At 64.2% G+C, this 57,671-nt stretch carries 44 protein-coding genes and 1 riboswitch (1 of these 45 cut by a window edge); of the genes, 10 read left to right on the top strand and 34 right to left on the bottom strand.

Features of this window, described 5'->3' with window-relative positions; genetic code table 11:
• The 3 genes from melA to H582_RS28350 form a co-directional block, all read right to left on the bottom strand.
• Positions 1-903, bottom strand: the 5' portion of a protein-coding gene (gene melA, locus H582_RS0118010) for an alpha-glucosidase/alpha-galactosidase (protein ID WP_028599629.1). The gene continues 600 nt to the left of window position 1, outside the view; only the first 903 of its 1,503 coding nucleotides appear in the window; the start codon lies at positions 901-903; its stop codon lies off the left edge, out of view.
• Positions 904-993: 90 nt separating this feature from the next.
• Complete coding sequence (locus H582_RS28355; protein ID WP_052333404.1) at positions 994-1,932, bottom strand: AraC family transcriptional regulator; 939 nt, start codon at positions 1,930-1,932, stop codon at positions 994-996.
• Positions 1,907-2,488 carry a GNAT family N-acetyltransferase gene (locus tag H582_RS28350; RefSeq protein WP_164820098.1) on the bottom strand — a complete coding sequence of 194 codons (582 nt, stop codon included), beginning with the start codon at positions 2,486-2,488 and terminating at the stop codon, positions 1,907-1,909. The genes H582_RS28355 and H582_RS28350 overlap by 26 nt, the downstream gene beginning before the upstream one ends.
• 123 nt (positions 2,489-2,611) lie before the next feature.
• On the opposite strand from H582_RS28350, the gene H582_RS0117995 reads away from it, so the two are divergent.
• Complete coding sequence (locus tag H582_RS0117995; protein ID WP_028599628.1) at positions 2,612-3,844, top strand: aminopeptidase; 1,233 nt, start codon at positions 2,612-2,614, stop codon at positions 3,842-3,844.
• A 128-nt stretch (positions 3,845-3,972) separates the two neighbouring features.
• Here H582_RS0117995 and H582_RS0117990 read toward each other — a convergent pair whose 3' ends face one another.
• From H582_RS0117990 to H582_RS0117910, 16 genes are all read right to left on the bottom strand, one after another.
• Complete coding sequence (locus tag H582_RS0117990; protein WP_052333402.1) at positions 3,973-5,937, bottom strand: PAS domain-containing hybrid sensor histidine kinase/response regulator; 1,965 nt, start codon at positions 5,935-5,937, stop codon at positions 3,973-3,975.
• Positions 5,938-6,039: 102 nt separating this feature from the next.
• Positions 6,040-6,900: a C39 family peptidase gene (locus H582_RS30315; protein WP_052333401.1), complete on the bottom strand. Its 861-nt coding sequence runs from the start codon at positions 6,898-6,900 to the stop codon at positions 6,040-6,042.
• On the bottom strand, positions 6,897-7,397 hold the full coding sequence (locus H582_RS32470; RefSeq protein WP_028599626.1) for a hypothetical protein: 501 nt from the start codon (positions 7,395-7,397) through the stop codon (positions 6,897-6,899). Before H582_RS32470 ends, H582_RS30315 begins: the two co-directional genes overlap by 4 nt.
• The gene (locus tag H582_RS0117975) at positions 7,387-7,833 is read right to left on the bottom strand and encodes a hypothetical protein (RefSeq protein ID WP_028599625.1); all 447 of its coding nucleotides are present in this window, start codon (positions 7,831-7,833) and stop codon (positions 7,387-7,389) included. The genes H582_RS32470 and H582_RS0117975 overlap by 11 nt, the downstream gene beginning before the upstream one ends.
• The gene (locus H582_RS0117970) at positions 7,826-9,160 is read right to left on the bottom strand and encodes a discoidin domain-containing protein (RefSeq protein WP_028599624.1); all 1,335 of its coding nucleotides are present in this window, start codon (positions 9,158-9,160) and stop codon (positions 7,826-7,828) included. The genes H582_RS0117975 and H582_RS0117970 overlap by 8 nt, the downstream gene beginning before the upstream one ends.
• 6 nt (positions 9,161-9,166) lie before the next feature.
• Positions 9,167-9,742, bottom strand: coding sequence for a putative phage tail protein (locus H582_RS0117965; RefSeq protein WP_043111538.1), 576 nt, complete (start codon positions 9,740-9,742; stop codon positions 9,167-9,169).
• The gene (locus H582_RS28340) at positions 9,732-10,796 is read right to left on the bottom strand and encodes a baseplate J/gp47 family protein (RefSeq protein ID WP_043111537.1); all 1,065 of its coding nucleotides are present in this window, start codon (positions 10,794-10,796) and stop codon (positions 9,732-9,734) included. Before H582_RS28340 ends, H582_RS0117965 begins: the two co-directional genes overlap by 11 nt.
• Positions 10,789-11,208, bottom strand: coding sequence for a DUF2634 domain-containing protein (locus H582_RS0117955; RefSeq protein ID WP_028599622.1), 420 nt, complete (start codon positions 11,206-11,208; stop codon positions 10,789-10,791). The genes H582_RS28340 and H582_RS0117955 overlap by 8 nt, the downstream gene beginning before the upstream one ends.
• A complete protein-coding gene (locus H582_RS0117950; protein ID WP_028599621.1) occupies positions 11,208-11,657 on the bottom strand; it encodes a DUF2577 domain-containing protein in 450 nt (149 codons plus the stop codon). The genes H582_RS0117955 and H582_RS0117950 overlap by 1 nt, the downstream gene beginning before the upstream one ends.
• Positions 11,658-11,697: 40 nt before the next feature.
• Positions 11,698-12,681 carry an XkdQ/YqbQ family protein gene (locus tag H582_RS0117945; RefSeq protein ID WP_043111536.1) on the bottom strand — a complete coding sequence of 328 codons (984 nt, stop codon included), beginning with the start codon at positions 12,679-12,681 and terminating at the stop codon, positions 11,698-11,700.
• Positions 12,678-13,310, bottom strand: coding sequence for a LysM peptidoglycan-binding domain-containing protein (locus H582_RS0117940; protein ID WP_028599619.1), 633 nt, complete (start codon positions 13,308-13,310; stop codon positions 12,678-12,680). Before H582_RS0117940 ends, H582_RS0117945 begins: the two co-directional genes overlap by 4 nt.
• Positions 13,307-15,502 carry a phage tail tape measure protein gene (locus tag H582_RS0117935; RefSeq protein ID WP_028599618.1) on the bottom strand — a complete coding sequence of 732 codons (2,196 nt, stop codon included), beginning with the start codon at positions 15,500-15,502 and terminating at the stop codon, positions 13,307-13,309. The genes H582_RS0117940 and H582_RS0117935 overlap by 4 nt, the downstream gene beginning before the upstream one ends.
• A gap of 215 nt (positions 15,503-15,717) precedes the next feature.
• On the bottom strand, positions 15,718-16,134 hold the full coding sequence (locus tag H582_RS0117925; RefSeq protein WP_052333400.1) for a phage tail assembly chaperone: 417 nt from the start codon (positions 16,132-16,134) through the stop codon (positions 15,718-15,720).
• On the bottom strand, positions 16,135-16,575 hold the full coding sequence (locus tag H582_RS0117920) for a phage tail tube protein (RefSeq protein WP_028599616.1): 441 nt from the start codon (positions 16,573-16,575) through the stop codon (positions 16,135-16,137). It abuts the gene before it with no gap.
• Between the two features lie 33 nt (positions 16,576-16,608).
• Complete coding sequence (locus tag H582_RS0117915) at positions 16,609-17,676, bottom strand: phage tail sheath subtilisin-like domain-containing protein (protein ID WP_043111535.1); 1,068 nt, start codon at positions 17,674-17,676, stop codon at positions 16,609-16,611.
• A gap of 43 nt (positions 17,677-17,719) precedes the next feature.
• The gene (locus H582_RS0117910) at positions 17,720-18,046 is read right to left on the bottom strand and encodes a hypothetical protein (protein ID WP_028599614.1); all 327 of its coding nucleotides are present in this window, start codon (positions 18,044-18,046) and stop codon (positions 17,720-17,722) included.
• A gap of 300 nt (positions 18,047-18,346) precedes the next feature.
• Here H582_RS0117910 and H582_RS0117905 point away from each other — a divergent pair, with 300 nt between their 5' ends.
• Positions 18,347-18,970 (top strand): response regulator transcription factor, encoded by a 624-nt coding sequence (locus H582_RS0117905; RefSeq protein ID WP_028599613.1) that lies wholly within the window; start codon positions 18,347-18,349, stop codon positions 18,968-18,970.
• Positions 18,971-19,004: 34 nt separating this feature from the next.
• On the opposite strand, the gene H582_RS0117900 is transcribed toward H582_RS0117905, so the two are convergent.
• A complete protein-coding gene (locus H582_RS0117900; protein ID WP_164820099.1) occupies positions 19,005-20,477 on the bottom strand; it encodes a sensor histidine kinase in 1,473 nt (490 codons plus the stop codon).
• A 278-nt stretch (positions 20,478-20,755) separates the two neighbouring features.
• Between H582_RS0117900 and H582_RS0117895 the strand changes: the two genes are divergently transcribed.
• Both H582_RS0117895 and comJ read left to right on the top strand, forming a co-directional pair.
• Positions 20,756-21,151, top strand: coding sequence for a NucA/NucB deoxyribonuclease domain-containing protein (locus tag H582_RS0117895; RefSeq protein ID WP_028599611.1), 396 nt, complete (start codon positions 20,756-20,758; stop codon positions 21,149-21,151).
• Between the two features lie 87 nt (positions 21,152-21,238).
• A complete protein-coding gene (gene comJ / locus H582_RS0117890) occupies positions 21,239-21,724 on the top strand; it encodes a competence protein ComJ (protein ID WP_028599610.1) in 486 nt (161 codons plus the stop codon).
• Between the two features lie 145 nt (positions 21,725-21,869).
• Here comJ and H582_RS0117885 read toward each other — a convergent pair whose 3' ends face one another.
• Positions 21,870-28,358, bottom strand: coding sequence for a CARDB domain-containing protein (locus tag H582_RS0117885; RefSeq protein WP_084137409.1), 6,489 nt, complete (start codon positions 28,356-28,358; stop codon positions 21,870-21,872).
• Positions 28,355-29,554 carry an S-layer homology domain-containing protein gene (locus tag H582_RS0117870; protein WP_028599606.1) on the bottom strand — a complete coding sequence of 400 codons (1,200 nt, stop codon included), beginning with the start codon at positions 29,552-29,554 and terminating at the stop codon, positions 28,355-28,357. Before H582_RS0117870 ends, H582_RS0117885 begins: the two co-directional genes overlap by 4 nt.
• 879 nt (positions 29,555-30,433) lie before the next feature.
• Here H582_RS0117870 and H582_RS32085 point away from each other — a divergent pair.
• On the top strand, positions 30,434-30,625 hold the full coding sequence (locus H582_RS32085; protein WP_127464330.1) for a hypothetical protein: 192 nt from the start codon (positions 30,434-30,436) through the stop codon (positions 30,623-30,625).
• 271 nt (positions 30,626-30,896) lie between these two features.
• On the opposite strand, the gene H582_RS0117865 is transcribed toward H582_RS32085, so the two are convergent.
• On the bottom strand, positions 30,897-31,610 hold the full coding sequence (locus H582_RS0117865; protein WP_028599605.1) for a response regulator: 714 nt from the start codon (positions 31,608-31,610) through the stop codon (positions 30,897-30,899).
• Complete coding sequence (locus tag H582_RS28335) at positions 31,600-33,138, bottom strand: ATP-binding protein (RefSeq protein ID WP_052333398.1); 1,539 nt, start codon at positions 33,136-33,138, stop codon at positions 31,600-31,602. Before H582_RS28335 ends, H582_RS0117865 begins: the two co-directional genes overlap by 11 nt.
• Positions 33,139-33,351: 213 nt before the next feature.
• On the opposite strand from H582_RS28335, the gene H582_RS0117855 reads away from it, so the two are divergent.
• The 3 genes from H582_RS0117855 (at position 33,352) to H582_RS0117845 (ending at position 34,591) form a co-directional block, all read left to right on the top strand.
• A complete protein-coding gene (locus H582_RS0117855; RefSeq protein WP_028599604.1) occupies positions 33,352-33,792 on the top strand; it encodes a ribonuclease domain-containing protein in 441 nt (146 codons plus the stop codon).
• Positions 33,793-33,872: 80 nt separating this feature from the next.
• The gene (locus tag H582_RS0117850; RefSeq protein ID WP_028599603.1) at positions 33,873-34,148 is read left to right on the top strand and encodes a barstar family protein; all 276 of its coding nucleotides are present in this window, start codon (positions 33,873-33,875) and stop codon (positions 34,146-34,148) included.
• Complete coding sequence (locus tag H582_RS0117845; protein WP_028599602.1) at positions 34,145-34,591, top strand: ribonuclease domain-containing protein; 447 nt, start codon at positions 34,145-34,147, stop codon at positions 34,589-34,591. The genes H582_RS0117850 and H582_RS0117845 overlap by 4 nt, the downstream gene beginning before the upstream one ends.
• 86 nt (positions 34,592-34,677) lie before the next feature.
• Here H582_RS0117845 and H582_RS30310 read toward each other — a convergent pair whose 3' ends face one another.
• On the bottom strand, positions 34,678-35,421 hold the full coding sequence (locus H582_RS30310) for a C40 family peptidase (protein WP_052333397.1): 744 nt from the start codon (positions 35,419-35,421) through the stop codon (positions 34,678-34,680).
• A gap of 137 nt (positions 35,422-35,558) precedes the next feature.
• Entirely contained in the window at positions 35,559-36,674 is a 1,116-nt protein-coding gene (locus H582_RS0117835; protein WP_028599601.1) for a glycosyltransferase family 2 protein, read from the bottom strand.
• 1,679 nt (positions 36,675-38,353) lie between these two features.
• On the opposite strand from H582_RS0117835, the gene H582_RS32080 reads away from it, so the two are divergent.
• Positions 38,354-43,525 carry a beta strand repeat-containing protein gene (locus H582_RS32080; protein ID WP_476739319.1) on the top strand — a complete coding sequence of 1,724 codons (5,172 nt, stop codon included), beginning with the start codon at positions 38,354-38,356 and terminating at the stop codon, positions 43,523-43,525.
• Between the two features lie 98 nt (positions 43,526-43,623).
• Here the strand turns inward: H582_RS32080 and H582_RS0117815 are convergent, their stop codons facing one another.
• The 7 genes from H582_RS0117815 to H582_RS0117780 form a co-directional block, all read right to left on the bottom strand.
• Positions 43,624-46,923, bottom strand: coding sequence for a DEAD/DEAH box helicase (locus tag H582_RS0117815; protein WP_028599600.1), 3,300 nt, complete (start codon positions 46,921-46,923; stop codon positions 43,624-43,626).
• 80 nt (positions 46,924-47,003) lie between these two features.
• On the bottom strand, positions 47,004-49,358 hold the full coding sequence (locus tag H582_RS0117810; RefSeq protein WP_028599599.1) for a histidine kinase: 2,355 nt from the start codon (positions 49,356-49,358) through the stop codon (positions 47,004-47,006).
• Between the two features lie 65 nt (positions 49,359-49,423).
• Complete coding sequence (gene kdpC, locus H582_RS0117805) at positions 49,424-49,993, bottom strand: potassium-transporting ATPase subunit KdpC (protein WP_028599598.1); 570 nt, start codon at positions 49,991-49,993, stop codon at positions 49,424-49,426.
• Between the two features lie 52 nt (positions 49,994-50,045).
• Positions 50,046-52,076, bottom strand: a complete 2,031-nt coding sequence (gene kdpB, locus H582_RS0117800; protein ID WP_028599597.1) for a potassium-transporting ATPase subunit KdpB — start codon at positions 52,074-52,076, stop codon at positions 50,046-50,048.
• A gap of 30 nt (positions 52,077-52,106) precedes the next feature.
• A complete protein-coding gene (gene kdpA, locus H582_RS0117795) occupies positions 52,107-53,774 on the bottom strand; it encodes a potassium-transporting ATPase subunit KdpA (protein ID WP_028599596.1) in 1,668 nt (555 codons plus the stop codon).
• A gap of 24 nt (positions 53,775-53,798) precedes the next feature.
• Positions 53,799-53,879, bottom strand: coding sequence for a potassium-transporting ATPase subunit F (locus H582_RS33375; protein ID WP_373864106.1), 81 nt, complete (start codon positions 53,877-53,879; stop codon positions 53,799-53,801).
• 100 nt (positions 53,880-53,979) lie between these two features.
• Positions 53,980-54,411: a hypothetical protein gene (locus H582_RS0117780; protein ID WP_028599595.1), complete on the bottom strand. Its 432-nt coding sequence runs from the start codon at positions 54,409-54,411 to the stop codon at positions 53,980-53,982.
• 162 nt (positions 54,412-54,573) lie between these two features.
• A riboswitch (cyclic di-AMP (ydaO/yuaA leader) is annotated at positions 54,574-54,772 on the bottom strand.
• Positions 54,773-55,100: 328 nt separating this feature from the next.
• On the opposite strand from H582_RS0117780, the gene H582_RS28315 reads away from it, so the two are divergent.
• Complete coding sequence (locus H582_RS28315) at positions 55,101-55,757, top strand: universal stress protein (RefSeq protein WP_043111533.1); 657 nt, start codon at positions 55,101-55,103, stop codon at positions 55,755-55,757.
• A gap of 97 nt (positions 55,758-55,854) precedes the next feature.
• Here H582_RS28315 and H582_RS0117770 read toward each other — a convergent pair whose 3' ends face one another.
• Complete coding sequence (locus H582_RS0117770; RefSeq protein ID WP_028599594.1) at positions 55,855-57,273, bottom strand: FAD/NAD(P)-binding protein; 1,419 nt, start codon at positions 57,271-57,273, stop codon at positions 55,855-55,857.
• Positions 57,274-57,671: the final 398 nt, after the last annotated feature.

The following is a 57,671-nucleotide window of genomic DNA, read 5'->3' as shown; positions in this document are numbered from 1 at the left end:
CGCCGGGAACTCCGTCTCGAACCAGAGCCGGCCCTCGGTGCAGACGCGCAGGTAGCCTCCGGTCTCCCCGTTGATCCAGCTGTTCAGGTCGATCCAGTCCGGGATCTCCTGCGGACGCTTGCGGTACCAGGGCACGTATTCGCTCAGATGGCCGTTCGACTCCGTGCTGTAATAGCCGAAGCGCCGCAGCATGTCGATCCGCACCTTTTCCGTCCGGGCGAAGTCGGGATGGCGCTCGAACGCCTCCAGCAGGTCGCCGGTGCGGTCGACGCCGCCGGTCTTGACGCTGACGTACCAGGTCTGGTGGTTGATGCCCGCGCAGACGATGTCCACCTCGTCCATCTCCAGCCCGAGCGCCTGCGCGATCTGATGGTGGCCGCCCTGCACGCCGTGGCACAGCCCGATCGTCCGCACGCCTCCGTACGCGTTGCACGCCCAGGTGAGCATCGCCATCGGATTGGCGTAGTTGAGCAGCAGCGCATCCTCGCGGGCGAACTCGCGGATGTCCTTGCAGATGGCGAGCATCTCGGCGATGCCGCGCTGCCCGTACATGATGCCGCCGGCGCAGAGCGTGTCGCCGACGCACTGGTCGATGCCGTAGCGGAGCGGAATCTCCACGTCGGTGCGGAACGCCTCGAGCCCCCCGATCCGGATCGTGTTGAGGATGTATTTCGCGCCCTTCAGCGCCTCGCGCCGGTCCGTCGTCGCCTGGATCCGGATCGCGAGGCCGTTCTCGTCGATGTCGCGCTGGCAGAGGCTGCGCACCCGCTCCAGATTGTCCGGATCGATGTCGGCGAACGCCACCTCGATTCCCGCGAACTCCGGCACCGACAGCAGATCCCGCAGCAGCCCCCTCGTGAAGCCGATGCTGCCCGCGCCGATAAAAGCAACCTTGAATGACATGTCGCTCTCTCCTCCCTCAATCTCTTGATGGCTCTATGCTAGCCGATATCGGGAAGAAAGCGTTATCGCGGAACGAACCGATTGCTGCGGCTATTGTTCGAAATCCGAACCTTGCCCCGGCGAATAAGCGGAGTCCGGACGGCTGTCCGCCGTCACGGAGCGCCGGAACTCGGACGGCGTCATGCCCGTCTGGCGGCGGAACCACGCATGGAAGTAGGCGCGGCTGCCGAGGCCGACGTAATCCCACAGGTCGGACACGGGGATCGAGGAATGCCGGAGCAGCTGCCGCGCCTTTTCCAGCCGGATCGCCGACAGGTAGCCGCCGAGCGTGACGCCCTCCGCCTGCCGGAAAATCCGCTGCAAATAGCCCGGATGCAGGCGGACCGCCGCCGCCACCTGCTCCGCCTGCAGCGGCTGGTCGAGCCGCTCGGCCATATAGCGCTTGGCCTGCTCCACGTAGCCGTCCTGCGGACGCTCGGCCGCATGGGCCGTCTCCAGCCGCGACAGCCGCAGCAGCAGCTGGGCGTGCAGCAGCCTCGACATGGCGCTGCCGCCGATTCCGGATTCGTCGAGCTCCAGCACGAGCTGGCGCAGCGTCTGCAGCGCCCGCTCCCGGCTGTCCCGCAGCACGAGGCTGGGCGCCTTCCTCGACAGCCACTCCGCCAGCGGCGCGTCCGCCTCGGCAAGAGCGGCCGCCTCCGCGAGCGGCGCTGCCGCCGCCACGAAGCGGAACTCCACGTTGAGCATCCGGCATTCCTCGCGGACGAGCAGGCGATGCGGCACGTTCGCGTCGAGCAGCACGAGGTCTCCGCGCTTCAGGCGGCTGGCGGCGCTGCCCGGCTCCATCGGCGTCCCCAGCTCGGTCTCGACGAGGCAGCCTCCCTCCATGACGTACATGATCTCGGTCGCGTCGTGGCGGTGGTAGTCCATCGCGTAGCCTTGCCATTTTTTGAAATAATACGCCGTCACCTCCGGCTCGCAGCCGCCTCGGCGCACGGCCGGATCAAACAGGCTGCCTGTCCGGAACATCGGTGCTCGCCCTCCCTCTCGCCCAGTCTCGCGCCAGCAGGCCGTAGACGGCATGGTCGAGGAACATGCCGTCCGCATGCTCCTCCTCCCGCAGCACGCCCTCGAGCGAGAAGCCGAGGCGCAGCGCGACCGCCCGGCTGCGGCGGTTGTCCGTGCGCGCGCGGATCTCGACGCGGTTCAGGTCCAGCGTCCCGTAGGCGAACGAGAGCATCTCGGCGGCCGCCTGCGCCATCAGTCCCCGTCCCTGCCAGGCGCTGCCGAGCCAGTAGCCGAGCGACGCCTTGCGGTGGCGGAAGTCCAGCTCCTGGAAGCTGATCATGCCCGCCGCGGACGCCCCGTCCAGCAGCACGGCTGACATCGCCTTGCCCTCCTTGTAGCGCTTGCACTCGAAGCGCACATAATCCTTCATGTCCGCCGCGGAGCGGATCTGTCCGACCCAGGGCAGCCATGCCTCCAGCTCGCGCCGATCCTTTTCCAGCGTCCGGTACAGCGCCTTCGCGTCGGCAGGAGCGAGCACCCGCAGCTCGCAGCCGCCTTCCAGCCGGCGATGGAACATCGCCTTCGCCTCCCTGCCCGAAAGCGGGCTCGTTTTTTCCATCATAGCACGCGATTGTCTTTTTTCGAACGGGATCGTGTACAATAGGACTGCATGACGATACGCGAATGGAGGCTGAACCACTTGAGCAAATTGCAGCAGCAAATCGAACGCTACGCCGATCTCATCATCCGGGTCGGAGTCCGCATCCAGCCCGGACAGAAGCTCGCCATCAACGCGACGCTCGACTCGGCCGACCTGGTGCGCGGACTCGTCCGCAAGGCATACGAGGCAGGAGCCTACTCCGTCAAAGTAAACTGGTCCGACGATACGATCGCCCGCACCCGCTATGAGCTCGCTCCAGACGAGGCTTTCCTCGAGGAGCCCAAATGGTACGCCGGCGAAATGACCGAGCTCGGCGAGCAGGGCGGAGCCGCCATCAGCGTCGTCTCCTCCGACCCCGACCTGCTGAAGGGCATCGACAAGCAGCGGATCGTCAACCACCAGAAGACGTACGGCAAAGCGATGGCGGCCTACCGCCAGATGACGCAGTCCGACAAGTTCAGCTGGTGCGTCGTCGCCGCTCCGTCCAAGGCATGGGCGGCCAAGGTATTCCCCGGCTCCACCGAGGAAGAGCAGTACATAAGCCTCTGGAACTCGATCCTCAAAGCCGTCCGCTGCGATCTCGACGATCCGGTGGCGGCGTGGGAGGAGCATATCGCGAGCCTGAACTCCCGCTCCGAGCATCTGAACGCGCGCAAGTACAAAAAGCTCCATTACACCGCGCCGGGAACCGATCTGACGATCGAGCTGCCGGAGGGCCATCTGTGGGTGGCGGCGGACAGCGTCAACGAGGCCGGCATCCCGTTCGTCGCCAACCTGCCGACCGAGGAAGTGTTCACCGCCGCCAAGGCGGACGGCGTGAACGGCTACGTCTCGAGCACCAAGCCGCTCAGCTACGGCGGCACCATCATCGACAACTTCAAGCTGACGTTCGAGAACGGCAGCGTCGTCAAGGCCGAGGCCGAGCGCGGCCTGGAGACGCTCGAAGGGCTGCTCGAGATGGATGCCGGCGCCCGCCGCATCGGCGAAGTGGCGCTCGTGCCGTTCGACTCCCCGATCTCCCGCTCGAACATCCTGTACTACAATACGCTGTTCGACGAGAACGCCTCGAACCATCTGGCGCTCGGCAGCGCATACGCCTTCAACATCGAGGGCGGCAAAGGGCTTTCCCAGGAAGAGCTCGCCGCCCGCGGCCTGAACACGAGCATCACGCATGTCGACTTCATGATCGGCTCCGCCGACATGAACATCGACGGCATCGCCGAGGACGGCAGCGTAGAGCCGATCTTCCGCGCCGGCAACTGGGCGTTCTAAGCCAGGCATCTGCGAGCGCGCCAGCGGATCTGAACAGGCGTCGCCGCATGCAAAAACCCGGGAACAAACGGACCTCGCTCCGTTCGTTCCCGGGTTTTTTATGATTGCGGACGCTTGCGCCTCGCGGCTCAGCCTCGCTGCCGCGCCTTGGCCGAGCTGCGATAGGCGTCGATGGCCTCCTCCAGCTTGTCGCGCCGGATCGGCTTGCTGAGATAGTCGTCCATGCCCGCCGCGAGGCAGGCTTCCCGGTCGCCGCGCAGCGCGTTCGCCGTCACGGCGACGACATACGGCGGGCGCGCGAGCCCCATCGCCCGGATCTCGTCCATCGTCTCGAAGCCGCCGAGCACCGGCATCAGAATATCGAGCAGCAGCAGATCGTACGGCTCCGGCTCTTGCAGCGCCTCCAGCACCTCGGCACCGTTCGCGACGACGCGGACGGAATGGCCCGACTTTTCGAGCATCTTGCGGATGACGAGCTGATTGATCTCGTTGTCCTCCGCGACCAGCACGCGCAGCGGACCGTCCGGCTCGGGCGCGGCCATCGCCGCATCCGGCAGGGCGTGCGGCGGCTGATCCCGGGCGGCCTTCGCGGCGAAGCGGAAGCGGAAGCGAGAGCCCTGGCCCGGCTCCGACTCGACCTCGATCGTGCCGCCCATCAGCTCCACCAGCCGGCGGGAGATGGCAAGGCCGAGACCGCTTCCCTCCTCCGTACGAGTCATATAGGTGCCGATGCGGCGGAACGGATGGAACAGCTGCTGCTGCTCCGTCTCCGTAATGCCGATGCCGGTATCGGATACCTCGCATTCGATGAGCCTGGAGCCGCGATCCTCGCCGCCCGCCGAAAAGACCGCCCGAATCTGCCCGCGCTCGGTGAACTTGACGGCATTGCCGATCAGGTTGAGCAGCACCTTGCCGAGCTTTTCGCGATCCCCGAGCAGCTCCGCCGGCACGTCCGCGGAGATCGCCGTTTCAAGCTTGAGCCCCTTTTGGACGACGATCGGCATCTGGATCGCGACGATCTCGTCGAGCAGCTCGGCAAGCCGGAACGGACGCTCCTCCGCGGCCTCGGCGCCGGCCGACTCCAGCCGCGTGTAGTCGAGCGTGTCGTTGACGATATGAAGCAGCGCATGGCTGCTCTTGCGGATCAGCTCGATATAGCGCCGGGCCTCTTCCTCGAGCGGCGTGTCGAGCACCATGCGCGTCAGCCCGAGGATGCCGTTCATCGGATTGCGGATCTCGTGGCTCATCATCGTCAGGAATTCGTTTTTGGCCCGGTTCGTCGCTTCGGCGGCTTCCTTTTCGATGAGCAGCTTCTTCTGCTCGCTCATGTCCTTGGCGATCAGGTAATAGCCCTTGATCGTCCCGTTGATGATGATCGGAGCGATCGAGGCGAGGATCTCCGTCACGCGTCCGCTGCGATGCCGCATGCCGCTGAGCTGCCGCTCGGCTTCCGTGTCCTGGCTCGCCTGGCGAAGGATCGGCCCGATCTCCTCGACGAGCAGGTACGGCGAGAAGTCCTTGCCCGCGAGCTCCTCCACCGGCATGCCGAGCATCCGGCCGGCCTCCTGGTTGTAGTTGATCACTCGCCCCTGCAGATCGAGGGAAATGACCGCGTCGTGATTGTATTTCTTGAGCGAGGTATACCGCTCGACCGATTCCTGCAGCTGAAGCTCGAACCGCTTGCGCTCGGAAACGTCCTCGAGGCTGAGCAGATACCCTCCGCCCGCGCCTTCCTCTCCATCGAGCGCGTAGCCGATGATGCGGAACATGCGGCGTTCGCCGCTCTGGAGCGTCATCTCCTCCTCGCAATCGATCGGCTCCAGCTGACGAATGCGGGCCAGCTCCGCCCTGCAGAGGCTGTCCGCCGGAAAGCAGAGCCTCGCGAGCGCGTCGGCTCCGAGGCCCGTCAGCTCCTGCTCCGTGCAGGCGAAGGTGCGGAGAAAGGCCGGATTGACCGTCATGATGCTCAAGCCGGAATCGAAAAGAAGGAGGGGAACGGGGCTGAGGCTGATGACCGAGGCCAGCATGGCCCGGCTGGGCTGGGCTGGCGTCCGCTCCCCCGCTCCGCTCCGCTGCGCTGCGTTTTTTTCCATGATTTGATGTCCACTCCCGGTCCGTCGGTTTGATCTCCCCCTATATTAACCGTATCGGCCGGCTCTCGCACCTCATCTGAAAAAAAAGGCAGGCAAGCCCCCTCAGCCGGCCGGAACGGCCGCCAAGAGCCAGAACTGCTTGGCCTCCTGCCGCAGCAGCGCTTCCGGCGCCGTCACCCGGCCGTCGTCGGGCACGCCCTCGTCGACCGCGCCGCGATACAGCCGGTTGTCCGGATTGGGATCGAAGACGAGGAAGCCCGGCTCCCCTGCCGCCGTCCGCGCCGGCTCGGCCAGCAGAATGAAATGCCCCGCCGACGTGAATCGGCCCGGCTTCATCGAGGCGATGGCCACATCGCCGCGCTGCAGCGCCGCGCGCGCCTCGTCGATGGAGCCCGTCGCCTTGCAGGCGAGGCCGTACTCGCGGCTTGCCGCCGGAAAGAAGCTCCAGGACGTGCCGGAAGCGCGCGTCCGGTGCCCGCCCTTGACGGAAAAGGCCGCCAGCTCCGTCGGCAGCGGCCTGGCGCGCGTCAGGCTCGCGACGGCCATCGCCATGCAGGTCGGACCGCAGCCGGAGCTGCCGATCGTTTCCTTCCCCCCGATCGTGTACGGCACATTTCGCCAGCGCGGGTCCTCCTGGCTGTAATAGATCCGTTCGCGCGAGACGCGCTCCTCGCGGACGGCCGTGGAAGCGAACAGCGCCTCCCAGGTCTGGCGTCCGACGACGCCGGCCGCGCTGCCCGCATTGCCGAGCCGGCTCCGCGTCTTGAAGCGGTTCACCGCATGCAGCGTATTCCGGCCGAAGCAGCCGTCCGCCTTCAGCGGCGCCCCGTCCGCGCCCGAGTAGCCGAGCGCGGAAAGCCGCTCTTGGACGAGCCGCACCGCCGCGCTCGGCGCGGCAGCGCTCGCCGCCGACAGCGGTCCCCCGAATTCAGGCGTCGAGCCCGACGCCGTCGCTCCGCTCATGACGACGCTCTCCCGCCGCCTGCAGGGGGATCGCCGCCCGTGGCCGGCAGACGAATCGAGCTGGAATCGAAATACGGGCTGGACATCCATCCCGCAGCCTCGGCGGCCAAGGCGGTGCCCGCCCCCGCCGCAAGCTCCAACCGCTCCAGCAGCAGCTGCTGGCCGAGCAGCACGTCCTGCAGCATTTCGCAGACGAGCTGAAGCGTCGGCTCGAACGGCGTCTTCCCGGTTCGCGCGAGCGTCCTCTCGGCCAGCTCCTCGCTCATCAGCCGCTCCGCGCGAGCCGACACCTCGAAGCTCGCCGCGACCGGCAGCGAGTCCGCTGCCGGCAGGCGCATCAAGTCCCATGCCTCCGCGCCGGAGCTGCGGATTTCCAGCAGCCCGCCGCCCAGCTCGCCCGCTGCCGCGCCTCCTGCCTGGCGGCCGTTGATGCCCGGCGTCTCGCCCGCTGCCGCCGCGCCCTCTTTGCGGAGCTTGCGCTTCGTGTCATCGCTCACCGGGCTTCACCGCCTTTACGAATAGTTCCGCGTTGCGATCGAGCCCCTGCGTCGCGATCCGCAGCACGCCGGGCTCGCGGCTCGTCACCATGAACGTCGCGGTGCCGCCGCTGACCTGCACCGGCTGCGTCTGGCCCTGCACCGACACCGGCACGACGCCGCTGAAGCTCTCGTCCAGCCGCGACATCCAATCTCCGACAAGCAGCATGACCCGGATCGCATCCGCGCCGTCCGCGGCCAGCTCTCCCTTGTCGGCCGTCAACAGCGCCGCAGTGCCCGCCAGGACGCCGTCCGCATAGCGGGCGAACAGCAGGCCCGGCTGTCCGTACTGCTCCTCCGTCAACGGCACGAGCGAGCTGTGCTCGAACGGCTCCGGAAAATCGCAGCGCCCGACGACCCGTCCGTCCGCCGCGATTTGCGCGTAATAGCTAGGCATATTCAATCACCTCCCAGGAAATGAAAACCGTCCGGCCCGCAGGCAGTCCTCCGGCGAACAGATAGATCCGCTCGCTGAACAGCACGGCGTAGACGCCTGACGAGGTGCCGGCATCGCTTTTGACCTGATATAAAGTGGATGTCACTTGGAGAAAGCTTTTCGAGCGGTCGATCCACGGAATCGGCACGTTGACGGAGTCGCTCGGATTCGCGATCGACGTCTCGCCTCTCAGCACCTGCTTGATTCCCACGCCTTTCCACCCCGTTCCGTCGTTGTACTGCAGCTTGCCGCCCGCGGCGGAAAAATGGATGCCGTCCACCTTGTCGGCGTTGGCTGCGCTCGTGGCATTGCCCGCCCCCGCCGCGTAATCGGCCGTCAGCGCGCGCTGGGCGAGCGTGTTGCTGCCCGCCAGCCGCGAGGTGATCGCGAAGTTGAAATGGACCAGGCCGACTCCGTTGCGCTGCGCGAGCACGAGCCGGTTCCGATGGTCGTAAGGACGTCCGTTTTCCAAATAGACGCCCTTCTGAGCCGCGATCTCGCCTGCCGTCCCAAACGGCAGATCGATATAGAGATAATCCCACGCGCCGAGCGTGAACGTGCCCCGCGACACCCGGATGTAGCTGCCCGAGGCCGGATTCATGACGATGAGCGTGCCGTCGAGCGTCACCTTGCCCGCCCCGTCGTCGACGATGCCGCCCTCGCTCATGACGACGAGTCCTTGCAGCCGCGCATTGAGCCCCCAGCCGCGCTCGTCGTCGAGCGGGTCGAGATCCCGGTTGCCGTGGCTCGAGCTGAACACGCTCAGGCAGGAGACGGAAGCGGAGCCGTCGGCGGCAGCGGCCGCCTTGACCGTCAGCCGGACATAGCGGCAATCGGCGTTCGCCGAGAACGGCAGGTACGACAGCGGCGAATAGGCCGGCTTGCCGGCATGATCGTAGGTCTTGATCCAGTCGGTCCCGTTCGGACTCGCCTCGACGATGAAGTCCTTCGGCAGCGAGGCGGCGCTCTGGACCGGCCATCCGCCGAAGCTGATTCCTTCCAGCTTGGCGCAAGGCAGGCCGAGATCGACCGTCAGCGACAGCGGATAAACGGAGCCGGCAGGCAGCGCCCGGCGGCCTCCCTCTCCGGCCGCCGCGGAAGACCACGGAGCGGTCGGCAGGCCGATCAGCACGCCGCCTGTCGCGGCGGCGCGTTTGTTTTTGGCGACGTTGGCCGAGCTCGTCTTGACGACGAACCGGTCCAGCGCTTCGATATTTTCATTTTGAGCCGCTCTGCGGACGATGTCCGATGGCTCGAATGTCTTGAGTCCGCTAGGCAGCTGCGCCACGACGGATCACTTCCCTTCCACAGGATTCCACACCTCAAGCGCGTCCCAGCTGAAGCCGAGCCGCTCCAGCGCGTTCCAGTCCAGTCCGGCCGCGTCCAGCTCTTCCCATCGCAGATAGGTGAACTGGAACTCCAGCAGCAGATGGGCCGGCAAAATCTCGCGCACCGCCGACTTCACGTCCGCCAGGTTCGGCGGCACGCCGCGCTTGCCGATGAACGTGACGACGACCTTCCAGTCGCCGAACTTCTCCTCGACCGAGATCTCGCCGTTCTCGAACGAATCGACGACGCTGCGAATGACGGCTAGCGTCACCGTGCCGGCTCCGCGCAGCCGCGACTTGATCAGCGAGCGCCGCTGGTCGAGCGGCTTGCTGCCGCTCGCGGGGATGCCGCAGGCCTCTTCCCAGCGGGACAAACCCCATGTCGCCGTCTCGAGGAAAATCTGGCGGAACGCCTCGTCCAGCTGGCCGGAGGCGAATGCCAGCTCCGCCGCCTCGCGCTCGATGATCGCGATCGCGGCGAGCGCATCCTCGTAATACTTGGGCAGCATGCCCATCATCTGCTCCGCCAGGCTATACGTCATACTCGATCTCGACCTTTCCCGCGACCGGCACCATGTCCGCCTCGAGCGCGATGTCGGCGCTGCCGCCGTTCATCGCCAGGCTGACGTAATCGTCGACCTCGTCGATGCCGATCAGGATGCCGGCGATGCGGTTGAACGGCACGCGGTCCTTCTTGAAGGCGAGGCCGGCCAGATAGGCGGCCAGCCGCCGCCGGAACTCGACGACGATCGGCTCAAGCTCCACGCCCGGCACGAAGCGCAGCTGCGCCGCGACGTCGATCTCGATTCCTTTCGCCGGAGCGACCGTCACCTTGGCCCCGATCGGCCTCCGCGCCTCGATCGCTGCCCGCGCCAGATCGACCTTGTCCGGCTTGGCCGGCGTTCCGTCCGGGCCGAGCAGCGACAGCTTGACCGTGCCTCCCCCTTGCCACACCTCGAACACCTTGACGTCGCCGATGCCTTCCGACTCCAGCGCCCACTGGCGGTAATGGCCGGCGTTGCCGCTCGTGGCGGGCGTGCGGACGCGGTCATAGTACCGCTGCAGCAGCGACGCGTCGCTCTCTTCATCCGCCCCGCCGGCGAACGCCTTCGGATTGCTGACGGCGACGATGCCGGCCAGATCGCCCAGCACGCGGCTGATCGAGCCCGGCTGCACGTTGCCGGCCGCGCCCGGCTCCGAGGAGACCGCGCGGACGAGGACCTGCTTGCCTTCCCCGATAGTCGCCGCCTCGCGGGTGGCGAACGAGACCGTCCCGTCCGGCAGCGAGGCGATCGTTCCCTCGCGGATGCGGGTGCCCGCGGCTCCGGCGAACAGCAGCTCGCCGGAGCTTTTCGTGCCGGGCTTGCGCGCCAGTCCCATCTCGGCGGCGCGCAGATCGAGATACGGACCCGGCTGCTGCGGTCCGGCGAACCCCCAGTCCAGCGTCTGGCCGAGCCGAATGTAGAGCTGGGCCAGCTCGATCGCCGCCGGCGACAGCATGTCGTGGACGACCGACCCCGGCCGGCGGTCGAGCTCCGGCGGCACGGCCGCCAGCATCCGCTCCAGAATCGCTTGCTTCGTATGCTGCTCAAACAAGCAGCGTCACCTCCTGCTGCAATAATCCGTCCTTGTGGACGACCGCGAAGCGGGCGCTCAGCCGGTCTCCCTGGCTGTCCAGGGCAAAATCCACCACGTCCAGCACCCGGTCGTCCGCGAGCAGCGCTTCCCGGATGACGCGCGGAACCTCGCTGCGCATCAGCTCCGGCGTCAAGTCCTCGCCGATCAGGCGCTCGAGCTCGGAGCCGTAGCTCCAGTCGCAGGCGAGATAGCGGAAGCGCGCCGTGCGCAGCGCCTTCTCGACCGCCTGGCGCAGCGCCTCTTCCCCGTCGATCAGCCAGTTCTCAAGCTGTCCGCCAGCGAAGTCGAGCGCGTACGTCCGGGACGGACGCGGCGCCGGCGGCGCGGCGGATGCGGCCGAGCTTCGCGGCTTCAGCGGCGACAGCGCCATCAGTACGTCACCGCCCGATCGAGGACGAGGTACAGCTGGCCCTGCTGCACGCCGGCGACGATGACGCGCTCGCCCGGCTTGAGCTCGTCGATGTAGGTAAGCTCGGCGTCCGAAAGCGCGAAGTCGCCCGCTTGCATCTCCAAATTCTGCGTCGTAATCGTAAGCGTCCCTCCCGATGTCACCAGCGTTGCCGAGGAGGGCGACAAGCCCGCGCTTGCGCTCATGACTTTCTCCGCGTCCACCTTTACCTTGCGCATGTGGCTCGTCAGCCTCTCGGCGACGACGAGATCGTCCTTCTCCAGCACCAGCTCCGTATGGTCGAGCCGGATCTTCAGCTCGGGAGGCTCCGCGACGACGGTGCCGAGCTCGATCGTCGTATCCGCGTTCCAGCCGATGCTCCGCATGAGCTGCACGAGCTGGCTCGCGCCCGAACCTTCTGCTCTGTCCATGCTGCTTCCCTCCTGTCCGTTGTACGGCGCGTCTTCATCCTCAGTCCGCTTCCTCCATCGCTGTCAGCGTCAGCGCCATGCGATGCGCGCCGCCCTCGTACGAATGCTCGTCGGCGGTGATCGCATACCGGCCGACGATGCCGCTCAGCCGCTCCTCGACCTTGACGACCGCGCCCGAGACCGCTTCCTCGATGCCGAGCGCCTCGATTCTGGCCTCGTCGGCAAACGTCGCCAGCTGCCGCAGCAGCTCGTCGGCCTGCTGCTGCATCATCGAGCGGCTCATCGCCGCGCTCGGCTTGACGAAATGCTGCATGACGCCGAACCGCTCCGCGAGCTCGGCGCTGCGGACGACGACGGCCTGCTCCGTGCGCTGCGGGTCGAGGCCCATCACCTTCACCTGCGTCTTCATCTCCTCCATCGACTGCGAGCAGGACGCCGACAGCAAATTCCGCCCCGCCTCGATGCGCCACGGCACGAGCTGCGCGCTGCGCTCCCGCAGCTCGACCCGGCCTTCCCGCGAGCCAAGCTCGAACCGGCGTCCGTTCTGCTCTTCCGTCATCTCGAGCGCCTTCGTCATCATCTCGTACAGCGTCTTGTCGCGCTGGATCAGCTTCGGAATGACGAAGCCGGTCGAGGCGAGCTCGCCGACAGGCACGCCGAACTCGCCGCACAGCTGGCGGATGATGCCGTCCGCGGTCATGCGGCGGAACAGACGCGAGTCCTTCGTTTTGGTCAGGTAGATGTTCTCGTCGTACGCCGTCGCCGACATGCGGCCGCCGGAGTCGATCGAGTCCGCGAACACGACGCCGCGAAAAAGCTCCGCGCCCGACTCGCCCGCGAGCCGCAGCTCGCCGCCCTTGTCGATCTCAGCCAGCCGGCTGCGGCCGTCGGCCGTGTTGACCAGCTCGACGACGAGCTTGCGCGCCGCCTGCTTGACATCGCCCGACCAGCGGATCGACATGCACATCGCGCTCAGATCCAGCTCCTCGCCGCCGCGCCGCACATGCGTCAGCGTCCAGCTCATGCCGGCACCGCCAGCTTGAGCCCGACCTTCAGCCGGTTCGGATCCTTGCCGATGGCGGCCTGGTTGGCCGCATGCAGCTCCCGCCAGCGGTCGCCGTCGCCCCAGATCCGCTGGGCGATCTTCCACAGGCTGTCGCCGGCGACGACGACATAGAACGCCGGCGGCGTGGGCGAGCCGTCCTTGCGCTCCTGCTCTGCGGCCGGCTCCGCCTGCACCGGGCGGTACTGCTTGAGCGCGAGCTCATAATAGAGGTCGCCGGGGCTGCCGGCCCGCTCCTCGTAGGAGAACGAGCGGATCGTCGTCGGCACGCCCTCGACCGTCGTGCCCGTGATGTCGAACGTCACCGGCTTGCGGGCCCGCATCCAGCCCTCCACGAGCTGGACGCAGCTCCAGGGCGGCTCGAACTCCATATGCTCGCAGTAGCCAGGATGATAGTCGCGGGGGAAAAAGGAGGAGATCGCAAACTCGCTGAGGCCCGCTTCGCCGAATACGGTACGCTCGCCGAGCGCCACGACCGAGAGGTCCTGGTAGCCCTGCGACAGCTTCACCGACAGGACGGCCGGATTGACCGGCAGCCGCAGCCGCTTGCCTCCGCCGTCCGGCGTCAGCCAAAATTGCATGCCGCTCATCCCATCAGCCCTCCCGCGGCGCGGATTTCACGCGCGAGCGCGCGGGCGATGCCGTCGATGTCGCTTTCCTGGCGGACGTGGAACGTATTGCCCGTCACCGTCACCGCCAGCCCGGCGGCTCCTCCTCCGGACAGCTCGCGGTTCTCCTGCGCGCTCAGCACGCGCTCGCCCTTGTGCAGGCGCGCGACCATGCCGTCGTACGGCACGTAGCCGAGGCCATGGTAATGGCCGGGCAGGGCGGCCGCGCCGGCAGGTCCGGCGGCCGCCACCGTGACGGTCGCGTCCTCCCCGAGGCCGAGGAAGCCTTTGACCTTGTTCCACTTTTCCAGAATGCCGCCGACAAAGTCGTTGAAATACTTCTTGATGTCATCGAAATGATACTTGAACAGATAGGCCAGTCCTGCGACCGCCGCTCCGACGAGCAGCACGGGAGCGAGGATCGCCAGGATCGGCGCCGCCACCGCCCAGGCGGCCGCGGCCGAAGCGAGCAGCGACGGCGCGAAGACGCCGATGAGAATCCCGGCCATGACAGCCGCCGAGATGCCGAGAATATCCGCGTTGCGCGCGAACACCTCCATGACGGTGACGATGCCTTCGCCAAGCGGCAGCAGCGCCTCGCCGAGCGGCGCCAGCGCGATCGTGACCCGGTTCTGCAGCGCGCCCCAGCCGTCGCCGAAGCTTTGCAGCTGCTGCGACTGCGCCGAGATGCTGCCGCTCGCCTCGCTCATCGAGCCGAGCATGCCTTTGAAGCCGTCGGTGCTGCCGCGCAGCGCCAGCGCCAGGTCGATGCCGGCCTCTTGGCCGAATACGCCGATCGCCAGTTTGGCCGCTTCGGCGATCGACTCCGCTTGCCGGATCTGCGAGGCGATGATTTCGAAGCCTCCCTCCGGCAGCTGCATCGTTCCGCCTTCCACTTTTTTCAGCACATCCTGGATCGGATTGATGCCTGCCTTTTGCCACTTGGCCATCAGCGCCGTCGAGGCATCGAGTCCGAGCTCCATCTCCTGGAACGAGCCGGCCGAATCGCTCACGCCCTTCATCAGGGCGGCCATATCGGTCTTTCCGGCCCGGCTCGCGGCGAAAAACCTGTCGAGCGTCCCTGAGCTGTCGCCAAGCTTGACGTCCCAACTGTTCATGATGCCGGCCAGCGACTCCGCCATGGCGGCGCTGTCCCCTCCTGTCAGCCGAGACGCGTCCAGCAGCGTCTTGGACGTCTTCTCCAGTCCGGCGCCCGTGAGCGGCAAGCTGCCGCGCAGCGTGCCCATCGCCTTGGCGACTTCGTCCAGGTTTTGCGGCACTTGCGATCCGACCTTGCGGAAAGACTCCAGCAGCTCCCCCATCTGCTCGCCAGGCACTCCGGCGGACGCCCGCAGGATCGAAGAAGCCTTGCCGAATGTTTCGGCCGCCTCCAGCGATTTCGTTCCGACCGCGACAATCGCGCCTCCGGCCATCGCTGCCGCCGCCGCTCCATGCTCCTTGACCAAACCCTTGTGCTGCTCGTACACGCCCCTCCCCTTCTCGCGAAGCCCTTGAGCATACGACTTGACCGCCGTCACGCCGCGATTTTTGTAGCCCGCCCAGCGCTCGCGCATCGGCCGGCTATGCTCGGCCAAATACGCTCTTGCCGGAGCCGCCGCCTGCGAGACAGCGTCCTTCGCCTTGCCCCATCCTTCCCGGACCGGCTTCGTCGAGTCCATCCATTTCTGGCCTGCCCAGCTCCTGGCTCTGCCTCCCAGCGCCTTCGCGCCTCCCCACCCCGACTTCATCATGCCGGTCAGCGGAGCGATCGACCTTTCCTTGAACGCGAAGCGGATGCCTCCCTTGACGATGCTTTTCGACGCCCTCGCCGAGGCATTGCCGACCGCCTTCGCGGCATTGCCGACCGCCTTCGCCGATGCGCTTCCCGCGGCTCTCACGACATTGCCGGCGGCATTTGCGGCTTTGGCCGTGCCTGCCGCGGCTTCCCTTCCGAGCGCCTTGATCTGATCGCCCGCATCCTTCCGGACTTTTCTCATCTGTTCGAGGAAATCCTTGGCCTGCTTCTGCTTCTCTGCTATGCTCCGCCCGGCCGCTCCCAACGGGTCCAACTTGGACAGCTGCTCCATCTGACGGCGAATCTTATCCATCAGCCGCGAGAACTGCTCCAGCGCGGCGTTCTGGGACGGTCCGGGCGCAGCGCCTCCTGTGCTCATATCCGCCCGCGCCTCCTTTCGATCGACCGAATCCTACCTGCGGGCGGCCGCCCGCTCGCTCGCCTTCCGCGCCTTCTCCTCTTCCTCCAGCTGCAGCATCATCGAGGCGTACATGAAGCGCTTGAAGCGCTCCTCCTTGTTGTACACCTCGTCCGGCGCGATGCCGTGGCGCTGGAAGATCAGATGGAGCAGGAAGGGCTCGCCGCCCGCCCGGATCAGTTTTTTACTTCTTCCTCGTCGCTGTCGAAGCCGCTGATCTCCAATATCTCGGAGGAAAGCCTCGCGATCTCGCCCGCCAGCAGCAGCCCCATGATCGCGTCGGCCGGAGTGCCGTATTTTTCCGTCAGCTCGCGCGCGGTCCAGTCCGGCACGACGCATGACTTTTGGATGACGAGGGCGCCGAACTGCTCCTCGTCGAGGATTTTCTCCCGCTTGCTGCCTTTGCCCGCGAAGTGCGTGCACTGCTCCTGGATGCGGCTGATCGTCTTGCCGTCGAGCGCCTGGATCGTGAAGTCCACGCCCAACCTCTTCATCGGGATGTCCTTCTGCGGCCTCGTGTCGGCGCTCAGCAGCGCGTGCAGGACGGCCGTCTGGCGGTTGTCGCTCATGAACGTCTCACCTCCGTTATTCATCTAGGCTTCTTCCGCGGCGAGCTTGTCGAGCAGCTCGTAGCCGGTGAAGCTGAACGGCAGCTCCTCCTCGACGAGCGACCCGACCTCGTAGTGCAGCAGCGGGATCTTGTCGAACGTCACGCCCTTCAAGCGGACGCGGTAAGCGCCGTACGACTCGGGATCCTCCAGCTTGAGGATCAGCTCCGTGATGAAGCTGCCCTTCTTGTCGTCGGCGATCGAGCCGATCAGCTCCACGAACTCGGACGTCACCTTGTAGCCGCTGATCGTGCCGGTGCCGCTCAGTCCGGTCACCTTGTGGGCGGTCCAGCGCGTTCCGGCGCGCTTCACTTCTTCCTTGGAGATCTCCACGTTCGCTTCCGCGGACTTGATGTTCGTCAGCCACTTGCTGTCATGGTACACGTAGCCGTAAGCGCCGTTGATGACGCGTGTCGGATCCAGCATTCGATCTCATGCCTCCTCTTGGGTTCGGTTGCCTCAGACCTCGATGGTCAGGAAAATGCGTTCCATGCTGTCGATCTCCGTGTAGGCGATGCGCAGGTAGACGTTGTCGCCCTCGGACTTGCGCTCCGGATCGAGTCCGGCCTCGATGTCCGTCAGCACGCTGGCCAGCTCCAGCCGCTCAAGGTACGCCTTCACGGCGGAGATGAGCGCCGCCTGGCCGTCGGCGTTGTTGTCGAGCTTGCCGATGTAGCTGTCCGCCGCCGTTTTTGGAATGTCCGTCGCGACCGCCTGCCGCGCCCGGATCGTGCGGATCTTGGCTCCGCTCGTCACGAGCCCCTGCTCGACCTTGACCTTCTCTCCGTCATGGACGAGCGCGAGCGAGCCTTTTTCGAGCGCGGCCGCGATCTCGCTGTTCTTGAGCCGCCGCAGCGCGTCGGTCGCGGACACCTGGGCGTACGTGATCGACTTGTTGATGCCGGTGCCGGCGATCAGACCGGCGACATACGGCGCGTATTCGCCCGAGGAGTAGGACTTGCCGCCCGCCTCCGCGCCGGTGATCAGATTGACCGCGTAGTCGTCCTTCAGCTTGACGCTGCGGGCATTGCCGAGCGCCGGGTCCTTGTCCTCGTCCCTCGTGCCGCCGAATACGGCGAGGAAGTGCTTGCCGTCCTTGCGGCTGCTTTTGATCCACGCCAGCGTCAGATCGACCTCCGACGCCTCCACCTCGGCCGGATAGACAAAGACGTTGAACGGCCTCGCCTCCAGCTGGTCGCGCATCGAGAGGAAGCTTTTCGCCCGGGACGCCTTGAGCGCGTCGCCCTCGCCCGTCGGCGGCGTCATCGTGTACACGAGAACCTCGCGCGCCCCTCCTTGCAGGACGAGCAGCACCGGAGCCGCATCCGCCTCGCCGAACAGCTCGACCGCCTCGGCCGGCTTTTCGATCGTGTAGAACTTCTCCTTTGCCGCCGTGCCGTATTTCAGCAGCGGCAGCGCCACCGTGCCGCGCGCTCCTCCCTTGATTACAGCTGCCGCCGCGTTCACGAAATTGATGTACAGTCCCGGACGCGCCGGCAGGCTCGTCGTATCCCATGTACCGCCCATGTTCGTCGCCACCTTTTCCTTCGATTTGCTTGTTCGGTGCTGCTCAGCCTTCCCGGCTGTCGTTCAGATGAAGCTTCTTCATTTTCGGAGCTGCCGGCAGCTCCAGCCGCTCGCGCACGGTGCCCTGCAGCTGGCAGCTGCAGCGATGCAGGCCGCCTTCGAGCCGCTCCGACTGTCCGAGCCTCGCCAAGGCCAGCCCGCGCACGACGGTCGCTTCCTCACCGGACGCCGGCCTCGGCGAGGCGATCAGCGCCTCGAGCGCCAGCACCGCCTCCCCGGCGCTCGAGCGGTAGCAGGCGACGGCATAGCTGCGCTCCGCCGCGACGGCATGCGCCATGTCGAGCCGCCGCTCTTCCGCCAGCAGCGCCACCGTCCAGTCTCCGTGAGCCGGCTCGGCCGGAGGCTCGTGCCGGCTGATCGCCGCATTCGGCTCAAGCCCCTTGATCCAGGCGCAGATGGCCTCGATGTCCGCCGTGATCGTGATCGCTCTCTCCTCCTTTCGGGCACAACCTGGATTATAGGAGCGCCGAGGGGGGACGGGGGAGGATGAACTTTTATCACCCGGCCTCGGAACGGATGTTCAGCGGGGGGATGATGGAAGTTCGCCCTGTTCAGCTGAGGCGGGACTTGATATACTCCATGAAAAACAGGCTCGGAGGAGGCGGTCCGCATGCGCCGCATACGCGTCATGCTGGTGGAGGACGATCCGTTCTGGCAGGAAAACATCAGCTCCGATCTGGCCGCCGAAGCGGATATCGAGGTCGCCGCCGTCTGCGGAAGCAAAGAAGAAGCCCTGCAAGCGGCAGCGCTTGACAGGGCTCTGGACGTGGTGCTGATGGACATCAATCTGTCGGGCAACAAGCTCGACGGACTGGAGGCGGTGCAGGAGCTGTGGCCGATCGTCGGCGAGCGCGACGTCAAGGTCATCATGCTGACGTCGCTCAAGGAAAGCTCGATCATCCTGAAATCGCTGCAGCTCGGAGCGGTGAACTATATGACCAAGCAGAGCTGCAAGGATATCGTCCGCGCGATCCGGGAAGCCGCCGCGGGCGCCGCGCAGATCCACGCGGACGCAGCCGGCGCGATGCGGGCCGAGCTGCAGCTGATGGAGCTGACGCCGACCGAGCGCGAGGTGTACGAGCTGCGTCGGGCGGGGCTGAGCCGGCAGCAGATTTCCGACCGGCTGTACAAGTCCGCCCATACGATCAAGTCCCAGATCAAAAGCATCCGCAGCAAGCTGCTGCCGTTCCGGCTCCATCAGCCCTCGCGCGCGGCGGACGACGAGCATGATTGAGCCCGCGCATGCCGGCTGGCGCAGGCTTGCGGCGTCAGCCCTCGCTTGCGGCGGACGGCGAGGAGGCATGCCGCGCCTGCTCCGCGGCGGCGAGCGGCGGCCTCGCGCGGAATCGGGATGCCGGCAGCTGCAGCTGCACGATCGTCCCGCTGCCCGGCTCGACAGGCGGAAAGACGATCGCTCCGCCGTGCTTCTGGGCGACCTGCGCGCAATAGGACAGGCCCAGCCCGTGGTTGGACGCGTTTCTTTTGGTCGTGTAGAACGGCTCCATGATGCGCGGCGCATGCTCGGGATCGATGCCCGCGCCGTCGTCGCGCACCTCGACGATGAACCGCTTGCGCGTCGAAAAGGCGCGCACCGAGATGGTCCCTTCCTTGCCCTTCGCCGCATCGGCGGCATTTTGCAGCAGGTTCGACACCGTCTCCAGCAGATGCATCCGATCGCCTCTCAGCTCCCCGTCCTCCACGCTCGACTCGAGCCTCGTCCCGCGACCTGCCAGCTGAGGCCGCATCGGCCCGAGCGCGCCCTCCAGCATTTCCCGCACATCGACGGCGGCTTCGCGCAGGACGATCTCGTCCGACTTTTCACGGATGCTCTCCACCATGGAGAGCAGATGCGAGGTGACGCCGCCGATCTGCCGCAGCGATTCCTTCGACCGCTCCGCCTCCCCGTTTTCCAGCTGTCCGGCCGCCTTTTCCGTCAAGTAGTCGATTTTTTGAATCTCGTTCTTGATCGAGTGGTTCAGGATCGACACGCCCATCGTGATCGCGCGCAGCGAGTAGCTGCGGCGCTCGCGCTCGATGCGCAGCTTGATGCCGAGGAAGCCGTTGCGGATGAGCTGGTACAGGATGGCCCCGACGAGGCTGAAAATCATGATGACGTTCAGCTGCCACAGGTTGTTGCTTTCCAGGCGGAAATCCCACATGCGGAGCTCCAGCCGCTTCATGCCGAGGAAGTCGGTCACGTACGCCCAGACGACCGCCGCGGAGAACAGCCAGGCGACGCGTTTCTTGTTGCTCAGGCTGTACATGCTGCCGTCCCGCCAGTAGGCGAGGAAGAAGAAAAACACGGCCGCAGCGAGATAGAAGCCGACAAGCAGGCGCTGCTCCTCGAAGGCGAAGACGTTCCACGGCTCCCGCTCGAGATGGCGCAGCAGGTTCAGGACGGCGGGCAGCAGCAGCGCGGACGCAAGCAGGTGACGCGCGCGGCGGGACTCGATGCCGCCCATCCAGAGCGCGCCGAGCGAGGTGATCGCGGGAAAAAGGTACAGATAGACGGTCATCATGAAGACGCTCGCCTGATAGAGGATCGTCTCGACGTCCGGCGTCAGCCAGCCGAGCGGCTGGAGGCGCGGAAGGATCGTCAGATGGATGGAGAAGGCGCAGCTGGACATGCCGCCGCTCAGCATCGTCAGCGCGATCCAGAAATTGCGGCGGAAGTTGAAGGCAAGGAACGTCAGTCCCAGCGTCCATAGCGACAGGAACATGAACAGATACAGGATCGTCAAGCTAGCGTCCTCCATTGCTGGCCAAAAAGCCCGATTCCTTTCGCTCCGATTATACGGCAGCGCGCCGCCAGCAGGGATGGGCCTAAAGTCATAGGCACGGACAGCGGCGGTTTTTACACAATGTTAAATGTACAATCCGGCCTTTGCCCTCTATACTCTTGAGCGAACGTTCAGGCGCGGTTAAACCGATGTTCAGTCCTCAGCCGCCGCGGATGATTCCAATTCGACTGGGAGGGATTTTTATGTGGAAACGCAAGCTTGGCTGGGGACTTGTCGCGATGCTCGCCTTTATGGCGGCGCTGTTTCCGGGCGCTTCCGTCCGGACCGAGGCGGCAGCCGGCTATGACGCCGTCATTTATTTTCCGTTCGACCGCTACCCGCTGACCGGCGATCATATCCGCGACGCGATCGCGGACGGGCATTCGGCGATCTGCACGATCGATCGGGCCGGCGCGGACGCGAACCGCAAGGAGTCGCTCAAGGGCATCCCGACCAAAAGCGGCTACGACCGCGACGAATGGCCGATGGCGATGTGCGACGAAGGCGGTGCAGGCGCGGACGTGCGCTACGTGCCGTCCTCCGACAACCGCGGCGCAGGGGCATGGGTCGGCAACCAGCTTTCCTCGTACGCGAACGGCAAGCGGATCAAGTTTGTCATGTCCTACGGCAGCTGACGAGCCTTCTCCGCGTCCGGCGGATCGGCTATACTGAAGCTACCCGATTCCGGCGCATTCAACCGGTTGAAAAAGGAGAGATGCCGCATGACCCGATTGGGCACGACCGAGCTGCTCGTATCCTACTCTCAGCTCGCGGCGTACAACCGCAGCGAGGAGCATCCTTATTCCGACTGGACGGACGAGCATGTCGGCCAAGGCTTTGCCTGGCGCGAGGGCAGCGTCTCGTTCGGCACGCTCGGCGATGTCCGCAGCCTCGTCGAGCTGGAGCTTGACGAGAGGCTGCCCGAGCCGGCAGCCGACGCGGTCCGCGTCATCGTCGTGCCGTTCCGCGCGGACGGCAGCGGCATCGCGGTCAGCAGCATCCTGTCGGAAACGCTGGCAGCCGAGCTGCCCGCCGGCTTGTACGAGCTTCAGTTCGAAGCGTTCGAGCCGGCGGGCGACGGCGATGGCCCCGGCCGCTATCGGCTCGCCTTCGCCCCGGCGGAGTCGCCGGCGGCTCGCATCGTCCGGCAGGACGAGGAGCTCGACCCGCCTGCCGAGCTGGTCCTGGCCGCGGAGGCGGCCGTTTGAACATGAGCCTGGCCGCATCCGTGCATGCACGGATGCGGCCAGGCTTTTTTCACGGATGCGGCCAGGTTTTTTCGACGGTCCGGTCGTTCGACGCCAAGCTCCTCCGCTGATCCAGGTCCGCTGCGGCGAGTCCAGTTTGACGCCGTTATTGCTTGCGGTGCACACCCGCGGCGCCGAGCGCCGAGCCGATGATGCGGATCGGCACGTCCGCCGTCTTGCGCGTGCCGTTGCGGTACACCACCTCGAAGCGGATCGTATAGTCGCCCTTGGACAGTCCATCCGTCAAATGCGCCCACCGCTCGTCATGCAGCTCGCCCGCATAATGGCGATCGGCCGTCACCGGCTTCAGGATGGTGCGTGCGTCCAGCCCGCCTCCGGCCGTCAAGCTCGCCGTCACCTGCAGCACCGGAGCCGGGACCGGATAGCCTTGCACGATCAGCTTCTCTCCGGCATAAAACTCCTTCGGATGCTGCGCCGTCTCGTGGCCGAGCCGGTCATGGATTTCCTTCCAGTCCGCCGTATGGCCGACATCGGCGCTCAGTCCAAGCGGCACGACCGAGATCGGCTTCGCCGCCGTCGCTTCCGCCTTGCCGTCGCTGACCGTCAGCGTCACCTGATAGGTGCCGGGCAAGGACCGTTCAAGGAGCGGCGGAGCCGCATGCACGCTCGTTCGGCCCGACGGGTCGAGCACGGTCCATTTCGCCGTAAGCGCGTCTCCGTCCGGATCGGACGAGCGGTCGAGCAGTTGGATCGGGTCGCCTTCGTAGACCGGCCTCGGCGTCCAGTCGAAATCGGCCACTGGCGGGCGATTCGTCTCGAGATAGAAATACTTCGGCGCACTCCAGGCGCTCCAATCGAAGCCGTCGTAGGCGCGGACCTGCACGTACAGGTTGACCTTCTCCGGAAGGTCGGTCGTAGGGCGCCAGCTGCGGTCCTTGCCCGGCCGAATGTCCGTATCCCGGAGCAATTCGCCGCCGTAGCGATAAATCCTCAGTTGATACCGGCTCTGTTCATCGCTGTCTGCATCCCAGTAGCTCCACTGGAAAAGCGGCCTGAATTCGATCAGTTTGGTCGGCTGATTCGGATCGGAGCTCGCCGGCACGGTGATTTGAGCGGACGGGATCTGGTTGTGAATCGTCACGGTCTTGGTGATTTGCGCTTCGGCACCGAGCGAGTCTTCGACGCGCTGGCGGATTTCAAAGGTGCCGATCGTGCTAAAGCTCTTTTGCCAGCTCGTCCGGCTGCCGCTTGCGATCGTCTCGGCTCCGTTCGTCGTCCGATTCCTCAAGTACCACGTATGCGGCAGGTTCTCGCGGCCGCCGTCCTCTTTGTCCCATGCGGTGGAGTCGAACGTGATCGTCACGCCTCGATACGTGTTCACATGGCTTTGGTTGAAGCCAGGCACTGGCGGCGTATTGTTCGCGCCCGTCACCGTGACATGGAGCGTCTTGACGGTGTAGGCCGACCATGCGCCGTACTCATCCTTTACGGCCATCCCAATTTCGTACATGCCTTTTTCTTGCGGCGTCACGAGCTTTTCGTAGAAGGTGTCCCCCGAAGGCGTCGTGTAGTAGAACTTCTTCTCCAGAATGCCTCGCGTCAACCGATATTCAATGCCGGTTGCTTCGGTCGAATAGTTGCTCGGGCTTTCGTAACGATCCGGATCGTAGCTGCTGTCGGTCCAGATGACTTTTCCGTCTCCGGATAGCGTCACCGTATACTGCGATACCGGGCGGCGATGAACCGTTACTTTCTTTACGAACGGATTGCTCTCCTTGCGGTATTCACTGAATCGATTGTCCGGATACCGGTAGTCCGGATGCGGATCGTCCTGGGCTCGCAGCTGCACGAGGTAATCCCCGACTTTGTCGAAGGCGAGCTGCTCGCTCTCGAACGTTTTTCCGTGCAGCGCCGAAAGGCCCTGATTGTTGAGGAAACGCGGCGTGTGCTCGAAGCTCCAGCGGTACGAGCCGGCCTTCGGATCGTTCTCCGGATCGAGGAACTGGATGCTGTCGTACTGGACTTCCGCCTTGGCCGTTCCTTCATCCCAAATGGCGTAGTCGGCCGACCATTCGACTTTGCTGTCGACGGCCTTGTACGTCAAGGCGCTGAACCTGACATACGCCTTGTTCGCGAAGTAGCCGAACTTGCCTTCGAGGAATTGGCCATCCGTCGCCGACAGGATCGGGATGTTGTTCAGGAAAACCTCGATCTTGCTGCCGACGGTCTTCACTTTGAAGCCATAGCTCACGTCCGATTCGAACGGATAGCTGCCGGCCTGCAGCACGGTCCGGCTGCCATTCACGTATTTCACAAGATCCAGCGAGTGGCCATTCGACTCCACGGCATAGCGGTTTCGCGGGTCTTGCATGCGGAAGCTGAAGCCCATCGCTTCTTGGTCTACATCAACGTCGAGCATGCGCTGGCTGTACTTCATTTCCGCGTCGCTCAGCGAGACGTCCGAGACGAACTGGCCGTTCGTGAACGTCTGCTTGACGAGCGGCGTTGTCGATGGAGCGCCAGAGGTAAACCAGATCATGGCATTCGGCTCGGAGTTTTCTCTCGGGATTCGCTTCAACGCGAAGAGTGATCCATCCCCGACGTATTCGCGGAAGAAGGTACAGCCGCGATAGCTTATCACCAAGGAACCGCTCGGATTGTAGACTTGGCCGTCGGCTGTGCAGTTTCCTTGATTGTACGGCGTAGAGTTCGTGATGTATCCATCGGCTGTCCGAGTAGAGAAGTCTGTCCCCTGAGAAGATCCGTCCCAGTTGAAGGTCGCGTTATTCCAGTTGGATAAATTCTGGAGTGTAGCACCTGACTTCATGTTGAAGACCTTTGTTATTCGCGTCGGGAGGTAAGGCTCGCTTCCCATGAAATAAACATCGACATAAAGCTCGTTTGCGAATGTGTTCATCCACATCGGGTTGTAGCCGTAATAGCCGCCCGCCCCTGCGAACATGCCGATTGAATTGGAGTTCAGCGCCATCTGCTGGTCTGGCTCAGATAAGTATCGGCTCCAGATGAGATTCATGTTCTTGTCGTATTTGTTGATCGTCAAATCGAAGAATAGGGTCATGTCCCGATACTCGTTTTGCTTATACCCATAGCCTTCTAGGGTGTAGGTGTTTCCTTCGGGATCCAGGTACATCTCCGGCGCGGCCCGGTATGGATAATCGGCAAGATCCCAAGGGGTCGGTCGGTTCATTTGCCGTTGAATGGAACCCAGCGTTGTAAGGGTCATGTTGGGGCTGACCGAAACAAAGTGCGCGTACGCGCTCCCGACCTGGTAGTTGTCTTTGCCGCCAGAGCTGAAATCTCTCTCCATTTTCAAGACAACGCCGTTTCCAGAAGTCGTGGAGTGAATGACCCAATCCTTGAAGTTCCAGTTCACTTTGTCCGTGAACCGGTTCATATTGGATGGCACGGTCGTTTCTTGAAGAAGGGTTCCGTTTGCGGCATCGTAACGCCGAATGATGACATCGTCAACAGAGGAAAGAACGACGTACAAGTATGGACCGGAGAGCTCCCATGTCATTTTTCGTGAAAATGGACCCAGGTTGATGACATAATCATACGGACTTCCTTTGCTCCATTTCTTGGCTTTCCAGTCATAAGGATTATTGCCTTGGACAAGAGGCGAGAGTTTCTTAGGATTCAATCCGTAGATCTTCATCTTACCTTGGTAGTTTGAATAATTAGAAATGCTGAAGATGACATGTTTCTTGTTGGACCGAACTTTCGGAATTTCATTGTACTGCGTGTACGAGATGCTGTACGCCTCGATTTGCCGCCCGTTCTCATCCGCTAAGTAATCGTTGAAATAGGCCGTATTCGTCAACGCTCGCCAAGGGGAAAGGGCGTTGGCGCCAAAGCCGTTGTTTGGCTTCGTGCCGTTAATCAGTTCCACTTCGCCGCCATAGCGCATGAAGGAATAGGTGTTGTTTTGGGCATCTCCGAAGTTTTTGGCGTCTCCGCCGATGAGGCTTCCTCCGTCGACGCTCCATAGCCGCGACCGATCAAATACCGTTTCGTTCGTATTCGTTACATAGACGGGCCACGTAATCATTTTCTCCGGACGGATCGTCGTGCTCGCATCGAGATCCGGCTGCGGGTTTTTGCCCTTCAAGTCGAAGGAGACTTCCGGCGCGTTGTTGACGATGTTCAGCGTGTAGCTTTCGATCGGTTCGTCATCCGTATTGTCCTTCAAGTTGAAGTCGTCGGTGACTTCGGTCCAGAACAGGTACTTGCCGACTTTAGGGGCCGTGAAGGATACCTTTTCCTTCGATCCGACAATCGTCTGCCAGGCATCGTCCTGAAAGCCGTTGTTCAACGCGTCGTACTTGAAGCGGTAGATGGCGGAGACGATCTGGTCGCCGTCCGGACTGAACGACTTGTTCAAAATGACGTTCGGTTCGTTCCGTATCCCTAGCTTCGGCACGTCGAGCTTGGCGATCGGAGGCAGGTCGGGCTTGACGATGATCGTGCATCTGGCCGGCTGCTCTGATTTTCTCCCCTCAACGTCGTAGACGTTCAGCTGGACCTCGACCGTGATGTTTTGTTGCGTTCCGTTTACATAGGAAGACTGCCTTCCGATCCATTCATCTTGACTGTGATCGATCGCAGCGAAGACGGGGCTGTAGCTTTTGCTGGAGTCGAACAAGGCGTCTGGTATGTAATGGTTCTCGATGACTTCGTCCGGGCACTTGATGATGGGAATAGGGCCTTTAGACTGGACGTTGATGAAAGCCGAAACCTCACCGGTCGCTCCAAACGGATCGCGGAGCGTGCCTTTCACGGTGTGGACACCAGGAGTGTCCATGCGAATTTCGTACATGCCCCAGCTGCCTTCCGGATATCTTCCTTTCAGGCTCTTTATCCATGCGCTATTCCCGTTTGCAAAATCAAATCCATCAAAAGTCACTTCATCGCCATCCGGATCAAACGGGGAGGGGATGGACGGATCATGCAGAACGATTAGGTACATGGTTTCGCCTTCAACAACGGAGGTTACGGGAACCGTCGGGTTGCTGGGCCGAACAAAGGCGGCTTTGCCGGACGGCGGGCGGTTGTTCGGCGGGTTTTTGACTTCCAGCGGGCGGGGGCCGATTTCCTTCTGTCCGCAGTCGGTAATCAGGGTCATGTAGACCTGATGCGTCCCGGTGCTGATGGCACTTGGGTAATCTTTACGCTCGATCGTCGTGTCGGACCAACTGTGGAACCAGCCCGTCACGCCTTCCCTGGAGCCGCGCTTGAACGTGTACATGTGGCGCAGATATTTACATTGCTCGAATTCCGGATCTTTCGGGCGAAGCGTGAAGCTGTCGCCATAGTCGATGGACGGGGGCGTGACGTCAAAGTTCCCTCCAAAATCCTTGCTAGGAGGAGGGGGTGTAGGCGTCGGTGCTTCGCCCGGCGAGAATGTTCCATCTACCGTGTTGTTCGTTTCGCTGGCTTCGTCGATCGTGTTGGCCGAATCGACCGTCAGCCGGAACGTTTTAGGCGCATTCGACGTGAAGGTACTGCTGAACGTGAGCGACCGGCTCGCCCCCGCCTTCATGGAGGGAACGGATTCGGATTTCAAGACCGTCCCTGTACCGACGTCTTTTACGTTTACCGTGAAGGCTTTGTTGATGTCGACGCCGTCGTTATGATAGTCGGCTGTAAAGGTCATCGGTTTTCCGATTTCTATTTTTCCTGATGATCGGATGTTGTCTGCGACTAAATCGGGTTTAGAATTGTCAATTGGATCGTAGATGACGTTTACCGAATAACTTATTTCGTAGGTAAGAGCTGCCCAAGTTGTTTCGGTGTTTATTGGTTCATAGCGCCTACCTTGGACGTTTCCTGAACTGCCAGAGAGGGCTATCCAATGAACTCCGTTTATATTGTTAGTGGCATTTAATTGCAGTTTGACTTTTACGTAGCCGTAACCTGGCTTTCCATTTCCTTTAGCGGTAACTTCGTGAAAGCCTAAAGATTCGGCTTCAATGACTTTTACGGAAGAAAGTTTAATCTTATCAGTTGGAACTCTATCGGTAGTTTTTTTGTCTTTGCGGTAAAAATCAGGCACCCCCAGCTCATCCGACCACGCAGCAGCAGAGCCATCCGTATAGCGCAGTCTGGAATCGATGGTTTGTCCTGAACTGTCTTTCTCAGGAATAGCTCCAGGATATTGAGACACCCCATTCTGATAAGTCGATGAGTCAGCTATAAAGGTGTAGGACGGAGTGTCTCCTACCTGGATTGTCCAACCCTTGCCATCTGACTTCCGCCAAATATCATAATACATTCTTGATTCTCTTTGCCCGGTGAGCTCGACGGGTACGCCATTTACGGGCGGTAATGCTATCTGGCCGCTACCTTCATCGTAGGTTCCTAATTGGCCCTTTTGATTCCCGTTAATTTCAAAAGACCAGGACTTTACTTTGCATCCAGACTTCTTAACGGTTGCGGTTTTTAACCCTTCAATTATGTCTGAGTTGTGGAGCCCGCCCCCGTTGCCGGTTATTGTAGTAGATTTGCAGTTGGTTGCTTCAGCTGCTTCGGCAATCGAGTTTGGAGGGAAGGAGAAAACCTCAAATAATGGCATTAGAAGCGCAAGGAGTAACATCACACTGATTTTTGATTTCATTGAATTTTGCCCCCGAAGATCCTGCCTTCTTCGTTAAGCAGAATCTTATGTTTATCATTTCCGAAAGATTCGAAATAAAAGAAAACATTATTGTAAGTTGACGCTTCTTTAACCTTCTCTTTACTGATTGAATAAAGTGCCCATATTTCCTGGGAATGGATCGTTCTCATGTCAAAGTGCCAGTTTGATCCAAGGGGTCCTTTGCTACCGTAAGGCATGTGTAAAGCAAAGATGAAATGGGGCAGACTGATCATAGACATGAAAGGCATGCTCAATTTTTCAGTTTTTGTGTTCGTGACGTTAACCTTGAATGCGACAAGGTATTCGTCTTTCCATGGTTTGTAGGTAAGACGATGGATGCCTGCTGGATCGAGCTTGTTTACTGGTTCAAATGAAGATTTTGGTACCCAATTCATATAAGGACTGTTTTTGTCGTCCATATCAATAATGATGATTTGCTTAAACTCACCATCTATATATGGTCGAATGTTAGCCTTGAACGGCAACTGCCGGAACTTCCCGCCCCACATCGTCTCGACGTTTGTTCCCGTGTACGCCACTTCGGCATAGGACGCCGCCCGCTTGTCCATCGGCAGCGTCCCGCCGGCAAGCAGCGTCAGCATGCGGTCGATGATGACCGTCGCCTGTGCGCGCGTCGAGCTTTCCTTCAGACCCAGCTCGCCTCCGGACAAGCCGGACAGAATGCCGCGCTTCGTCGCTTCATAGACGAGCTGAGGATCGGTTGTTTTTGCCTGCCGCAGCTTCTCGTCCACGGCCCGTACGACGAGCCGCGCCATCTCCTGACGGCTGATCGGCTGGGACCAGTTGTCGTTGAAGTCGCTCGTTTTGTGGACGCCGGCGCTGACCGCCGCTTGAATGTACGGCACATGCCAGGCTTGGCCCGCCGCCGCTTCGCCTACCGGAAGCCCCAGCGCGGAATCGGTCATCTTGATGAACTCGGCGCGAGTAATCGACCGGTCGGGGCAGAACAGGCCGTCTCCGCAGCCGTTGACGAGCCCCTTTCCAGCGAGCTTGGCCACCGAGGCGTAGTACCACGCCGACGGCTTCACGTCAGTGAAAGCAGCCTCAGAAGCGGCAGAAGCAGCCCCGATCTTCGACAGCAACGTCCCTCCGCTCGTCGTCCCCATCAGCAATCCCGCCATCGTCAAAGCCATCCACGTTTTTTTCATCTTCATATCGTTCATCCTCCATCGGTTAAGTTATTTGGGGTTCCGCAGTCGTTCCGCTGCGGCTCATGCCACTAAAAATCATCGATTGTTCCATTCCTGACTCCCTTCTTTATCGGAATTTCCTACCGGGATTGACACCAATTGCATCCTTTAGAACCCATAAAAAGGCAAAAAGCACCTGTTCGCGTGGGGCAAATGCGAACGGGTGCTTCCCGTAGCGGATCTCTATTCGGTTATCCAAGTCGATCATCAGCTGCAGTCCTCTGCGCCTTCCCTGCTGATGGAGCAAAATCGGCGTGGCAAACTGTCGGCTTCGCAGCGATCAGGAGCCAATCTCAATCTCCGGAGTCCCTTTGCTCATTTTATCCACCATCTGTACGGTCGGTTTCACAGTATAACCTCACCAAAATCTGGTTCGTCATTCCTTCGACACGCGGCGTCGGTTTCCTCTTTATGAAGAAAAAAGGCCCTCTTCGTGTAAAGGAAGACCTAAGCAGTAACAAAAATCTTAACCCAACTGAAGTGAAACAAAAGCATATTATGGTACGTCTGCGGAGCTGGAGGTGTTTATTTTGAACAAGTTGGTAATTATCCTTTTTCTAGCATTGTTGGGCTGCCAATCTTCGGGACCTGATGAATCAATGACTACTAAGATAAACGGCACTCCATCCGCCACATCAAACGCTGCAAACGAGCTTTTCTCCGTTCATGTTTCGGTTCCACAGCAAGTTAAAGCAAACGAGGATTTTACGATTGACGTTGAATTAATGAATAAGACGGAACGGAGAGTCGAGATCTTAAGTGGAGAGCCCGTGTTTTATTATGTCATACACCGGTAAGTCGATTAACATGATTGCAAGGAACGATATAGGGGTTGTGCATCCAATGGCAGGAAGCGAGGTTATTTCAGAAAAGCATCCGTACCGGTTTAAAAATCCGGGCGTATATGAGGTTTCGGCCATTGCGGAATTTTCTGTTCAAGGTGGAGCAGACGACGAGGTCTACAAAATGGAAACGGCTCGAAAGCAGATTGAGGTTATTAGCCAAATGTCTCCTAGCGGGAACCGAACGCGCTGATTCAATGAGGGGCTAAAAAGACGGAAAAACGCTTCGAAGAGATTGAGGCCACTGAAGAAGGTACCGTTTCTAAGCGGCTCGAAAAATTCATCGACAACAAGGCATCGGCTCCCAGTAACTGGGTGCCGATGCCTTGTTGTTGGAACCATCTTGGACACTTCTTGCCTACTCCTGCTCTCCCATTTTTAATATTCGTTTTAAATTTACGGCAAATTAGGGCCATTGCTCCTTGCGAAACCGACGGTCTGTCCGCTGCTGGCATCCCGCCCGATCAGCTCTCGCGCTCGCCCGTCAGGAAACGGTAGCCGATGCCCGGCTCGGTCGCGATATAGAGCGGATCGGCCGCGTTGTCCTCGAGCTTCTTGCGCAGATGGCCGACATAGACGCGCAGATAATGGCCTTCCGACTCGACATGGCCCGGTCCCCATACTTGCCGGAGCAGCTGCTTCTGCGTCATCACCTTGCCCGCGTGCTGCGCGAGCGCCTTGAGCAGATCGTACTCGGTCGGCGTCAGCTTCACCCGCTCCCCCGACAGCTCCACGATCCGCTGCGCCAAGTCGACCGTCAGCCGCCCGAACCGCAGCACCGGCTCGGCCGCCGGGCCGCCCGCCGCATGGCGGAGGGCGACGCGGATGCGCGCGACGAGCTCCCCCGTGCCGAACGGCTTGGTCACATAATCGTCCGCCCCGCTGTCGAGCGCCTCGATCTTGTCCTCCTCGCCGTCCTTGGCCGTCAGCACGATGACCGGCATCGGCGACCACTCGCGCAGCCGCTTCAGCACGTCCAGTCCCGGACCGTCCGGCAGGCCGAGATCGAGCAGCACGAGGTCGGGATGCCCGGCCGCTGCCTGCAGCAGGCCGTCCTCGCCCGTGACGCTCTCCTGCACCTCGTAGCCATGCGCCTGCAGCGTCATCCGCAGCAGCTTGCGGATTTGCGGCTCGTCCTCGATGAGCAGGATGCGCGCTCCGCCCGCCTTATTCGTCATGCTCTCCGCCTCCTGTCTGGTCCGTTGCAGCCGCCGGCAGCTCGACGGTCATGACGGCGCCGATGCCGCCGTCCCCGGGTCCGGCGGCGATCGAGCCGCCATGAAGCTCGGCGACCGCCTTGGCGATGGACAGGCCGAGTCCCGTCCCGGTCACCGACGCTGCATTGCCGCTGCGATAAAATTTCTGGAAAATCCGCTCCCGGTCCGCCTCCGGAATGCCGATGCCCTCGTCGCGGACGGCGATCCGCACGAAGCCCTCCCGCTCCTCGGCGGCGATGACGATCCGGCTGCCGTCCGGCGAATATTTGACCGCATTGCCGATCAAATTGACGAGCATCTGCTCCAGCAGCACCGGATCTCCCCGCAGCAGAGGGGCGGGATCGCCGAGCCGCAGCTCGACCGCCCGTTCGCCCCGAGCCTCCTTCAGCTGGCGAAGCGCCGCGCCGACCAGCTCGTCGGTGCCGACCCAATCCCGCCTCAGCCGCAGCAGGCCGCTCTCCAGCCGGACCATGCCGAGCAAATTGGCCACCAGCCGGTTCATGCGCAAAGCCCCTCCGCGGATCGAGACGAGCAGCTCGCGCCGCTCCTCCTCGCCGAACAGCGCCCCCGATTCCAGCAGGGCGCTGCTCGAGCCGATCATCTCCGCGAGCGGCGTCCTCAGCTCATGCGAGACGGAGTCGAGCAGCGCGGCCCGCAGCCGCTCCGACTCGGCCGTCACCTGCGCCAGCCTCGCCTCCTCGCCCCTGCGGATACGGGCCAAAGCGCCCGCCGCCAGGCCGGCCATCGCCTCGCAGCGGGTGCGGTCCGCCGGCCACGCCCCTGCCTGCTGCGGGTCGCCCCGCAGCAGCAGCACGCCGAGAGACTCTTCCTCGGCCGTCAGCGGGAGCAGCAGCGTCGCTCCGTCCAGGATGCGGATGCTGCCCGCGTCCCCGGCCTCCTGCCGGGCGACGCTCTCGACGATCCGCCGCATGCGCTCCTCTTCCACATCTGGCGCAGCCGCCGGGTCGGCGCCGTAGCGGACGAGACGTCCGTCTTTTCCCGGCAAATAAAAGACCGTCTCCTCCCCGGTCAGGCTGCCGATGCCCGCCCGGAACGTCCGCACGAGCGACTCGACATCCGCTACGTCGCTCATGCTCCGGCTGATGTCATACAGGATCGCGGTCTGCCGCTGCTGCGTGACCGCCTGCCGCACCTGCCGCTTCAGCCGTCCGGCCAGCTCCGACGTGAGCAGCGCCACGGCCAGATAGACGGCGAACGAGACCAGATAGCGCAGGTCCGCCACCGTGAAGCTGAGCACCGGCGGCACGAAGAAGAAGTCGAACGCCAATATGCCCGCTCCCGCTGCGGCGACGGCCGGACCGCGTCCGCCGTAGACCGCTCCGATCAGAATCGGAAACAAATAGATCAGCGCCGCGTTGACCGGATCCATGCCCAGCTCGGGCACCCGCATGAGCGCGGTCAGGGCGGCCGTGCCCGCCACTACCGCCGCATAGGGCAGCCAGCCCGGCTGTGCGGCTGCTTCCGCCATGCTCCGTCACCCTTTCCAACCGATATCGTCCCATTATACCGCACCGAGCCGCCCCAAGCCCGGCGCGCAGCCGTAAAAATAATATAAAGAATGCGGATTTTTTCCGACAATCTGTCCGGCTCGCGCTTTACAAAATGTATAGCCCTCTTTCTTCCAATCGTTGGTATAATCGGAGCGAATTCCAATCCATTCGATGTCAGGAGGCATGAAGTCATGAAATCCGTCGTCCGTCTCATCGCCAGCATCTCTCTTGTTCTCGCGCTCGTCCTCGGCAGCTCGCCGCAGCTCGGGCTGCAAGCCGTTCCGTCCGCCGCCGCCGCGGTGTCCGGGCCTACGGACTTTGCCGGCATCATCAGCTACCTGAAGGCGAACGGCAAGCTGCCCCCGAACTTCCTGACGAAAAGCCAGGCGACGAGCCGCGGCTGGGTATCGAGCCAGTGCAATCTGGCGACCGTCGCTCCGGGCTACAGCATCGGCGGCGATACGTTCCAGAACCGCGAGGGCAAGCTCCCGGCCAAAAGCGGACGGACGTGGAAGGAAGCGGACGCCTACTACAGCTCCGGATGCCGCAACGCTTCCCGCGTCCTCTATTCAAATGACGGCCTGTACTACACGACGAGCGATCATTACGTCACCTTCACGAAGTGGAACTGAGATGGTAGACTAGAAGCGGAGAGGGACTTGCCGGAAACGGCAAGTCCCTTGCCATGCAGGCTGGAAAAGGGGGTCTCGACATGAGAGAGCTGCTGCTGGACGGAAGCAAGCTGCAGGCATGGAACGACATTCACGATTGGTTTGCGGAGCAGTTCGGCTTTCCGGAGCATTACGGCCGCAACCTCGACGCTCTCTACGATTGCCTCGGCGACTATGCCGCGCCGCCGCTCCGCTTGCGGTGGCTGCGCTTCGAGGAAAGCCGGGTTCGTCTCGGCGAGGATGCCGCGCGCGCGCTCCTGCAGCTGCTGCAGGACGTCGAGTCGGAGCTGGACGGCTTCGAGGTGAGCGTCGAATGAAGCTCCGCTTGTTCCGCGCAGGCTGCCTGCTGCTGCTCGCTGTCCTTTTGGCCGCGGGCTGCGCCCTGCGGACGGAGGACGCAGCCCGCGGCGGCTCCGGAGCAGACGGCGCGGACAACAGCTTCGCTACGATCATCGGCCATCTTCGGGAGCATGGCGAGCTGCCGGAGCATTTCCTGACCAAGGCCGAGGCCCGGAAGCGCGGCTGGAACGCCAAGTCCTGCAATCTCGCCGACGTGCTGCCCGGAGCGAGCATCGGCGGCGACCGCTTCCAGAACCGCGAGGGGCTGCTGCCGGCCAAGTCCGGCCGGATCTGGCGGGAAGCGGATGCCGAGTACGAGTCGGGCTGCCGCAACGCGAAGCGGGTCGTCTATTCCAACGACGGCCTCTATTACGTCACCGAGGACCATTACAAGTCGTTCCGGGAATGGACGGCTCCTTGATCGCAGAATGAAAAAAAGCAGCTCCCGAGCGGCCGTCTTCCGGCCGTGCGAGGAGCTGCTTTTTTGCATGCGCCGCTTGTTGTTGCTCAGATCACGCTGCGCGAGGAGACGTAACGGTCCTTCCACCAGCCGCTCGTCAGGCTGTGGATCGCCACCCCGTCCGCCGAAGGCGTGTTGTGGATGAACTGTCCGTTGCCCATGTAGATGCCGACGTGATTGATGACGCCGTTGTTTGAGCCGACCGTATCGAAGAAGATCAGGTCGCCCTTCTGCAGATTGGCCCGGCTGACGGCCTGGCCTTGGCTCTTCTGCACGCTCGTGCCCCACTTCAGGCTGACGCCGGCTTGTCCGTAGACGAACTGCGTGAACGACGAGCAGTCGAAAATGAGCCGGGATTCGTTGCGGACGCCGTAGCCGTAGCTGACTCGTCCGATATAGCTCTGCGCGATCGAGACGACTTGGTCGCGCTTGGAGGAGACGCCCGGGGACGTCGTGCCGCCGGTCGAGCCGCTCGGTCCCGAGTAGGTCGAATATTGGCTGGAGGAGGAAATATAGCCGCTCTCGCCTCGCGGCGTCAGCACATGCAGCCAGTAGGCGTTCGCCTGGCCGACGACGTGGACCTGCTCTCCTTTTTTCAGCATGCGGATCTTGTCCGATCCGGCGCTGGCCTGAACCCTCATGTTGACGCCATATGTAATCTTGGTCTCGTAGGATGCCGCCGCCGAAACGGTGCTCGAGGCGGGAATCCAGGCCCCGCCTACGGCTCCAAAAGCGATTGCCGCGCTCAGCGCCACCTTGATCTTGTTTCGGCTTGCCCAACTATTGTTCATTCTGGATGCTTCCTCCTTGGGTGCAAGTTGTACCCTGAGCATACCAGAAATGAATCGCCCTATATTTTTCCACAAAGAGCGGAAAACCAAGGACGGCTTGGCTCGGCCGCCCTTTGTTAGAAATAAATGAGAAAGCTCTAACCTTTCATTTCCTCTATTTCCTCTCCTGCCTCCCCGTCGCCTGCCAGACCGTGCGTCTGCCGGAAGTAGGCCCGATTGTGCAGCATGCTCGGATGATCCGGAAATAGGCGCAGCGCAGCTTCGTTATGCTCATGCGCCTTGGCGTACAGCCCCATCCGGTCATAGCAGAGGCATAGCTGAAGATGCGGATACCAGGTGCCGGCCGTACGATCGGACAAGCCCATCGTCGACGGCCAATCCGCCTTCAGCGCCTGCTCGTACCAATAGGCCGCGATGCCGTAGCTGCCGCTGTCGAACAAGGCGTTGCCGATGGCACAGCAGCCTTCCGGCCGCGGCTTGTCGTAAGCAAGCGCGCGCAAGGCGGACTGCAGCCGCAGCTCCGGCTGCCCGAGCGCTTCGTAGCACGCCGCGAGCTTCATGCAAGCCTGCAGATTGTCCTCCACCCAGCCTTCGCCGGTCCGCAGCATCGTCTCGTAATGGATCGCCGCTTCGTCATGGATGCCGTGATCCTTGAGCTCGTTGGCGTAGTAATAGAGATCGCGCACCGAAAACGCCTCTCCCCGCTCCCGCCGCTGCCGGTAGATGCGCAGGTTGCGGTCGGTATAGGCTTTGTCCTTGCCGTGCTGCACCGCCGCATCGGCGTCCAGATGAGGTCCCGAGGCGTCCAGATACTCATGCACCGCCCCGATCCAGCGGAAGCCGCGATCCCTGCGCACGATGCGGTTGCGGCGCAGGCTCGACAGCGGCTCCCCATCCGCCCCGCGGCTGAGCACGTACGGCATCGTCACCCGCCAGATCGAAGGGTCCAGCGTCCGCTTCAGCTCCAGCAGGCGCTCGGCGTCCTGCGGCTCGACGTAGTCGTCGGCGTCCAGCCAGAGGATGTAGTCCATCTTGGCATGAGAAAAGGAGAAGTTGCGCGCGGCGGCAAAATCGTCGATCCACTCGAACGGCTCCACTCTCGCTCCGAACGAGGCCGCGATCTCTGCGGTGCGGTCCTCGGAGCCCGTATCCGCGATGACGATCTCGTCCACGACTTCCCGGACGGAGGACAGCGCCCGTGCCAGCACCGCCTCCTCGTTCTTGACAATCATGCACAGGCTGATCGTGATCACAGCTCATCCCTCCTGTCTCCACCGTATTCGCATTCTCCGCTCTCCATGCCTAGCGCGGCTTCACCTCCCGGCCTCGTGCCGCATATACAGGCAACATCGAAGGACCGACCGCTCTCGAGCGCTCGGCAGCTAGAAAGGAGCGGCGGAGAGTGGCCCCTTCAAGGCGCGGCAAGAAACGATTCAAATCCCGCCCATCGTTGCGCAGGCTGCTTCGGTGCGCTGCTACGCTGGCGGATAAGCGCTGGTCGGGAAAAGAGCTGGCGCGAAAGCTGGAGCGGCTTATCGAGGCGGAGGGCCGGAAGGCATGCGCGAAGCCCAAGCGACGCAAGGCGACTCGGCCGAGCGGCGGCATGAAGCCTTGCCAGAGGAAGCGGCGGCGGCCGAAGGCTCCCTGCCGGCCTTGTGATGCCGGAAAAATCAAGGCGCTGGTGAATGAAGAGCTTGGCCTGATCGTGCCTTTGCTGCCTCCGGGCAGCACCGGGGCGACGGGGGCGACTGGTGTTGCAGGAGCGACGGGCGGCACGGGGGCGACTGGGGCGACGGGCTTTACGGGTGCAACAGGTTCTAGTGGAGCGACTGGGGCGACGGGCCCTAGCGGGGCGACGGGGGATCCTGGTGCAACAGGGGCGACCGGTTTTACGGGTGCAACCGGTTCTAGCGGTGCGACTGGGGCGACGGGCCCTACTGGGGCGACGGGGGATCCTGGTGCAACAGGGGCGACCGGTTTTACGGGTGCAACCGGTTCTAGCGGTGCGACTGGGGCGACAGGTTCTAGCGGAGCTACTGGCACCACAGGGGCGACCGGGGCCACTGGCTTTACAGGTACGACTGGCGCTACTGGTGCGACCGGCTTTACAGGCGATACTGGTGCTACTGGCGTGTCTGGTACGACTGGAGCTACTGGGGCCACGGGTGCGACTGGCATCACAGGTGCGACAGGCTTCGCTGGAGACACGGGCGCGACTGGCTCTAGCGGTGCGACCGGGGCTGCTGGCGCAACCGGGGCGACTGGAGACACGGGCTTGACCGGGGTGACTGGTTTTACGGGGACCACGGGTGCAACCGGGGCGACCGGCGCTACGGGTCCGAGCGGAGTCGCAGGGGTGACTGGCTTCACTGGCGCGACTGGCGTTACGGGTGCGAGCGGAGTTACTGGCGTCACTGGGGCTACCGGTTCTACCGGGGCCACTGGAGACACTGGCTCGACAGGAGCAACTGGATTTACGGGGACGACTGGCGCTACGGGTGCGACAGGTGCGACCGGGTCCACGGGAGACACTGGCGCGACCGGAGTAACTGGCTTTACAGGTACGACTGGTGCAACTGGAGCGACCGGCTTTACAGGGGCGACTGGCTTCACTGGCGAGACGGGCGCGACGGGTTCTAGTGGCGCTACTGGCTCCACGGGTGTGACCGGGGCCACTGGCTTTACGGGGGCAACTGGTGCAACTGGGGCCACGGGTGCGACTGGCAACACGGGTGCGACTGGCTTCGCTGGAGACACAGGCGCGACAGGTTCTAGCGGTGCGACCGGGGCGACCGGCTTTACTGGCGCAACTGGTATTACAGGTGCGACTGGCCTCCCTGGCGATACTGGCGCTACGGGTGCGACCGGGGTGACTGGCATCACGGGGGCGACAGGTGCGACAGGTGCGACCGGGGCCACTGGCGTCACGGGCGTGACCGGAATAACCGGTTTTACCGGGACAACGGGTGCAACTGGGTCGACCGGCGCTACGGGTTCGAGCGGAATTACTGGGACTACTGGGGCGACTGGTTCTACTGGGGCAACTGGCTTTACTGGCGCGACGGGCGCGACGGGTTCTAGCGGCGCTACTGGATCCTCAGGTGTGACAGGTTCGACCGGGGCAACCGGAGACACGGGCATGACCGGGGCGACTGGCTTTACTGGGGCAACTGGGGCGACCGGAGCCATTGGCCTTACGGGCGCGACTGGTTCTAGCGGAACTACTGGAACCACAGGCGCGACTGGTTCGACAGGTGCGACCGGGGCCACGGGCCTTACCGGGACAACTGGCGCGACCGGCTTTACTGGAGACACGGGTCCAACCGGGGCCACGGGTGCGACTGGCTTCACTGGAGACACGGGCGCGACAGGTTTTAGTGGAGCTACTGGGACGACTGGCGCTACTGGCGACACTGGTGCGACCGGGGCAACGGGCTTAACAGGGACGACTGGCGATACTGGGGCAACGGGCGTAACCGGAGTAACCGGTTTTACAGGCGCGACGGGAGCCACCGGCGCTACGAGTCCAACCGGGGCCACTGGAGCGACGGGCTTTACAGGTGCGACGGGCTTCACAGGAGACACTGGAGCGACCGGGATAACTGGCCTTACGGGGACGACGGGTGCTACTGGCTTTACTGGCGCGACGGGCGCGACGGGTTCTAGCGGAGCTACTGGAAACACGGGTGTGACAGGTTCGACCGGGGCAACTGGCGACACGGGCGTGACCGGGGCAACTGGCGACACTGGCTCGACAGGAGCAACTGGCTTTAACGGGACGACGGGCGCTACTGGTGCGACTGGTTCTAGCGGTGCGACCGGGGCTGCTGGCGCAACTGGGGCGACCGGCTTTACAGGCGCAACAGGTCCTACCGGGGCGACAGGTGCAACTGGTTTTACAGGTGCAACGGGCTTCACTGGAGACACAGGCGCGACTGGTTCTAGCGGAGCTACTGGCTCCACGGGGGCGACAGGTCCAGCCGGGGCCACTGGGACGACGGGCTTTACGGGTGCAACCGGGGTGACTGGCCTTACAGGGACGACTGGTGCAACTGGGGCGACAGGCGCAATTGGCTTTACAGGCGTGACGGGCTCCACTGGAGATACTGGAGCGACGGGCTCTAGCGGAGCAACTGGCTCCACGGGGGCGACAGGTGCAACCGGGGCCACGGGCGACACGGGTTCGACAGGTTCGATCGGGGCGACCGGCTTTACAGGCGCAACAGGTCCTACCGGGGCCACGGGTGCAACTGGTATTACAGGTGCAACGGGCTTTACGGGCGACACAGGCGCGACAGGTTCTAGCGGAGCGACTGGCTCCACGGGGGCGACAGGTCCAGCCGGGGCAACTGGCGACACGGGCGTGACCGGGGCAACGGGCTTAACAGGGACGACGGGCGCTACTGGTGCGACCGGCTTTACAGGCGATACTGGTGCGACTGGCATGACTGGGGCCACTGGCGTAACCGGTTTTACAGGCGCGACGGGAGCGACCGGCGCTACAAGTCCAACCGGGGCCACGGGAACGACGGGCATTACAGGTGCGACGGGCTTCACTGGCGAGACTGGAGCGACGGGTTCTAGCGGAGCTACTGGCTCCACGGGGGCAACAGGTTCGACCGGGCCCACGGGCGACACGGGTTCGACAGGAGTAACTGGCCTTACAGGGACGACGGGCGCTACAGGCGAGACAGGTTCTAACGGTGCGACCGGGGCTGCTGGCGCAACCGGCGCGACAGGTGCAACTGGTTTTACAGGTGCGACCGGATTCACTGGAGACACTGGCGCGACTGGAACCACGGGGGCGACTGGTCCAACCGGGGCAACTGGCGTGACCGGGGTGACGGGCTTTACAGGGACGACGGGCGCTACTGGAGACACTGGAGCGACCGGGCTAACTGGATTTACGGGGGTGACTGGCTTCACTGGCGCTACGGGTTCCAGCGGCGCTACGGGCACCACGGGGGCGACTGGTTCAACCGGGGCGACTGGCGTAAACGGAGTGACTGGATTAACGGGGACGACTGGTGCAACCGGAGCGACTGGCTCTACGGGTGTAACGGGCTTCACTGGTGAGACTGGCGCTACGGGTTCCAGCGGTGCTACTGGGATCACGGGGGCGACTGGTTTAAACGGCGCGACTGGAGACACTGGCGCAACCGGAGTAACTGGCCTTACAGGAACGACTGGTGTAACAGGTGCGACCGGCTTTACAGGTGCAACGGGCTTCACTGGAGACACTGGCGTGACCGGGGCCACGGGCGACACGGGCGCGACGGGTTCTAGCGGCGCTACTGGAACCACAGGTGCGACAGGTCCAACCGGGGCTACTGGCTTTACGGGCGCGACGGGCTCTAGCGGAACCACTGGAACCACAGGTGTAACAGGTGCGACCGGGGCTAGTGGCACCACAGGTGCGACTGGTTCGCCTGGGGCCACTGGCTTTACGGGCGCGACCGGCTTCACTGGCGAGACGGGCGCGACGGGTTCTAGTGGAGCTACTGGAACCACGGGGGCGACCGGAACGACCGGGCCTACTGGCGACACGGGCGTGACCGGGGCGACTGGTGACATGGGGACGACTGGTGCAACCGGAGCGACTGGCTCTACGGGCGACACGGGCGCGACGGGTTCTAGCGGTGCTACTGGAACCACGGGGGCGACTGGAATGACCGGGCCTACTGGCGACACGGGCGTGACCGGGGCGACGGGCTTAACGGGGACGACTGGGGCGACCGGAGCTACTGGTGCTACTGGTGCGACGGGCTTCACTGGCGCGACAGGTTCTAGCGGCGCTACTGGCACCACAGGTACGACAGGTCCTGCCGGGGCAACTGGCGACACTGGCGCGACTGGAGTAACTGGCCTTACAGGTACGACTGGCGCTACTGGCGCGACAGGCCCTACCGGGGCCACTGGTGCAACTGGAATTACAGGTACGACTGGAATCACGGGTGTGACAGGTGCGACCGGAGCGACTGGCTTTACGGGCGCGACCGGCTTCACTGGTGATACTGGCGCGACGGGCTCCAGCGGTGTCACTGGCGACACTGGGGCGACAGGTTCGACCGGGGCATCTGGCGTGACCGGAGTGACTGGCTTTACGGGGACGACTGGTCCAACTGGGGCGACTGGAATCACAGGCGCTACTGGCGTTACGGGTTTGAGCGGAGTCACTGGCGACACTGGGGCGACAGGTGCGACCGGGGCATCTGGCGTGACCGGAGTGACTGGCTTTACGGGGACGACTGGTCCAACTGGGGAGACCGGAGCGACTGGCTTTACGGGAGCGACGGGTTCTAGCGGAGCTACTGGCATCACGGGTGTGACAGGTTCGACCGGGGCAACTGGAGACACGGGCGTAACCGGGGTAACTGGCCTTACCGGGACAACTGGTGCAACTGGCGCGACCGGAGCGACTGGCTCTACGGGCGCGACGGGTTCTAGCGGCGCTACTGGCACCACGGGTGCGACCGGAACGACCGGGCCTACTGGCGAGACTGGCGTGACTGGCGTGACCGGGACGACTGGCGCTACTGGTGCGACGGGCTTTACGGGCACGACGGGGACGACCGGGGTAACTGGCCTTACTGGGACGACTGGTGTGACCGGCGCTACTGGCTCTACAGGAACAACTGGCACTACTGGTGTGACGGGGGCGACGGGATTCACAGGCGCAACAGGCGCGACGGGACCAACAGGAGCTACAGGCGTTACTGGCGAGATTGGCGCAACGGGCCTTACTGGTGTGACGGGCTTCACAGGCGCAACGGGGACGACCGGAGCGACCGGTCCGACCGGAACGACCGGAACGACCGGAACGACCGGAGCAACTGGAGTTTCTGGCGCTACTGGTGTGACCGGCGCTACTGGTGTGACCGGCGCTACTGGTACAACTGGCGTGACGGGGACGACGGGTCCTAGCGGGGCGACCGGCTTTACGGGCGCCACAGGAACGACAGGCCCGACTGGTGCGACCGGAGCCACCGGCATATCTGGAGAGACCGGATCTACAGGCGTGACGGGGACGACCGGCGCTACTGGCGTGACCGGAACGACCGGGGTTTCTGGAATAACTGGAGCTACAGGCGCTACTGGTACGACCGGCTTTACGGGCACGACGGGGACGACCGGCGCCACTGGGGCAACCGGGGTTACTGGAGCCTCTGGCACCACCGGAGTTACGGGTGCGACTGGATTTACAGGCGCGACGGGGACGACCGGGACCACCGGCGCAACGGGTCCCAGCGGAGCTACTGGGGCTACTGGGGCTACTGGGGCTACTGGGGCTACTGGGGCTACTGGGGCTACTGGGGTTACTGGGGTTACTGGGGTTACTGGAGTTACTGGGTCCACTGGCACGACGGGCGTGACCGGGGCAACAGGCCCAATCGGCACTACGGGGACGACCGGCGCTACGGGCGTTACAGGAGCGACCGGATCCACTGGAGCCACAAGCGCCACCGGCGCGACTGGACCTACCGGCCCGACAGGTCCGACCGGAGCAACAGGTGCGACTGGCTTCACCGGAGCGAGCGGAATCACGGGCGCGACGGGCGTGACCGGATTCACTGGCCCGACGGGCGCGACCGGAATCACGGGCGCGACGGGACCTAACTTCCTCTCGAACGGCTTCTCCGCCACGCGAACGCCGAGCACGTCGTCGAGCAGCACGCAGCTGACGGGCTGGAGCACCGCGTCGCCGTTCTACCCCGGCACCGGATTCGACCCGACGGGCGGCAACTATACGGTGCCCGTGACCGGACGCTACTCCATCGAGGCGACGATCAGCTACTCGACGACCGCGTCGCTCAGCGTCTCTCTCGGCTCCAGCGTGACGCCGGCTTTCGTCATCCAGCGCACGTCGCCGGTCTCGACGGTTCTCGTCACGGGATTGTTCCCGGTTCTCGACGTCAACATCGCCCTCCTGCTGACGCTGCGGGCGATCCTCGGCTCCGCGACGATCACGATGGCCGGCGAATACCAGCTCAATGCCGGCGACGTCATCGGCATCTACTATGTCGCCAACGGCCTCACGGTCAACCTCAACCTCGGCGGTGCCGCCGCAAACGTTTCCACCTGGGCGATCCATCAGATGGCTTGATTTCGGATGAGGACCGCCGCCGATGCGCAAAAACGAAGACCCGAGACCATGCAGAGCCGGCTCTGCATGGTCTCGGGTCTTTGCGTTTTTCAATAAAATCAGATCCGTCCGCCCGCATGCGGCACGACGCTGATCAGCTCCAGCAGCTCTCGATCCGAGAGCGCCTCGGCTCCCTCCTCCGCGCCTGCGGGCCGGACGAGCTCCTCCATCATCCGCAGCTTGCGGCTCTGCAGCTCATGCATCTTCTGCTCGATCGTGCCTCGCGCCGCAAGGCGGATGACCTGCACGACCCGCTGCTGCCCGATCCGATGCGCGCGGTCCATCGCCTGCTGCTCGACCGCAGGATTCCACCACAGGTCGTACAGGATGACCGTATCCGCGCCGGTCAGGTTCAGTCCGGTGCCGCCCGCCTTCAGCGACAGCAGGAAGACGTCGCGCTCGCCTTCGTTGAAGCGGCGGCACAGCTCCACCCGCTCCCGGCTCGGCGTCGAGCCGTCGAGCTGGAAGCAGTCCAGCCCTTCCTTTTCCAGACGACGCCGGATGAGCGCGAGCATGGACGTGAACTGCGAGAAGATGAGTGGCCGCCGGCCCGCCTCAAGCGCGTCGCGGACGAGCGAGGCGAGCTGCTCGAGCTTGGCGGAGCCGCCTTCGTAGCCTTCGACGAACAGCGCAGGGTGGTCGCAGATCTGCCGCAGCCGCGTGATGCCGGCGAGGATGCGGATCCGGTTCTGCTCCAGCTCGTCCTTGTCGATATGCCGCAGCGTTTCCTGCTGCAGCTGCACCAGGTAGGCGGCGTACAGCTTCTTCTGCTCCGGCAGCAGCTCGGCGCTGTGCAGCGTCTCGATCTTGTCCGGCAGCTCACGGATGACGTCCCGCTTGAGCCGGCGCAGCAGGAACGGCCGAGTCCTCGCCGCCAGCTCCTCGCGCGGCATCTCCTCGAATTGACGCTTGGAGCCGAGCAGCCTTGGAAAGACCGCGTGGAAAATCGACCACAGGTCCGCGGCGTGATTTTCCACCGGCGTGCCCGTCATGGCGAAGCGGTACTCCGCCGTCAGCGCCGACACGGCGCGGGCCGTCTGCGTCGATTCGTTCTTGATCGTCTGCGCCTCGTCGAGCAGCAGCGCCGCGAACGGCTGCGCCCCGTAGCTCTCGGCGTCCAGCCGCAGCAGCGGATACGAGGCGATCACGACGTCCGCCTCGCCGGTGCCGGCCGCCGCGAGCTTGCGGAGCCGCTCTTTCTTGGCCCCGTCGGCCACGACCGCCCTCAGCTCGGGAGCGAAGCGCTCCAGCTCGGCCGCCCAGTTGTAGACGAGCGAGGACGGGCAGACGACAAGCGCCGGCCGGCCCGTCCGCCGGATCTCCTCCCGGATCGACAGGAGGAACGCAATCGCCTGCACCGTCTTGCCGAGTCCCATCTCATCCGCCAGAATGCCGCCGAAGCGGTAGCGCGCCAGCGCCTTCAGCCAGCGGTAGCCGGCCTTCTGGTAGTCTCGCAGCACGCCATTCAAGCCTTCCGGGATCAAGTCCGCACTGCGCTCCGGATGGCGCAGCTCCTGCAGCAGCCGCTCCGCCTCCGCGCTCGTCGCCATGAGCGGGCTGCCGGCCAGCTCCTCCAGCAGCGAGACGCCGGCAGCGGCCGGAGCCCGGTACCCGTAGGCGGTCCGCTCGGCGTACGCAAAGCCGGTCTCGTTGATATAGCGGACCAGCTGCTGATACGCCTCCGACCGGAGCGGCAGCAGCGCGCCGCTGCGCAGCCGGTGGTACGGCCGCTTCTCCTCGAGCGACTGCAGCACGGCGCGGATCTCCGACTCGGGAATTCCATTCATCTCGAAGCGGAACTCCAGCCAGTCGGTACGCTCGTCCGGCTGCGCCCGGATGTGCGGCGGCGGATCGGGATGCAGCCGCGTCTTGACCGCCGTCGTGGCATACACCTGGACCAAGCGCTCGAGCCGGGGCAGAATCTCGTACAAAAAGGCGAACTCCTCTTCCTCGCTCGACAGGCTGCAGCCTTGCTCGGTCAGCGTCATGCGGCCTTCCTTCATCAGGTCCAGGATGTCGGCTTCCTTTTCCCGGTCGCGCACGAGGATGCGGCCATGGGCGGGCTCGTCCCCTTCGCGCAGCGGCTCGATCGCGATTTCGCCGTAGCGGAATTCCAGATCCGCGACGAGCCGGTCCTTCACCCGGTCGAGATACAGCCTCGCCTTGAGCGGCGGACGATCGAGCCGCTGCGCCATCTGCGGGCTCACGCTCACCTCCGCCATCCGTCCGAGGCCGGGCAGCACATGCCGCGCCAGCTCCTCCAGCTGCGGCCGGGAGAGCGAGAGCCGCCCTTCCGGCAGCGGCCGAAACAGCTCCTGCAGCGCCGTCAGCCTGCCGCAGCCCTCGTGCCCGAGCGCGATGAGCCGGCCATGCCCCAGCGCGGCGCCGTACGCGGGCAGAGCCAGCAGCGCATCGAGGCCGCTGGACGTCAGCACGCCTCCGCCATCGCTCGCCGTCTCCAGCCCGAAGCGCAGCCCCGTCGACTCGCTCCGGTCGAGCCGGAACGGGGCGGGCCGGTCGCCGCCGTGCAGCCGGGCTTCGGAGCAGGCCTCCGCGAGCCGGACGATCTCGTCCCAGTCGCCGGGCGGGATGTCGAGCCGGTCCTCCCGCTCTCCCGGCTGGCCGGAGCCGTCCGCCCGCAGCAGCGCTTCGGTCGAGGCGATCCGCGCCAGCCCGCGCAGCAGCGCCGCCGAAGCCGTCTCGAACCGATGCCTATCCGGATCGTACGCCTCCGCTGAGGTGATCGTCGCCTTGCGGCTCCCCATGATTCGGCGCAGGAAGCTGCGCAGCCGATAGATCGGCTTCCACCCGTCCGCCAGCCTCACCGACAGGCCGACGCACAGCAGCGGCTCGCCTCTTCTCGCGCGCGGCTCGAAGTCGAACCGCAGCTCCAGACGCTCGCGGGCATCGAACAGCGCCGGCCGCGACAAGCCGCTGCCGGGACGCGGCTGCCGCTGGAACGCCTGCTTCAGGCCGTCCAGCGCGCGCTCGGTCGCCGTCCGCTCCCCGCCGCCGGGGCCGGGCCCCGCTGCCGCCGACGACGACGGCTTGGCCGGCGCACCTGCGCCTTCGCCGCGGCGCAGCGCATAGAGCACGGCCGCGACATGCTTGCATGACTGGCCGTAGGAGCCGATGTCCAGGCAAAAGCTGCAGGACGCTTCGGGGAGGCTCCCTGGCTTCACTCGCAGCTCCACATGCGCGACAGGCTTGCCGAACACCTCCGCCCGGATCACGTCCGAGCCGGCATTGCCGCTGCGGATGGCGACGAGCCCGCGCTCGGCGAGCTGCCTGCCCTTGCGGCTGGACAGCTTGCCGCAGCTGCGCTCGATTTCCGCCTCGTTCCATGCGGGCTTGTTCATGGCTCCCCCTCCTATCTCTTGCCGCTCCCTGCGGCAAGTCCACCTCCGATCGTATCATAGTCGGCCGTCCGACAGGTAGCTTACGTCGTCTCCTCTTCGGCGAACGCCTTGGCCAGCTTCCCCGAATCCGCCTCGTAATCGGCGACGACGAGCACGTCGAGACGGCGCGCCTCCCGCAGCACGCTGCGGACGAGACGGTTGGCGCAAAACGGCCTCCAGCTGCGCCCGGCGGGCTGGCCGACGATGATCTGCGTCGCCTTCTTCTCCGTGGCCCAGCCGAGCAGCGCGGCGGCAGCCGGCTGCCGCTGCTCCCGGCGCAGCAGCCGGAAGCTGCCGCCGAGCCGCTCCGCCAGCTGCCGCAGCTGCTCCAGCCGGCCCTCGAGCTCCGGCGCGAGCGGTCCGCGGCCATGCACATAGACGACATGCCAGGCCGCCTTCAGCCGGTAGGCGATCCGAAAGCCGCGGCGGATGAGCCGCTCGGCGCTCGGACTGGCCGTGACGGCGACGAAGATGACCTCCTCCCTCCGCCACGGACCGCGCAGCGACCCGCGGCGGTCCCATGACTCCAGCCGCTCGTCGACATCGTCGGCCAGCTCCCGCAGCGCGAGCTCGCGCAGCGCGATCAGATTGCCGAGCTTGAAAAACTGCCCGAGCGCCGCCTCGACCTTCTCCGGAGCGTAGATTTTGCCCGCCTTCATCCGCGCCTGCAGCGACTTCGGCGAGACGTCGACGAGCTGCACCTCGTCGGCGAGGCGCAGGATCCGGTCCGGCACCGTCTCGCGCACGACGACGCCGGCGATCTGCTCGACCGCGTCGCCTAGGCTCTCCAGATGCTGCACGTTCATCGTCGAGATGACCGAGATGCCGGCGTCGAGCAGCCGGATCACGTCCTCCCAGCGCTTGCGGCGCTCGCTGCCGGGGATGTTCGTATGGGCCAGCTCGTCGACGAGCGCGACCTCCGGCCGCCGCTGCAGGATGGCGTCGACGTCCATCTCCTCCAGCAGCGTCCCCCGGTACTGCGCCTGGCGGCGAGGCACGATCTCGAGCGCACCGACCTGCGCCTGCGTATCCTCCCGGCCATGCGTCTCGAGCAGGCCGATGACGACGTCGACGCCTTTCTGCAGCAGCTCGCCTCCCTCCCGCAGCATCGCGTACGTCTTGCCGACGCCCGGAGCCGCCCCGATGTACAGCTTGAAGCTGCCCCGCCGCAGCTGCCCGATCTCCGCCTTGAGCTCCTGATCCGTCAGCCGCCGGTAGCGGCTGCGCGGCTCGCGCTCCGGGCTGCGGGCGGGCAGGATGCGCTCTCCGGTCCAATCGGAGCGGTCGGCGACGAACAGCAGGTCGATGTTGCGCGTCATCGTCAGCAGGCGGTTCGCGATCGAGCCTCGGCGCCATTCCTGCCACGGCGTCTGGCGCGAGTGGCCGAGCACGATCCGGGTCGCCTTGCGCTGCAGCGCGAAATGGAGCAGCTGCCGCGGCAGGCGGCGGCGCGAGCGGAACGTACGCTCCTCGAACGAAGCGCCGACCTTGCGGGCGAGCAGGCGGATGGAGCGGCGGAACGCCTCCTCCTCCACGCGCAACGCCCGTCCTGACGGGACGAAGGCGACGACGTCCATCTCGCCGCCGAGCCGCTTGGCGACCTGCTGGCCGCGCCGCACGAGGATCGATCCGTTCCAGTGGTACTGGACGGCGACGAGCACGCGCTCGGCGATGCCGGACGGACCGGCGAGCCCGAGCTCCTCGCGATGCTTTTCGAGCGTGCCGTTCACGCCCTCCGCCATCGTGCGCAGCGCAAGCTCGCGCAGCCGCCCGAGCGTCCCGCGCTCCAGCCAGCGCGGCGGCAGCGATGGATTCGCCCCTTCGGCCGCGCGTTCCAGCAGCGTATCCGGCGTGACGTCGATCAGCCTCATCTCGTCGGCCAGCTCCAGCGCCCGAGCCGGCACGAGATGGTCGATGCGCAGCCCGATCCAGCTGCGCGCAAGCGCGGCCGCTCCTTCGAGCTCGTAAATGTTGACGGTCGTGACGACGCTGATGCCGCGGGCCAGCAGCAGCTCGATATCCTCCAGCCGGGATTCCCGAGGCGCGTCCGGCCGATTGCGATGAGCCAGATCGTCCACGAGGACGACCTCGGGATTGCGCTCCAGCAGCAGCTCGACATCGAGATCGACGGCTTCGCCGCGGCTCCAGGCGACGCCCGCAACCGTCTCCAGCGGCGGCTGCGCGGCCGGAGCGGAAGCCGCCTCGCCGCTCTCCTCCACCGGCGGCGACACGACGGCGTCGACGCCCTGGCGGAGCAGCTCTTCTCCTTCGCGCAGCATATGGTACGTCTTGCCGGAGCCCGCGACCGCTCCGACCAGGATGTTCAGCCTCCCGCGCTTCAGCTTGAGGATGGAGGCCAGAATTTCTTCCGGCGACTTTCGTTTGAACGGCTCCATGAGCGCTTCCCTCCATGAACGGGCAAAGCCCCGCTCTCCAGAACGGAGAAGCGGGGATTCGCGCCTTACTTGGACGCCGCTTCGCGCAGCGCCAGATTGAGCTCCAGCACGTTCACCGTCGGCTCGCCGAACAGCCCGAGCCGGCGAGGCGCCGTATGCCGCTCCACCAGCTGCTCGAGCTCGGCCTGCGGGATGCCGGTCGCCGCGCTGACGCGCGGAATTTGCACGCGCGCGCCTTGCGGGCTGATGTCCGGATCGAGGCCCGAGCCGGAGTTCGTGACGAGGTCAAGCGGCACCTCGCTCAGCGGCACGTCCGGATTGGCGGCCTGCCAGTCGAGCGCCGACTGCCGCGCCCGCTCCAGCAGGTCCGGATTCGACGGAGCGTAGTTCGGCGTGCCCGAGCCGTCCGCGGCGTAGCCGATGCTCGACAGCCGCCCGTGGAACCAGCGCGGCTCCGTGAACGTCTGGCCGATGAGCTCCGAGCCGACGATGCGGCCGTCCTCCTCGATCAGACTGCCGCTGGCCCGATGGGGCATCAGCGTCTGGGCGATGCCGGTCGCCGCCAGATTGTAGACGACGCCGCAAAGCAGCATGAGGACGAGGCTGATGCGGAGACTGCTGGCGAATAGCTGCATGGTCGGTTCATCCTTTCGAGGTTCGATTGTTCCGTCGTTCGCCCGCATCCGCCTACACCATCCACATGACGGCAAGGTCGATCAGCTTGATGCCCGCGAACGGCACGATGACGCCGCCGAGGCCGTAGACGAGCAGATTGCGCCTCAGCAGCGCGGCGGAACCCTGCGGCTTGTAGGCGACGCCCTTCATCGCGAGCGGGATGAGCAGCGGGATGACGATCGCGTTGAAGATGAGCGCGGACAGGATCGCCGACATCGGCGAATCGAGCCGCATGATGTTGAGGACGTCCATCTGCGGGATCGCCGCCATGAACATCGCCGGGATGATCGCGAAATACTTGGCGACGTCGTTCGCGATGCTGAACGTGGTCAGCGCGCCGCGCGTCATGAGCAGCTGCTTGCCGATCGCTACGACCTCGATGATCTTGGACGGATCGGAGTCGAGGTCGACCATGTTCGCCGCCTCCTTGGCCGCCGTCGTGCCGCTGTTCATGGCGATGCCGACATCCGCCTGCGCCAGCGCCGGCGCGTCGTTCGTGCCGTCCCCGGTCATGGCGACGAGCTTGCCCTGAGCCTGCTCGCGCTTGATGACCGCGATCTTGTCCTCCGGACGGCTCTCGGCGATGAAGTCGTCGACGCCGGCTTCCCGGGCGATCGTCTGCGCGGTCAGCGGATTGTCGCCGGTGCACATGATCGTGCGGATGCCCATCTGGCGCATCTGCTCGAAGCGCTCCTTCATGCCCGGCTTGACCGTATCCTTCAGGTAAATGAGGCCGACGATCTTCTCGTCCACGGCGACCGCGAGCGGCGTGCCGCCCGCCGAGGCGATACGGTCGCTTTTCGCGTCCAGATCGCTCGGAACGTCGCCGCCCTTCTGCCTGGCCCACGTCTTGACCGCGTCGACCGAGCCCTTGCGCACGCATCGTCCATCTGCGAGATCGAGGCCGCTCATCCGCGTCTCGGCGCGGAACTCGATCCACTCCCCGCCCTCGGCCAGCGCCGGGTCCGCCGACAGCCCCATCTTGCGGGCCAGCTCGACGACCGAGCGGCCTTCCGGCGTCTCGTCCTTGACGGAGCCGGCGAGCGCCCACTCGGCGACGGCCGTCTCGCTCCAGCCGCCGACGGAGACGAACTCGCTCGCCATCCGGTTGCCGTACGTGATCGTGCCCGTCTTGTCGAGGATGATCGTGTTGATGTCGCCGGCCGCCTCGACCGCCTTGCCCGACATCGCGATGACGTTGAACTGCGTCACGCGGTCCATGCCGGCGATGCCGATCGCCGACAGCAGGCCGCCGATCGTCGTCGGGATGAGGCAGACGAGCAGGGCGATCAGCACCGGCACCTCCAGCTTCACCCCGAGGAAGCCCCCGAGGAACGGCAGGCTCGCCACGACCATCAGGAAAATAAGCGTCAAGCTCGTCAGCACCGTGCTGAGCGCGATCTCGTTCGGCGTCTTCTGCCGCTTCGCTCCCTCGACGAGAGCGATCATGCGGTCGAGGAACGACTCGCCCGGATCGCTCGTCATGCGGACGCGGATCGAGTCGCTGAGCACCTTGGTCCCTCCGGTGACGGAGGAGAAGTCGCCTCCCGCCTCCTTGATGACCGGAGCGGACTCGCCGGTGATCGCGGACTCGTCGACGGACGCGAGTCCCTCGATGACCTCGCCGTCGCCGGGAATCCACTGGCCGGCCTCGACGCGCACGACATCGCCCTTGCGCAGCTCGCTCGCCGGCACCTCCTTGAGGCCCGCCGAGCCGCTCTCGCGGAAGGCGACGACGTCGCGCTTGGAGCGCTTGAGCGAGTCGGCCTGCGCCTTGCCGCGGCCTTCCGCCAGCGCCTCCGCGAAGTTCGCGAACAGCAGCGTCACCAGCAGGATCGCGGCGACGACGACGTTGAACCAGGCCGGCGTGCCGCCCCCGAACGCATCCGGGACGACGGCGAGCAGCAGCGTGACGGCGAAGCCGATCTCGACGACGAACATGACCGGGTTGCGGACCATCACCCGCGGATCCAGCTTCAGGACCGATTCCTTCAGAGCCTGGCGGACGATCGGTCCGCCAAGCGTCGATCTATTTTGGCTCATGGCTAGCTCTCCTCTTTTCTGTCCGTTCGGCTATGGCTTCAGCGTCAGCTGCTCGGCGATCGGCCCCAGCACGAGGCTCGGGAAGTACGTCAGCGCGCCGACGATGAGCACGGTGCCGAGAAAGACGGCGCCGAACGTAGCCGAATCGGTGCGGAACGTGCCGATCGTCTCCGGCACGGCCTTTTTGGCGGCGAGCGAGCCCGCGACCGCAAGCAGCGTGATGATGGAGACGTACCGCCCCAGGTACATGACGATGCCGGTGCTGAGGTTCCAGAACGGCGTATTGTCGCCTAGTCCCTCGAAGCCGGAGCCGTTGTTGGCCGCGGACGACGTGAACTCGTAGAGCGCCTGGGTAAGGCCATGGTAGCCCGGGTTCGAGATCGTATCGGGATAAGCATAAAGAGCGGCGGCCGTCGGCAGCAGGATGAGCGCCGGCTGCACGAGCAGCGTCAGCGCGATCAGCTTCATTTCGCGACCCTCCAGCTTCTTGCCGAGAAACTCCGGCGTCCGGCCGACCATCAGGCCGGAGAGAAACACCGCCATCAGCGCGTACAGCAGCACGTTCATGAGGCCGACGCCGGAGCCGCCGAACACGGTGTTCAGCATCATGTTCATGAGCGGCACCATGCCGCCGAGCGGCGTGAACGAGTCGTGCATCGAGTTGACGGCGCCGGTTTCGGAGGCGGTCGTCACGACTGAATAGAGCGCGGATTGCGGCACGCCGAAGCGGGTTTCCTTTCCTTCCATGCTTCCTTGGCCGGAATCATAGCCGAGCGCCGCGATCGCGGGGTTCGCCTCCTGCTCGGCCGTCAGCGAGACGCCCAGCATGACGACGAACAGCAGCGCCATGGAGACGAACAGCACCCGCCCCTGCTTCGGATTGCCGACGAGCTTGCCGTACGCGAACGGCAGCGCCGTCGGCACGAGCAGCATGAGCAGCATCTGCAATAGGTTGCTGATCGCGTCGGGGTTTTCGAACGGATGCGCGGAGTTGACGCCCATATGGCCGCCACCGTTGTTGCCGAGCTCCTTGATGGCGAGCAGCGAGGCGACCGGACCGCGCGCGATCGTCTGCTCCCCGCCCTCCAGCGTCTGCGCAGCGGCAGACGGCTCCAGCGTCTGCGGCACGCCGAGCGCGACGAAGACGAGCGCCAGCACAAAAGCGATCGGCAGCAGCACCCGCGTGATCGAGCGCACGAGATCGACGAAGAAATGGCCCATCGGCTTGCCGGCCAGCCCTCTCATGAACGCCATCGCCGCGCACAGCCCCGTCGCCGGCGAGACGAACATCATGAACACGATCGCGATCATTTGGGACAGATAGGATAAGCCGCTTTCGCCGCTGTAATGCTGCAGGTTCGTATTGGTCATGAAGCTGATCGTCGTGTTGAACGCGAGCCGCGGCTCCATGTTCGCGATCCCGCTCGGATTGAGCGGGAGATAGGCTTGCGTGCGGAAGACGGCGTAGACGAGCAGCAGCATGACGCCGTTGCTGACGATCAGCGCCGCGGCGTAGGCTTTCCAGCTCTGGCTTCCGGGGCGGATGCCCCCGAGGCGGTAGATCAGCCGCTCCGCCGGGCCGAAGACGCGGTCGAGGCCGGTCGGCTCCAGGCTGTAGGCCCGATAGAGATACAGCCCCGCCGGCTTGGCCAGCAGCAGCACGAGCAGCAGCGTGATTGCGATGGATAGTCCTGCCATCATGGGAGGTGGCTCCTTCTTGGGTCAGAATTGGTCGGGGTGAAGCAAGACGTAGACGAGGTAGAGGAACACGGCCGCGACGACAACCCACAGGAGCGCGATCATCGTTCCTCGCGTCCTTCCTGCGCCTGCTTGCCGCACCAGGCGAGCAGGCCGAGCATCGCGGCGGTCAATCCGATCAGCAAGGCGAGCATGCCGATATCCATCATGTGAATGGCTCCTTGTCTTGGCGGGCTTCGTCCTGAATGAGGTAAAAGACGTCCTGCCCGTTTGTATGAATGACATAATCCGCTCCGAGCGACTTGTAGACGCCGCCCGAGCCGCGGCCTTGCGTGACGACGAAGATGCTGCGGCCGGTCCAGCCGCGGAAAATCTGCACATAGCGGCAGCAGAGAGCGAGGCTGCTCTCGAACAGGTAGACGTTGCCGCATCGGCATTCAGGCGCCGGATTGCGGTCCTTTTCGGCCGTATCGATTTGCATGATTCGACCTAAGCCGAGGCGCTCCAGCCGCTGCCTTTCGCGGCGGCTGTTGACGACTGCGGCGCAAGGAATCCGCATGCGCTTCAGCTGCATCAGGAAGCGTTCGCCGGCCGCTGTGGCCGGCGAGACGAGTATCGTTTCGGGATCGAGATCCATGGTGGTTCTCCTTCGGGTGGCGAGGGCGGCGGACGGCTGCGGACCGGGATCCGCTTTGGAAAAAAGCGCGCAAAAAACCACAGAGGCAGCGGCCCCTGTGGTCTTGGTCAGATCACAAGCGTCATCATCCTCTCTCCCGATCGGAGCACGGCGCGCTATGGCGCGCGCCGCCTCCTGCGCTTACGAGGTTAGCTGTCGGATTCGGACGGTGAGAGTCGCCCTACCCGAGGGAGACGGATTCCATGGATCCGCTCCCCCAGGATTCACCCCTGGAGCCGCGGCGGCCGACTCTCACATCGGCGGCCGCAGGCTCCGCTTGGTTCCCCCGTTTTCCATTTCGGAAACTCAGCGTTGTCAAAAGCTGGTCTGGCTAGCTGAGACGAATCTTACACCCGGACTTTTCGGAAAGTAAAGCCGGGCCAGCGGCGAAAATCCGGCCGCGATCGCGCTTGTCGAGCAAGAAAGGCCGATCGATCTCCATTTCTCTCTCTGAATCTCGCTCATTCTCTCGAATTCATCTCGACGCATGCCAAAAACCCGCCTCCATCGCCGATTTCATTCTCGGCAAACGAAGGCGATGGTCGCGCTTACATGAAGCGGGACGGCTGAATTCCGCCTGCGCCGCCTTTTACAGACCGCCCTCTCGTCGCGTAGGATGAGCAGCAAAAAAAAGCGAAGGAGCAATTGCCATGCCCAAATCGGAACACATCCTCGTCTGCCTGTCGTACGGCCCGCACGGAGAGCGCCTCATCCGCCGCGGCGCCGAGCTTGCCGCGGCGGCGGGCAGCCGCTTGGTCGTCCTGAGCGTGGTGTCGGACGTCGAGGCGGCGCCCGGCTCGGCGCAGGAGGAATGGCAGCGCGTCTGGCGCGAGGCCGCGGCCGAAGCAGGCGCGGAATTCCGGGCGGTGCCGTCCGCAGGCCGCAAGGCCGTCGACGTGATCGCGCATACGGCGATGATCGAGCGCATGACGCAGATCGTCGTCGGCCAGCCCGTGCCGACGCGCTGGGAGGAGCGGTTCCACGGCTCCTTCGTCGACGCGCTGCTGCGCCGGATCGGCCAGACCGATCTGCATGTCGTCGCCGTGCAGCGGCTGGACGAGGAGCTGGAGCGGACCCATGAGCGCGGCGTCCGCGTCGCGGTCGCCGCGCGGGACGGCGGCTACGTCATCCAGAGGACCTTGGACAAGAATGGATGCTCCGGCGTCTTTTTCCGCAGCCGCGATACCGAGTTCGAGCATGGCCTGCTGAAGCTCAAGGACGGCAGCAGCCGCAGCCGCGCCTTCAAGGTGCGTCACGGCGCCGTCGTCGATCCCGAATTCCCGGCCTTCTGGCGGAGCAGAAGCTAGGGCGTGTTTGCATAACCCGAAGCGGGATTGCAAACACGCCCTAAGGAGACGTTTTTACGCGATTTTTATTTGGCAGACCGGGTCGCCGGGCGTAAGATCAGCTTAACGAATCCATCCAGCCCGTGAACTCCAGCTCGTCGTACCGGTAGAACTGATCCAGAATCCGCTCGCGATCGTCGAGGAACAGCCCGCCCGCGACCTCCGACACGAGCTTCGGTATCGCATGGCGCATGCCCGACAGCGCGGAGGCGGATAGGCCGCAACTGATCATCGCGGAGTAGTTGAACGTGTGAAGGCCGTGCAGCCGCGACGCGCCCTCCTCGTCCCGGCTCGTGAAGGCGAAGCCCGGCGTCAAATACGGATGGGCGTCGAGCACCGGGCTGGCGATGTCCGCCGGCGCCTCGTACCGGTCGCCCCAGCGGGCGATATGGCGCTCGACCAGCCGCAGCTCGGGACGCAGCGCCGGGTCGGTCAGCAGCCCGGTGCTGACGACGAGGAAGTCGAACGACTCCTCGCCCTGCGGCGTCGTCACGACGGCCCGCTCTCCTTCCGTCCGCACCGCGAGCCAGGGCGCTCCGACATGGAGCCGGAAGCCCGGCCAGGCGGCCGCCCGCTGGAACGTGTCGTTCGTCGGCGGCTGGTTGTGCTTGAAGAAATGCGCCATGACGGCGTACTTGTCCTCGTCGGACAGCCGCGGGAAATGCTCGATCATGCCCGAGTGCTCCATTTGCCGGATCGGATTGATGCGCGGCAGCTCCGGCCGGCGGACGAATACATGCGCCTCCGCGACGCCCGCGGCCAAGGCGAAGCTGGCGTTGTCGAACGCCGACGCGCCTCCGCCGAGCACGGCGATCCGCTTGCCGCGCAGCGCCTCGAAGTCAATCGCCTCGGACGTATGCGCGTACAGCTCGCGCGGCACATGGCGCGACACGAGCGGCGGCACATGCCACTCCCCGCCGCCCTGGATGCCGGTCGCGAGGATGACCTTGCGGGCGAGCAGCTGCGGAGCCGGCGCGCCGGGGCCTTCGAGATGGAGCCGGTAAAGGCCCTTCTCCAGCGGCTCGACGAGCGTCAGCCGCGTCTCGTTGACGACAGGCAGGCTCAGCACCCGGCGGTACCAGCGCAAGTAGCTCATCCAGTCCCCGCGCGGAATTTTGTCGATCGCCTCCCAGCCCTCCTCGCCTGCCTGCGCCTCCCACCAGGCGCGGAACGTGAGCGACGGAACGCCGAGATCGATGGACGGCAGATGCTTGGGCGTACGGAGCGTGTTCATGCGCGCGTACGTTTCCCACGGCCCTTCCTTGCCCTCCGGATTCTCGTCGAGGATGATGACGTTTGAGACGCGTTCCTTCATTAAAGCAAATGCGGCTCCGAGTCCGCTCTGGCCGCCGCCGATGATGGCGACGTCATGCACATGGCCCTCGTCATGGCTCCTCGGCTGGACCCAGCCCGCCCCTCCGAAGGCGATATAAGACAGGTCCCGCTGGACCTGGGCGTTCAGTTGCTCTAGGCTCATCCCGCATCGTTCCTTTCTGCTGTTCCGCTTGCCGGCCCGGTCGGAGGTCAGACTATCTGCCGCATCCGATTCGTCTTTTTGGCGACCAGACCGTTTCAGCCCTTTATCGCAGCTCTCAATGTCTCCTTCATGTTATATTTTATTACATGACGCGTAAAGAGTTACGGAAGGAACTTGTAACTCGCCGCCTTCGATTTGTGCCCGTTGACAAGAGCGGGACGATCCTGCTGATTGCCGATATCGCTTTGCGCAGCGAAAAGAGCCGCGCAAAGAGGGCGGCTCGGGCCTTGCCATCGTTCCTGATTCCAGCCTCTTATCGACGGTCATAACGGGCTCAGCTGCTCAACTTCTTCGTTTCGACTCCGTCTCACAATGGCGTTAGGGCGTGCTGATGACGA

The organism is Paenibacillus pasadenensis DSM 19293 (assembly GCF_000422485.1).
GTDB lineage: Bacteria > Bacillota > Bacilli > Paenibacillales > Paenibacillaceae > Paenibacillus_O > Paenibacillus_O pasadenensis.
This window is presented reverse-complemented; position numbering and strand designations above follow the sequence as displayed.

Bases quoted from the DNA above. Each gene is read 5' to 3' on its own strand.
- H582_RS0117955 (WP_028599622.1), bottom strand. From the start codon at position 11,208: ATGGCGCTGTCGCCGCTGAAGCCGCGAAGCTCGGCCGCATCCGCCGCG.
- H582_RS0117895 (WP_028599611.1), top strand. From the start codon at position 20,756: ATGCTCGCCTTTATGGCGGCGCTGTTTCCGGGCGCTTCCGTCCGGACC.
- H582_RS28350 (WP_164820098.1), bottom strand. From the start codon at position 2,488: ATGTTCCATCGCCGGCTGGAAGGCGGCTGCGAGCTGCGGGTGCTCGCT.
- H582_RS0117965 (WP_043111538.1), bottom strand. From the start codon at position 9,742: ATGACGTATAGCCTGGCGGAGCAGATGATGGGCATGCTGCCCAAGTAT.
- H582_RS0117850 (WP_028599603.1), top strand. From the start codon at position 33,873: ATGAGAGAGCTGCTGCTGGACGGAAGCAAGCTGCAGGCATGGAACGAC.
- H582_RS0117845 (WP_028599602.1), top strand. From the start codon at position 34,145: ATGAAGCTCCGCTTGTTCCGCGCAGGCTGCCTGCTGCTGCTCGCTGTC.
- H582_RS0117855 (WP_028599604.1), top strand. From the start codon at position 33,352: ATGAAATCCGTCGTCCGTCTCATCGCCAGCATCTCTCTTGTTCTCGCG.
- kdpA (WP_028599596.1), bottom strand. From the start codon at position 53,774: ATGGCAGGACTATCCATCGCAATCACGCTGCTGCTCGTGCTGCTGCTG.
- H582_RS28335 (WP_052333398.1), bottom strand. From the start codon at position 33,138: ATGGCGGAAGCAGCCGCACAGCCGGGCTGGCTGCCCTATGCGGCGGTA.
- H582_RS30315 (WP_052333401.1), bottom strand. From the start codon at position 6,900: ATGAGCGGAGCGACGGCGTCGGGCTCGACGCCTGAATTCGGGGGACCG.
- H582_RS0117940 (WP_028599619.1), bottom strand. From the start codon at position 13,310: ATGAGCGGCATGCAATTTTGGCTGACGCCGGACGGCGGAGGCAAGCGG.
- H582_RS32085 (WP_127464330.1), top strand. From the start codon at position 30,434: ATGGCAGGAAGCGAGGTTATTTCAGAAAAGCATCCGTACCGGTTTAAA.
- H582_RS0117935 (WP_028599618.1), bottom strand. From the start codon at position 15,502: ATGAGCACAGGAGGCGCTGCGCCCGGACCGTCCCAGAACGCCGCGCTG.
- H582_RS33375 (WP_373864106.1), bottom strand. From the start codon at position 53,879: ATGATCGCGCTCCTGTGGGTTGTCGTCGCGGCCGTGTTCCTCTACCTC.
- H582_RS0117915 (WP_043111535.1), bottom strand. From the start codon at position 17,676: ATGGGCGGTACATGGGATACGACGAGCCTGCCGGCGCGTCCGGGACTG.
- H582_RS0117885 (WP_084137409.1), bottom strand. From the start codon at position 28,358: ATGAAATCAAAAATCAGTGTGATGTTACTCCTTGCGCTTCTAATGCCA.
- kdpC (WP_028599598.1), bottom strand. From the start codon at position 49,993: ATGCAGCTATTCGCCAGCAGTCTCCGCATCAGCCTCGTCCTCATGCTG.
- kdpB (WP_028599597.1), bottom strand. From the start codon at position 52,076: ATGAGCCAAAATAGATCGACGCTTGGCGGACCGATCGTCCGCCAGGCT.
- H582_RS28315 (WP_043111533.1), top strand. From the start codon at position 55,101: ATGCCCAAATCGGAACACATCCTCGTCTGCCTGTCGTACGGCCCGCAC.
- H582_RS0117945 (WP_043111536.1), bottom strand. From the start codon at position 12,681: ATGAGCTGGACGCTGACGCATGTGCGGCGCGGCGGCGAGGAGCTGGAT.
- H582_RS0117990 (WP_052333402.1), bottom strand. From the start codon at position 5,937: ATGGAAAAAAACGCAGCGCAGCGGAGCGGAGCGGGGGAGCGGACGCCA.
- comJ (WP_028599610.1), top strand. From the start codon at position 21,239: ATGACCCGATTGGGCACGACCGAGCTGCTCGTATCCTACTCTCAGCTC.
- H582_RS0117770 (WP_028599594.1), bottom strand. From the start codon at position 57,273: ATGAGCCTAGAGCAACTGAACGCCCAGGTCCAGCGGGACCTGTCTTAT.
- H582_RS0117780 (WP_028599595.1), bottom strand. From the start codon at position 54,411: ATGGATCTCGATCCCGAAACGATACTCGTCTCGCCGGCCACAGCGGCC.
- H582_RS30310 (WP_052333397.1), bottom strand. From the start codon at position 35,421: ATGAACAATAGTTGGGCAAGCCGAAACAAGATCAAGGTGGCGCTGAGC.
- H582_RS0117810 (WP_028599599.1), bottom strand. From the start codon at position 49,358: ATGGAGCCGTTCAAACGAAAGTCGCCGGAAGAAATTCTGGCCTCCATC.
- H582_RS0117905 (WP_028599613.1), top strand. From the start codon at position 18,347: ATGCGCCGCATACGCGTCATGCTGGTGGAGGACGATCCGTTCTGGCAG.
- H582_RS0117925 (WP_052333400.1), bottom strand. From the start codon at position 16,134: ATGAATAACGGAGGTGAGACGTTCATGAGCGACAACCGCCAGACGGCC.
- H582_RS28355 (WP_052333404.1), bottom strand. From the start codon at position 1,932: ATGTTCCGGACAGGCAGCCTGTTTGATCCGGCCGTGCGCCGAGGCGGC.
- H582_RS0117815 (WP_028599600.1), bottom strand. From the start codon at position 46,923: ATGAACAAGCCCGCATGGAACGAGGCGGAAATCGAGCGCAGCTGCGGC.
- H582_RS0117920 (WP_028599616.1), bottom strand. From the start codon at position 16,575: ATGCTGGATCCGACACGCGTCATCAACGGCGCTTACGGCTACGTGTAC.
- H582_RS0117870 (WP_028599606.1), bottom strand. From the start codon at position 29,554: ATGAAGATGAAAAAAACGTGGATGGCTTTGACGATGGCGGGATTGCTG.
- H582_RS0117950 (WP_028599621.1), bottom strand. From the start codon at position 11,657: ATGGACAGAGCAGAAGGTTCGGGCGCGAGCCAGCTCGTGCAGCTCATG.
- H582_RS0117975 (WP_028599625.1), bottom strand. From the start codon at position 7,833: ATGCCTAGCTATTACGCGCAAATCGCGGCGGACGGACGGGTCGTCGGG.
- H582_RS0117865 (WP_028599605.1), bottom strand. From the start codon at position 31,610: ATGACGAATAAGGCGGGCGGAGCGCGCATCCTGCTCATCGAGGACGAG.